Raw genomic sequence first — 57,671 nt, forward strand, 5'->3', positions numbered from 1 at the left:
AAATGAAACAATTATTCAACTCGTTCGCGTATTATTAGGTTAGGGACTAATAGACAGAGAAAAAGAACGTATTCTATATTTTTCATCTCATATCTTTAATATAAATATATATCATGAGAGAAAATATACAATGCTACATAAGTCGTATGAAAAAACAAGACACAGCAATATACTGTGTCTTGTTTTTTCATACTGTTAAATATTGATTCAATTGTAAATTCTGCATATCTTTTGTATGTATAACAACATCAAAAGCACTCCCTAACCCTCCGTTCAAAATCATAGAACGAACTGCTCGATTTTGTTTTTGAATTTCAGAAAAAGGATTCGTATCTTGATGACTCGTAAGCTGTTCTAATATTCCTGCAGCTAACAAAAACTCAGATTGCTTCTTATGCCATACTATACTCATTCCTTGCAGGCTAAACATCTCCTTCAGCTCATCCCAATGAATATGAGTAGTAAGGTCCATTTCACCTGGATACGCTAGAGGATTACGTATTAGCTTATGCTGATAATACCCTCGCAAACTCCCTTCGTAATGAGCAGGATGCATCCATTCTTCTTTTGTGTAGCCATAATCAACTGTAATACATATACCTTTTTGAAACCATTTCGCAATTTCTTTTATATATCCTTCCATCGCAATCGGCACTTCAAAACGTTGCCCTTCCGCCATATGAATATTATATTTCAATAAGTATCGACCAATCGTTTGTTCTAACGGTCTACATACTTCTGCAAGTTTCCCTTCCTCTGTATACGTAATACGCACTTCATACAGCATGCCATTTCTCTTCTCAATTACTTCAACAGGAAATGCATCAAATAACTCATTCGAAAAAAGGATCCCTTCAAATGATTCTCCCATTTCAGTATAAGATGTATAGTACGACACATTATCAAATGAGCGAAGATTCTCCTGCTGTAATTTTCTATGAAAAGGGCTCACTTCAATCATTGAATAGTTTAAATCAATAAAGGTTTCCGGAGATAATTGCTTCCATTCTTGTAAAATGTCATAAGCAAACTTTCCTGTTCCTCCGCCAATCTCACAAATATTCGAAGCAACTTCTCCATTTTCAACAAGACGAATAAAAAACTTAGCAAAAGTTTTTGCAAAAACAGAGGATACGTTGCTACTTGTAAAAAAATCCCCTTGCCTTCCAATCTTTGCATGTTCCTTCATATAATATCCATGTCCTTCTGTATACAATACGAGGTTCATATACGTACTATATGAAATTGAATAATCCTTTTCTTTTCCCATCCATTCTCTTAAAATGAGCTCCATCCCCATAATGACTCCTTATTGTAAAAATGGATTATTTTCTTTTTCAAAACCGATGCTTGTTTCAGGACCATGTCCACATAGTACCGCTGTTTCATCTGGTAATACAAATAATTTCTCTTCAATACTTCCAATTAATTCAGCAAAACTTCCACCAGGTAAATCCGTTCTTCCGATGCTCATTTGGAATAATACATCTCCAGAGAACACCGCATTCGCCTCTTTACAATAATAAGAAATACTTCCTGGAGAATGTCCTGGCGTCTCAAAAATTTCAAAACTAAATGAACCAATTGTTAACGTACCTTCTGCTTCGATAATATGATCTGCTGGTTTCGCTGTAATACTGCGGTTCATCATAAAAATTTGAGAGCCATTTACAGTTGCATCTCCTAGCCAGTCTGCTTCTTCTTTATGTACGTATACAGGAATATGGAAAGCGTCTCGTACCGCATCGACAGCACCAATATGATCAAAGTGAGCATGTGTTAATAAGACCGCGAGTGGTTTTAATTGTTCTTCTTGTAAATATGTAACGAGCTTTTCTCCTTCATGACCAGGATCAAAGATAATACACTCATTTTGATCGTTCGTTAAAATATAAGCATTTGTTTGTAATGGGCCTAACGGCATTTGTGTCCATTTCATATGAAAATCTCCTCCAGTTATTAAACTTACTTTTAATGATACAACATTTCTTTCTCTGAGGAAAAGAAAGGATGCTATCTCGACAATCATTTTTAAAACATGTACAATATAAAAGAGTAAATATTCTAAAAACTCATATTAAGGAATGGGTAGACAGAGGAGGATATTGTATGGGCCTTGTTATTATTTTTACGCTTGTCACTCTGTTAGCTGTATTTGCTACGCTTAGAACACTTCGCGAGAAGAACTTTTTCGCGGGCGGCTTTGCAATTGCAACTGTACTCGTTTTCGGATGGTTTACGATTATGACCGTTCTATATAACGGGTACCCTCCAGCAGCTTAATTCATTTACATGCTATTCTTCATCAAGATTTTGCACAAAAAAGGAAGGGTCTCCCCTTCCTTTTTTCATATTTCACAACTTATATCATCTTCGCTTCGTGTTTGTGCTTTTTTACAAGCCAAGCTCCTCCGATAACACCTGCGTCATTACCAAGTGTCGCAATTGCTAACTTTGTGCTCTTTACAGCGCGTGAGAAAGCATATTGCTCGAAATAACGTTGAATTGGTTCTAATAGTGCATCTCCAGCTTTAGACACGCCTCCACCAATAACGATTTTCTCTGGGTTCAACGTGCTAGAAAGGTTCGCTACAGCTAATCCTAAATAAGAAGCTACTTTTTCTATTACTTCGCCTGCTAGCTCATCACCTTGTCCATGCGCTTCAAATACATCTTTTGATGTAATACGCCCTTCTTCTGCTAACATAGAACGTAAAAGACTCTCTTTATTAGTTTCTTGTATTTTTTGCATAGCAACGCGCACAATACCCGTTGCAGATGTTACTGTTTCTAAGCAACCAGACTTTCCGCAATTACAAGGGAAAGGGTTCTCTGTAACTACTGTAATATGTCCAATCTCACCAGCAGCACCACTTATACCGTGTACAATCTCACCATTAGTGATTACACCGCCACCAACACCCGTGCCAAGTGTCATACAAATTAAATCTTTTGCTCCTTCACCAGCACCTTTCCACATTTCACCAAGCGCTGCTAAGTTTGCATCATTATCAATCACAACAGGTAATCCTGTTTCTACTTCTAGTAAATCTTTTAACGGATAATTTTTCCATCCCAAATTAACCGCTTCATAAATCATTCCTGATGCCACATGTACAGGACCAGGAGCTCCCATACCAATACCTATTAACTTACTTTTTAATTCACCTAACTCTTCTAACTTTTTATCAATAGCTTTCGCCACATCAAGTGTAATATGTTTGCCTTGCTCATTTTTATTTGTAGGGATTTCCCACTTATGTAAAATTTCACCGTACACATTAATAAATGCTAATTTAATCGTTGTACCACCAAGGTCAACACCAACTAACCATTTCTCTTCCATGTTGCTTACCTACCTTTATCTAATTCTTATTTAGCTCTTTTTGAATTTCTTGCTTCAATAAAAATAAAGCTGTTTGATAGTCTTGTGGATCGATTAGCTGTGATTGATTTAATTCACGCAATTCATCTTGCATTAATTGTAAATCTGCAATTCGATCACCCGTATAAATAATCGTGCCAAATTTCTTTAGCAATTGCTGAATATCATAAATAGATGCCATTTCATCACCCTCTATGCTCACTTACTATAAAAAATTATAATAAGAAAACGTTCACATATTTTATTATAATCAAGAAGAAAAAGCCTCGTCAATTTTTATTTGTCTATACAAGCCCATTTATAACAATTGTTCCTTTTTCTGTAATAATTTTTTCTACATTTTTATCAAATGGCTCTACTGGAATATATTTTACCATTTGAAAATCATAAGCTAATGATAGCGTTTTCCCTTTATAATGCAAAAGATAACGATCATAATAGCCCCCACCATATCCAATCCGTTCTCCTCGCTCTGTATAAGCTACGCCTGGCACGATTTGAAGATCAATTTCATCCGCATCCACTTCTTCCGTAAACGCCGGAATCGGTTCACGTAAATTCATATACACGGTTTCTAATTCATCAAAATTACTAATTTGACGGAAGGACATTGTTCTTGTCCCTTTATTACATTTCGGAACAACAACTTTCTTTCCTTCTTCCCAAGCTTTTTCGATAATAGGATATGTATTCACTTCATGTTCCATCGAAAGAGTGATTCCAATTGTTTTAGCTTCAACCCACTCTTTTTGCGCATACAACGAAACTGCAATTTGCTCTGATAAAGTTGTATACTGTTCTTCTGATAAAGAATTCATGTGCTCTATTATTTGTTTACGCAAACGTATTTTCTCTTCTTTCACACATTTTCCCCCTTACAGTGACACTTCACTCTACGATGATAGTGTATCACTTTTCACATAGGAATCGAATAAAAAAAAGAAACAGTAGGAAAATATTCCTACTGCTTACTTTGTTTCACGGTGTAACGTAGACTTCTTGTCACGCTTGCAATACTTTTTAAGCTCGATACGCTCAGCGTTGTTACGTTTATTTTTCTTTGAGATATAGTTACGATCTCCGCATTCTGTACATGCTAGAGTAATATTCACACGCATTCTTATTTCCCTCCAGTACTAATAACTTAAATCAGACTATACCATAATACCACTTTTAAAATAAAAATTCTACACCTTTTGATATTGTCTAATTTTTTCTATAAGATTTTTCATGTTTTCCCTTGCTATCACTGGATTTCTAGCATGTGAATACACTAAAAATTTTGGTTGTTTTGTGTCAGAAACGATATAAGACCACTCTTTTTCTGCATGTTTGAATTGTACTCCTTCAAATATCGCTTCTTCCTTTCTTTCCATATCAGCCAATAATTTCCTCATCACTTTCCCTTTTTCGTTCCATGAACAGACAACTTCATCATACAGTAAATAAAGTGGCGGTGATTGCTCTACTATGCTACGAAACGTTTTCCCTTGCAGTGCTATTAACTCGAATAATTTTCCAATTCGATATAAAATATCTCGCTTCCATCTTACTTGAAAAGACTTCTTTTCATCATGCGTATAAAATAGAAGGTAACATTCTCCTAATTTCAAAGACATAGGGTAAATATTTCCTGCTGATTCAAGTAATAAATCTGGAATATCTACTTCTTCAAAATCTGTCCCTTGGTAAATATTACTATGATTGTCATATAACTCAAAATAATTTCCTTGCTCAGAAAACATAAGCGCCATATTTGCTTTACTTGATTTCATCAAAGCTTTCACATGATCTTTTTGTTCCCCTGCATAAATCCATGTAACTGTGCACCCAAGCCTTTGCAGAAAGAGCATAAGTAAATGTTGTAACATATCATTTCTCTTATTAATTAAAAGATGAAACTTCTGTTTTTGTATTTTCTCAATATCAATGTGCTCTAATACAGCTTCTATATAATCATTTAAAGAAACGTGGACCAGCTTATTTCGTCCCATTTCTTTCTCACATACGTAATAAAACGACTCAGACATATAAACTTGTTCTATCGCCTTTTGCTGCTTATACGTTAACAGCCTCCCATCCTTACCGTACAACTTTATAACAACCTCTTGTTCATTTTCCACTTGAACGAAAACCCCACCTGCACATTGCAAATTCTGAATGCTATATTGAAAAAGTGACTCGTTCATTTCCTTGCATTCCATCGTATGAATCCCGATACCATGGATAGCATGAAGGAATAAATTTTTATAAGAAGTTGTCTCAATATTTTCTTGGCTTCCAATTAATATACTTTCCCCTTTTGCAAAAAGAGATCCATACGCCATCGCAACTTTCACAATAAATTGAGGAGTAATCTCAACATTGCCTCTTCCTACAATGCGACTTTTTTGTAACCATCCTGCACTCTTTTCACTTTCTTGAACACCAGCCGATCCTACAACCGAATGACTATCAATAGCCTTATAAGGCCATAGTTTTCCTTTTTGCTTAATTACCGTACTTTTCCCTATATGACAATGGTCCGCTACAATGCTTTTTTGAAACAGTGTGACATCATCTTCAACCATTGTGCGCTCTCCTATTGTTGTTTCTAATAGCTCGCAATACTTCCCAATGTGCGTATTTGCAAAAACAATGCTTTTTTGAAGATGAGAATAACTTGAAATAATACTATTTTTTCCGATAATAGAATAAGGCTCAATTACAGCTCCCGCACCAATCGTTGCTCCTTCTCCAATAAAAGAAGGACCATGAATTTTCGTTCCCTTCCCAATCGTTACACCTTCTCCCATCCATACCATTGGTAATACTTCCGTATAGGGAATAGGTACTTGTAATTTTTTCGTTAACAAGTCAAATTGCGCTTGTCGATATTGATCAAATGTACCGATATCTAACCAATAGCTTTCTGACAAATATGCAAATAGCGCGTTCTTATTTGCCAATAATGGAAACACATCTTGACTGAAATCAAAAAATTCTTGGGGCGGTATGTAAGAAAAGATTTCTGGCTCCATAATATAAATTCCTGTGTTCACAATGTTTGAGACTACCTCATTCCAGCTCGGTTTTTCTATATATCGTATAACCTCTTGTTCTTTGTTCATTACAACCAAACCGAATGAGAGTGGGTTTTCTACTTCCTTCACAAACATGGTTACCATTCTTTTCTTTTGTTTATGAAACGTAATTCCTTCTGATAATTGAAAATCAGTTAATGCATCCCCGCTTATCACAACAAATGCTTCATCTAAAAATTTTTCCGCTTGTTTAATACTCCCTGCGGTTCCAAGGGGAGGAGAGTCTTCAAAATAGTACAAATTTACTCCCCATTTGCTTCCATCACCAAAATATTGCTTAATGGCCGTACTCATATATTGAACTGTAATTGCAATTTCACGAATACCATGCCGGCGTAATAATTCAATATTATATTCTAATACCGGTTTTTCTAATAATGGCAACATCGGCTTTGGAGTATTACATGTTAATGGTCTAAGGCGTCTTCCTTTTCCTCCAGCTAAAATAACCCCCTTCATATACTTCAGCCTCCACTTATATAATGTTCAGTAACTCCATATACGATATGTATATTATCTACCCCGCATTAACTAGCAGTATAAGTTTGATTGTTTAACGAAACATCACTACGGAAAAACTCTGATTAAGATTATCTATACAAATGTATCTTTTAAACCGCAAAAAGAAAGCGCTTACGATTAACTTGGTAAAATAAAACTTACTACGTAGCCAACATATACGTACTCATTTTTCGATTACATTATGATACATCTTATCATCATAAACTAAAGGAAACAACGAGCTTTTTTTGTCATGTTTTGACTAAAAAAAGCAGGTGATGTCTCACCTGCTTTTTTATTTATTCATTTAATAAGTAATGCTTACCTTTTACTAAATAAAATACATTCTCAGCAATATTTGTAACATGATCTGCTACACGCTCAATATATCTCGCCACAAAGGATAATTGTGTAATTTGTGTAATTGCTTCTGGTTGCCCCGGAATTGAAGATATAAATTCACGGATCGCCTTTCCATATATTTCATCAACTGAATCATCCATTTCAGCAATTTGTTTAGCAATAGTTAAATTTTCTTGTTCGTATGCTTCCAATGCTAAATTTAGCATCTTATGAGCAATCGCAAACATTTCATCAAGATTTTGCAAACTAACTGTCACTTCTTTTTCCCCAAGACGAATTGTAGATTTTGCAATATTAACAGCATGATCTGCAATACGCTCTAAATCTGTCGCTGTTTTAATTGAAATAAAAATTCTTCGTAAATCACTTGCCACAGGCTGTTGCTTCGTAATAAGCATAAGCGCAAGATCATTTATTTCCTCTTCTAAATTATCCATACGATAATCACCATCTATAACCTCTAACGCTTTCTCTACATCCCTTTTACGAAGGCCTTCCATGGCAATCAATAAAGCTTCCCTCGCTAACTCACCAAGCTCAATCACCTTTTGCTGCAACGTTTTTAAATCACATTGAAACTGCTCTCTTACCATTGTTACTTCCCCCTCAATATTATGTGCCATTATATATAAATCCCCTACCTAGCTTCTTATGCCTGTAGTAAAGCCTTAAGATAGGAGAAGTATACTTCCCTATTAAAATAAGAAATGCCCTCTGTTAAGAGGGCATTTACTCTTATCCTTGCAACGATATCAACCAAATCGACCTGTAATATAATCTTCTGTTCGCTTATCTGAAGGTGTCGTAAATAATTTGTTTGTATCTGTATATTCCACAACTTCTCCACTTAAGAAGAAAGCAGTTTTGTCTGAAATACGTGCCGCTTGTTGCATGTTATGCGTTACGATAACAATACTAAAGTCTTTCTTTAACTCTTGAATTAGTTCTTCTACTTTTAATGTTGAGATTGGATCTAGCGCCGATGTTGGTTCATCCATTAAAATAACGTCTGGCTCAATTGCTAAGCAACGTGCAATACATAAACGTTGTTGCTGTCCACCAGATAAACCATATGCATTATCATGCAAGCGATCTTTTAACTCATCCCAAATTGCCGCCCCACGTAAACTTTTTTCAACAATTTCATCCAATGTTTTTTTGTCACGAATACCATGGATTTTCGGGCCGTACGCTACATTTTCATAAATAGACTTTGGAAATGGATTTGGCTTTTGGAATACCATTCCTACATGCGTTCGTAATTCTTCAACTGGATATGATTTATCAAATATATTGCGTTCTCTATATTCAATTACACCTGTAGTTCGAACGATAGGTACTAACTCTACCATACGATTGAGTGTTTTTAAGTACGTTGATTTACCACAACCACTTGGGCCGATAATTGCTGTAACTTCATTCTCATGAATACTTAAGTTAATATCCTTTAAAGCATGGTCTTCTCCATACCATAAATTTAAGTTTTTCGTATCAAATACTACTTTCTTTGGCGCAGTCTCGATTTTCTCTTCATTTTTCACCTGTACATTTACTACTGTTGCTACCATTTGAATTCCCCTTTCATCCACTTCCAACTTATTTTCGATTTCGTAACCATAAGACAAATATATTGATAAAGAGCAACAACCCTAGCAAAACAATCATCCCAGCTGCTGCTACATACTGAAATTCTTCTTGTGGTCTGCTCATCCAATTAAAAATTTGAATTGGTAAAACTGTAAACCGATCAAACATACTAAATGGAACATAATTTGCAAATGCAAGCGCTCCGATAACTAACAGTGGTGCCGCTTCTCCAATTGCTCTTGATATGGCTAACGTACACCCCGTTATAATTCCTGGGAAAGCTGCCGGCAATACAACCTGATACATTGTTTGCCACTTCGTAGCACCTAATCCGTAAGAAGCCTCTAATAATGAACTTGGTACAGATCGGATTGCTTCTTGACTAGCTACAACAACTGTCGGTAAAACGAGTAAACTCATCGTCAGTGCCGCCGCAATAATACTCTCGCCTAAATGAAGAGCATATACAAAAATAGTTAAGCCGAGTAATCCAAATACAACGGAAGGTACTCCTGCTAACGTTTGATTATTAATTTCTATTACCTTTTTAAATATAGACTCCTTCGCATATTGCTCTAAATAAAGCGCAGTTCCGACTCCAAATATAAACGAGACGGGTATAACAATACTCATAAATAATATTGTTCCTGACAAAGCTGCAACTATCCCAGCTTCTCTCGGATTACGTGAAGCAAAGTTTGTAAAAAAATCTATGGAAAGATAACTTATACCTTTTTCAAAAATTTGAAAAAGCAAAATAAACAGTATTACTATTGAAAACAAAATTGCTATATAAAATAACAATTTGTAAATTCGGTCTTTTAAAAAACGGGATGCCATATTTTCTTGTATTTTTTTATGATTCAACATTCGCATATTATGTCATCCTCCTAAAACGGCGCATAATAGACTGCGAAATGATGTTCATTATAAAAGTAAATAGGAATAACGTTGCACCCACAGCATACATGCTGTAATAAGTAAGCGTTCCATGCGGAGCATCACCTAAACTCACTTGCACAATATAAGCTGTTAACGTTTGAATCGAGTGTGTCGGATTGAGCGATACATTTGGTGTGGATCCCGCTGCAATTACAACGATCATCGTTTCACCAATTGCCCTGGAAGCCGCTAATATAATCGCTGCCATAATGCCCGTAAAAGCCGAAGGAAATACTACTTGTTTTACCATCTCAAAGCGAGTTGCTCCGAGCGCTAACGAAGCTTCTTTCGTTCCTTTCGCTACAGCTCTCATCGCGTCTTCAGACAGAGACGCAATTGTTGGTATCATCATAAATCCAATCACAATCCCTGGACTAATCGCATTAAAAAACTGTAAATCTGGTATCATTCGTTGTAAAAGTGGCGTGACAACTGTTAATGCAAAAAATCCATATACAATTGTCGGAATGCCTGCTAATAGTTCTAACATCGGCTTTAATATTTTCCGTGCACCGTTTGAAGCATATTCGCTTAAAAATACGGCACAAGCTAAACCAATCGGAATTGCTACAAACATTGCAATTGCCGTTACAAGGACTGTCCCACATATAAGTGGTAATATACCGAATTTAGGATTTTCAAAAAAAGGTAACCATTCTTTCTCCGTCAAAAAGGAGTATAATGATATTTTTTGAAAAAACATGATTGTTTCATTTGCGAGTGTGAAAATAATTCCAAGTGTTGTCACAATAGACACACTAGCAATCACTTTTAGTAATAACGGAACGATTCGATTGATTCGTTGCGTTTTTTTCCTTTGTTTTGTATTTCTTTCAATCAAATGTTGTACAGAAAATGTAATTTGACTTTTGTCATTATGAGCCAAAGATGAAAACCCCTTTCCACCCTGACATTACCTTTTTATTTCTGTTAACATTCGTAGCTGTTCGTTATATTTTTCTTTTGGTAACTTTACATATCCGACCTCTTCAGCGAGGTTTCCAACATGCTTAATCATAAACTCAACATAATTTGCTACATTCTTTTTTTTTCGGATAGATGCATCATTCACATAAGCAAATAGCGGTCTAGATAAAGGCTTATACTTACCTGATTGAATGGTCTCTTTCGTCGGAAATACACCATTTACTTTTATCGCTTTCACCTTATCTCGATTGGCCATATAATAAGCATATCCTACAAAAGCAATGGCATTTTTATCATTCATTACTCCTTGCATAATAACTTGATCATCTTCAGACAAAGAGACTTTTTTTACAATGCGACTTTTTTGTAAGATGACATTTTGAAAATAATCATAAGTACCAGAATCTACACCTGGCGCATAAAACTTCACCTGTTCACGTGGCCATGATGAATGAATTTGTGACCATCGCTTCTCTCTTCCATCTTCACTCCATAATAGACGTAACTCGTCTACTGACATATCGTCTACCCAATGATTTTGACGATTTACAACGATCGTAAGACCGTCGTAAGCGACTTCAAACGGTGTAAACTGAACGGAGTTTTTCTTCATTTCATTTTCTTCCACTTGTTTCATTACTCTTGAAGCATTATTTATATCTACTTCTCCTTTACTGAAACGATTAAATCCTCCTCCTGTTCCAGATACACTGATCGAAATTTTCACGTTTGGATGCGCCTTTGTATATTCCTCCGCTACTGCTTCTATAATAGGAAAAACTGTTGAGGATCCATCAACTCTCACTTCTCCCATTTCATTCACAGCGAATGCAGTAGTCATGCCAAAACAAAGGAACATTGTCGATAGTATGAAAACTTTAATCGATGTACTCATCCATTTCACGTGTTCTTCCTCCTAGAAGTAACCGGAAATAACAGGATTACAGATATAAGAATACTGCTAAACTATTAATTCGGTTTTAATTGTTTGTAAAAGTTTTGTAAAGTTCCACAAAAATCAACAGACAGTAAAACTTTAATCAGTGGCGGGCTGTTCATCCCCACTAAGGATTAGCACATAAAACAGTTATCCCCCTATCACACAATATAAAAGTATCATTTGTGAAGCCGCATGCTTTTTTCAATATTGTATACTTGTCCACATTCATTACACGATATGCATAAACTATAAAAAAAAGCACACTATCTTTTCAGATAGTGTGCTTTTTTTACAACTTTTTTATTCATCATCTTGATTTTTATTTTTATTATCTTTTGCATCTTTTGGAGCTTCACCATTTTCTTCCTTTTTCAAATCAAAGTAAGCGTCCATAATATCACGACTGATATAACCGTTAATACCTGATTTATCATCTACCCAAGGTACAACAACAGAAAATGCTACTTCAGGATCTTCAAGTGGTGCATAACCTACCATTGTTAAGTTATATGTCTCTTTGCGCTCACCTTTTGCATTTCTACCAATCTCTTTATCTCCGCCATACACAGTTTGAGCTGTACCTGTTTTACCAGCAGCTTTATATGGTGCGCCTGCAAAGTATTTCGTAGCTGTACCACCTGAATCGTTAAACACTTGTCTAAATCCTTCTTGAACACGTTTAATTTGTGATTCAGGCATATCAACACGATTTAATACTTTCGGTTCCATAGCTTGAACAACTTTTCCAACTTCTTCTGGTTTCGCAGCTGGCTCGCGAATTTCCTTTACAACTTGCGGCTGCATACGGTAACCACCATTTGCAATTGTTGAAATATACTGCGTTAATTGGAGTGGTGTATACGTATCATACTGTCCGATTGATAAATCTAATAAGAAACCTGGCTGAGTGCCTTTACCCATTTGGCCCGCAGATTCATTCGGTAAATCAATACCTGTTTTTACACCAAGTCCAAACTGCCCAAAATAATAACGCATCGTATCAAATGCTTTTTGTGGTATATCTAACGTACCACCTCTCACATATTGAACACCTGCAATATTCATTGCTGTTTTAAACATATAAACGTTAGAAGACATTTTTAACGCTGTCAGATCATTAATATATCCCATTGTCTTCCAAGAGGATTTTTTTGGCGTTCCTTTTAATACGATCGGTTCATCAAGCTGAACTGTACCTGGTTGAATCGCACCTGTTTGATATCCTGTAAGTACTGTTGCACCTTTTACAGTCGATCCCATTGGATAAGAACTTGTCATCGTTCCTAATGCGTAATCTTGTACTTTCGTTTCACCGTTTTCATTCACTAATTGCTTCCCAGCCATAGATAAAACTTCACCATTTTTCGGATTCATCATTACAACGAATGCACGATCTAAAAGAGGTTGTCCCCCTTTATATTTCAATAAATTTTTGGTGATAATTTCTTCCACGCGCTTTTGCAATTCCATATCAATTGTTAAACTCAGATCATTACCTCGTTGTCCTTGCGATACATTAATCGTTTCTAAAATATTACCATCTTTATCTGTAACATTTTTCACTTCTGCTTTCGTACCATGCAGGCTATCTTCATACTGCTGCTCAAGATAACTTTTCCCTACGCGGTCATTTCGATTATAATCACGAACAAGATAGTAATCTAGTTTTTCTCTCGGTAAACCTTCATCAGATGTCGACACCCCGCCAAGAACACTTCGGAATAAATCATCATACGTATATTTTCGTTCCCAATCAACATTCGTATCTACACCTGGTAATGTCGCTAGATTTTCACTAACAATCGCATATTCTTCTTCTGTGGCATCTTTTTTAATAATTTGAGGTGTCATTGCATATCCGCCGTCCATCTTACTTCTAATCGCTAGTATTTCTAAATCTTTTGCGGATAATTGATTCATCTCTTCTTCCGTCACACGACTTCGTTGACGCTCGTCTAATTCTTTATCGTCAATTTTGTTATTTTTCAATTCTTGACGATCTTTATTCGTAATTTTTTCTTTAGCTTCCTCTTTATGCATAGCAAGCCAATAGTCCTTTTTATCACGATCTGTTAATTTATCTATCGGTACCTCAATCAAATCTGCTAACTTTGTCGCTGTTTTTTGGCGATCTTCCGCAGTTGACCCTTTCATTTTCGTAAATGTAATCGTACGAACAGCTGCATTATCCACTACTGGTCGCCCATAACGGTCAAATATTTTCCCACGCGGTACAGGATTGCTTATCGTTGAATTTTCTTTCTTCTCGACTTCATTCTTATATTCCTCACCGCGAACAATTTGTACATATCCGAGCCTTACAATAACCGCGGAGAACATTATAAATACGCAAAAAAACAACACGTTTAATCGAAAAGGAACGTGGGTCTTTTTCTTTGCTTGCTTCTGCTTCTTGCTCATACAAACCCCCTCTACCAACAGCTATGTAATGTGAAAGGGACACCTTCATACAGGTGTCCTCACTGCTGTCTTACATCTTTTTCTATTCTAGCATAAAACAAACGAGAAGTTAACCTTCTGGTTCCGTTTGATTTTGCGCGTTTCCTTGCGCTACAACACTTGTTTTACCCACATTTCCCTCATCATATTTGACATTTTTAACCGCAAAATAAATAAGGAAATGTCCAGCTCCTAAAATACATAGTAAAAAAGGTAAACTTTTTTCAGGTGGAAAAAATAGTACAGCACACAAAAAGCTTAAAATGGAGCAAATTCTGCCGGCATTTAACCATAATTCCCTGACAACTACATACTCTACACGCCACTCTCTCGCATTTTTCGCTCTACCAATTACGTCATATGTCATTGATCCGTATGGAACGAGTAGAATAGGGTAAGCAACCGCAATGCATGCTGCATAAATAAGTAATTTTGTATATGTAACATTGAATATAACTAAAAATACGACCGCATATAAAATAATGCCTCCAAGCAAAATTGCTTTTTTTCGCCACTCTTTCTTTAACATACGAGCGACTAAGTAGTAACATACAAATGATACAGCCGAATTTACTAAGCTATATTTCCCTAATGCGAGCTCACTATCAGTTGCTAAATACACATATACCGAAATAACAAAAATAAATGTTCCTTCTCTCAACCCCTGAAAAAAATGAGCACGTGTAATTCTTCCCCAATTTTTATCAATCCGTCGTTCTTTCAATACTTGCACGATTTCATAACGCCCTTCACATTCTCTCTTAGATAAAAAAAAGCTTAAAACAACAGCAATCGCAAATAGCACTAATGAAAGAAAGAATATGACTGTATAACCACTCCATTTTTCCATACGTGAAATTGTGTATCCTGCTGCTATTGGTCCAATCATTCCAGAGAAGGATGTAAGAAGCCCAAGAAACCCGTTAAAGAAGTCTCTTGTTTCTGGTTCTGTAATCTCAAATGTCAATAAGTTGAATGCCAACCAATAAAAACCATACCCGATTCCTAAGAGAGCCCCCATTAATAAAATATAGTGAGAAGCGCTTTTTCCCGCCACTAAAACAACGATAAAAAAAATAGCTAACGTGCCTACGCCTATTCGTAACAAGATTGAGCGATCAATACGTTTCGCTAATTTCCCACCTATAAGAAATGTGAGAGGCTGTAATACAACGCTGGCCAAATTATACAAGCCAAGATTCACATAATTTTGTGTTTGTTTCCATAAATAAATGTTAACAAACGTATTCGATAAAGAAATTGCGAGCGTGTATAAACCTCCAATGAGGAGCAATAACACTAAATCCCGATTCACTTCAACGTCACCAATTATATGTTTCCACTTCATACACAACTCTCCTTTACTTCATGTTCTAGTCTTCCAAAGACAAGCCCAATTATGTAAAAGGAGAGCATAGAAAAAAGCTAGGAGCATTCTCCTAGCTTTTTTCTTTAATTAATACAATTATTTTGCTTCTTGGTAAAGTTTTTCAGCAACGTTCCAATCTACAACGTTCCAGAATGCACCGATGTAGTCAGGACGACGGTTTTGGTAGTTTAAGTAGTAAGCATGCTCCCAAACATCTAAACCGATAACTGGAGTTTTACCTTCAGTTAGAGGAGAATCTTGGTTTGGAGTGCTTGTTACTTCTAACTCACCATTGTTTACTACTAACCAAGCCCAACCAGAACCGAAGCGAGTTGCGCCAGCTTTTGCAAATTCTTCTTTGAATGCATCGAAGCTACCGAATTTCGCTTCAATTGCAGTTGCAAGTTCACCTACTGGTTGTCCACCACCGTTTGGAGATAGGATTGTCCAGAAGAATGTATGGTTTGCATGTCCTCCACCATTGTTACGTACTGCTGTACGGATTGCTTCTGGTACTTCATTTAAGTTTGTAACTAATTCTTCAACGCTTTTGTCAGCTAATTCTGCATGACCTTCTAAAGCAGCGTTTAAGTTTGTAATATACGTGTTGTGATGTTTTGTATGATGGATGTTCATTGTTTCTTTGTCAAAGTGAGGTTCTAATGCATCATACGCATAAGGTAAATTTGGTAATTCGTGTTTTGCCATTGTTATATTCCTCCCAGTTTATGTATTGCCACTCATATGTGACATACAACTTCATTCTACCCTAATTGCCATAGGGTGCAAACAAATAGATCACATTGTCTTGCTACCATTAAAGTAGCAAAATTCCCACTTCTTTTCAATTAAAATGCTCATATATTCCGTAAAAAAAAGCTCCCTTCTACAAGGAAGCTTCCTGCTAACGTAATAAACTTATGAAATGGATATGGACCCTGTAGGACTCGAACCTACGACCGGACGGTTATGAGCCGTCTGCTCTAACCAGCTGAGCTAAGGGTCCACAATTATGTATGTAATAACATATCAAATAACTGAATTCCTATCGGATATATCCTTTAAGAAATGTAAGATAAATTTACCATATACAAAAGAAAAGTGTCAATTGTATTTTTCTCTTTTAAAAGTAGAAAATTAATAAAAGAGAAATCCAGTTCTCTCCACTATATATAAATATAATATAACTTGAGATTCCCTAGATTCGTACGTTACAATGATTTTATACATACATAAAGGAAGTGAATCTATGTCCATATTTACCCAATTTGCAAAAAGTATATACTCGCCTAAAGATATGGCGCTATTCCGTTTTCAAAAAATTGGTAAAACCATTTTGTATATTATGCTACTTTGCTTAATTACTACTATTCCAAGAACATTCTTGTACGGTAGTTTGATCCAGGATGGTGTGAGCATGGTAAATCAAGTCATCGATAAAGATTTACCTGATTTTAAAATTGAAAATGGCGAACTACAAGCAGATATTGATCAACCTATTGAAAAAGAAGAGGGCAATGCACTTTTCGTATTTGATCCAAATTCAACAGACTTAGAAAAATATCAAAATAAAACAGGTTTATTTGTTTTAAAAGATAAAGTAGTCTCTATGGGAAATGGTCAAACGCAAACGTATTCCTATAACGATTTGTTAGGTGCATCCCTTGAGAAAAAAGATCTACAAGAATTCATTTCTTTATTCGATAATATTTATCCAATTTTATTATTTGTTATCGGATTTTTAGTGTACCTATTCCAATTATTCATCACTTTTTTAGGCGTGACTTTACTTGCATTCATCGGTTCTGCCATGGGCGGTCAACGCAAACTATCTTATAAACAAGTTTGGACACTAACCGCATACAGCTACACAATCCCAACAATCTTCTTTATGATTATGGATTTATTCAAGATCGTCGTACCTGGGGCAACGTTCATTTATATCGCAGTTGTTTTAATCGTTCTATACTTAACGATTAAAGAAGTTCCAAAACCAAAAGAAAAATAAAAACGATAAAAAAATGCCTAAGTAGGCATTTTTTTTTTGGACAAGCATATATTCCTAGCAAAGGAGTGAAGAATATGAAAAGATTAGGTATATTCTTATTCGTGCTTGTTCTCTGTTATATATTTTATTACGATATAAAAATCGGCACTTTACCGATGTTAAGTTCATATAAAAAAACAACCGCTGCCCAAACGATTAAAAAAGAAGACACAGGTACAAAACAAATTAAAGAGAATGCAGCAGAAAAAGAAACGGATGTAGCCTATAAAACAATCGAAGTAAAAACTGGTGAAACCGTCCTTTCAATTACAGAACAAATTAATAAGAAAAAAATTCCTTCTATTGAAAAAGTAATTGATGACTTTAAACAATTAAATAAAAGTACATCTGCTACAAAAATACAAATTGGAAAGTCTTATAAATTCCCGTTATATCAATAAGCAATCACTTAATCCTTGTCAATTACATAAAGGCGCTGATACAATAGTAAAAGTGAAACCGAGCACTTCGGTTTCTATAGCCCTGTATCACGTATACTATCATTGATATGAGGGACTAAATAAGAAACTTCTTTTATAAGGAGAGCGATCTATTCGTGAATGAAATGACTCATCGTACAAAAACACGTCCAGTTAAAGTCGGTAATTTAACAATTGGCGGTAATAATGAATTAATTATACAAAGTATGACAACAACAAAAACACATGATGTTGAAGCAACAGTTGCTGAAATTAAACGTTTAGAAGAAGCTGGCTGTCAAGTTGTTCGTGTTGCCGTTCCAGATGAACGCGCAGCAGATGCTATTGCTGATATTAAAAAACAAATCAACATTCCACTTGTTGCTGATATTCATTTTGATTATCGCCTTGCTTTAAAAGCAATTGAAGGTGGCATTGATAAAGTACGTATCAATCCAGGTAACATCGGTCGTCGCCATAAAGTAGAAGCTGTTGTAAATGCAGCAAAAGAACGCGGTATTCCAATCCGTATCGGTGTAAACGCTGGTTCATTAGAGCGTCACATTTTAGAAAAGTACGGATATCCAACTGCAGATGGTATGGTCGAGAGCGCACTACATCACATTAAAATTTTAGAGGATTTAGACTTCCACGATATTATCGTATCTATGAAAGCCTCTGATGTTAACTTAGCAATCGAAGCATACGAGAAAGCTGCTCGCGCTTTTGATTATCCATTACACTTAGGTATTACAGAATCCGGAACATTATTTGCCGGAACTGTAAAAAGTGCCGCTGGTCTTGGAGCAATCTTAAGCAAAGGTATTGGAAATACATTACGTATTTCATTAAGTGCTGATCCAGTTGAAGAAGTAAAAGTTGCGCGCGAACTATTAAAGTCATTTGGTCTTGCCTCTAATGCTGCAACACTTATCTCTTGTCCAACTTGCGGTCGTATTGAAATTGATTTAATTAGCATCGCTAACGAAGTAGAAGAATATATTTCTACACTTCAAGTACCAATTAAAGTTGCAGTACTTGGTTGCGCTGTAAACGGTCCTGGTGAAGCTCGTGAAGCTGATATCGGTATTGCCGGTGCACGCGGAGAAGGACTATTATTCCGTAAAGGGCAAGTCGTTCGTAAAGTACCAGAAGAAACAATGGTAGAAGAACTGAAAAAAGAAATCGATGTAATTGCTGCTGAAATGGCTGCTGAACGAGAAAAAGAAAAAGAAAAAGAAAAAGAAAAAGAAACACAAGAACAATAAAAAGAAGGTTGCCCACAATATTTGTGAGCAACCTTCTCTTCTATGCAAAAAAGCTCGTCAGTTATATAACCGACGAGCTTTTATTTTGCACATTTTGGACAACGGCCGTATATTTCAAATTTATGACCGGTTACTTCATAACCGTTAAAATCTTTATTCATAAAATCCATTGGGCAGGAAGTAATTTCTTTCGTACCACCACAATCCAAGCAAATAAAATGATGATGATGTTCCATAATAGAACATGTAAAACGAAAATGTTTTTCACCATTTAATTCCGTTTGTTCTAAAACACCGATTTCAGCAAAAACTGTTAAGTTACGATAAATCGTATCAAAACTAAGCCCTGGATAATCATCCTTCATATGCTCCAAAACGTCTTTCGCAGTTAAATAACGATTGTGAGCCGCAAATAATCTGAGCATTTCTTCCCTTTTTCCAGTATGTTTGTATCCTTTGTCTTTCATTAGGCGTAAAGCTTCTGTTAGATTCATACCTATCCCTACTTTATGCAGTTTTTTTCTTCTTCCATAAAATTGCACCGATCAAAATAAGAACTGCTATCACAACAATTGTACCACCTGGTGCTAGATCAAGTTGATACGAAGCAAACATTCCACCAATTACTGCAATTTCACCAAATATAATGGAAAAGAAAATTGTTTGTTTAAATCCTTTAGCAATACGAATACTTGCTGCAACTGGTAACGTCATTAAAGATGATACGAGAAGAACCCCTACAACACGCATGGATACTGCAATAACAAGCGCAACTAAAATAATAAAAATAAAGTGAATCCACTTTGCACTCAAACCGGTTGATACAGCGTATTCCTCATCAAATGATAGTAAAAACAACTCTTTGTATAATAAACTAATCGTTGCAAGTACAACAATTGCTACAATACCAATAATAATTAAATCCCCACTTGTAACAGCACTTACACTACCGAATAAATAACTAAATAAATCTGTGTTAAATCCATTTGCAAGTGAAATGAAAATAACACCGATGCCCATTCCCGCTGAAAGAATAATTGGAATTGCTAATTCTTGATAATGCTTATATACAGTTCGCAATTTTTCAATTAGTAGCGCTCCACCTATCGAGAAAATCATCCCCATATATAGAGGATTTAAAAATCCACCTGTGAAAATTGTTTTTTCAAGTAATAAACTTGCAGCAATACCTGATAACGTCACATGACTTAATGCATCTGCAATAAGCGACATGCGGCGAATTACAACAAACACACCGATAAGCGGCGCAACAAGTCCTATTAAAATCCCCGCATATAAAGAGTTACGTAAAAAGTCATATTGTAAAAAATCTTGTATCATTATATCCTCCCGTGATGCTCATGCTCGTGTTCTAAACGGTGAACATGATGCCCATATAAGACGGACATTTCCGCATCTTCTAACTCTCGGAATTTCTCTACATTACCATGGAAATGTAGATGTTGGTTTAAGCATGCAACATGTGTTACCTTCTCAGTAACTGCTCCCATATCGTGTGTAACAAGAATTAACGTGATGCCCAACCTTTTGTTTAAATCCTCTAATATCTCGTAAAAGCTTTCTACATTTTTCACATCAATCCCAACAGTAGGCTCGTCCAAAATAAGCAATTGTGGATCACTTACAAGTGCTCGAGCAATAAATACACGTTGTTGTTGCCCACCGGAAAGTTCTCCAATATTGCGTCCTTGAAACTCACTCATCCCTACATCAGCAATTGCTTTTTCTACTTTCGCCTTATCATCTTTCGTAAAAAAGCGAAAAAGACCTTTTTTCGAAACAAGTCCCATTGACACGACCTCAAAAACTGTTGCTGGGAAACCTGAGTTAAAACTACTTGCCTTTTGGGATACATAACCAACTTTATTCCATTCTTTAAACTTCTTACTATCAATACCAAACAATCGAATGCTTCCTTGCCTTGGCTTTAAAACACCTAATAAACATTTAAGCAAAGTCGATTTCCCTGAACCATTTGGTCCAACTAAACCTAAAAAAGCTCCCTTCGGAACTTGCAAATTAATATCTTCTAACACGTTGCGATCTTCGTATCGAAACGTTAATCCTTCTATTTCCAATATATTATTCATAGCATCTCACCTATTTTAATTCAGAATGATTCCGATTTATATCTATTTGAATTATAGTACAGCTTATTATAGTTGTAAACCAATCTGCCTAAAATATATCTTTTATTTCAGGAAACCTTACTATTATAACAAAAAGCAGAGAAAAATTCTCTGCTTTCGAAAAATATTACAAATAACTTTTTAGTGAATAGCTGATTTAAACTTACCACCGTTTGTCTCTTGTGTACTCATAATAGTAACAAAAGCATTTTCATCAATTTCATGCACAATTGATTTTAACTTCGTCACTTCCAGACGGGTTACAACTGCATAAATAACTTCTTTTTCTTTATCTGTGTAACCACCTTTTGCTACAAGCTTTGTAGTTCCACGACCAAGACGATGTAAAATCGCATTTGATACTTCCTCATATTGATCTGATACAATTAAAACTGCTTTTGTTTCATCTAACCCTTGAATTACTGTATCAATTGTTTTGAATGCGATATAGTACGTCATAACAGAATACATTGCTTGTTCAACACCAAATACAAATGCCGCCCATGCAAAAATAAATAAGTTCACAAACATTACGAATTCACCAACAGAAAACGGTAATTTCTTCGTTAATAAAATCCCCATAATTTCTGTTCCGTCCATTGATCCACCATGACGAATAACAAGCCCTACACCAAGGCCTAAAATAAGACCACCAAACACCGTTGCTAAAATTGGCTCTGTTGTAAATGGCGGAACAGCATGTAGCGTTGATTCAATAAATGCTAAAGCTACAATACCGAATGCCGAAGATAACATAAATGTTTTTCCAATTTGCTTATAACCTGAGTACATAAACGGAATATTGAGAACAACAACCAAAGTAGAGAAACTTAACCACCAAATATTTGGAGTCAGATAATCCAAAATAAGAGAAATACCAATAATTCCACCATCAATAATTTTATTTGGCATTAAAAATAGTTCAATTGCTACCGCCGCGCATGCTGCCCCAAAAATAATCATAACTAAGCGATAAACGAGATGAATAACACTTTCTTTTCGATGTTGCTTTTGCTCCATAAGTCCTCCTTATACTCTTTCTCTGTAGTTTTGTCCCTTTATTATAACATACGCTTCTTTTCCTCATAAAAAGAAACTCTATAAGAATATATACAAGCTATACGCTCATATATTTCGATAGAAGAACGTGTGAAGGAGGATAACACGATGAATCTCATTAAACAAATTGTTAATAAAAAATTAAATCATATTTCTACAAAAGAGTTATTGAAATATAGTAAAGAATATGAAGTTCCCATTACAGCTGCACAAGCTGATCAAATTGTTTTACTTATGAAAGGAAAGAATATTAATATTTATGATAATAACGAGCGACTAGAGCTCTTAAAACAAATTGCAAAACTCACCTCTCCTGCTACCGCCCAACAAGTAAATACTTTATTTCAACAACTACTAAAATAAGGAGGGGAAAAAATCCCCCTCCTTATTATTGCGCTTTAATTTTTTCAAGAATTCCCTCATCAAAAATACCATTTTTCAGCATTTCGATTTCAAACTTATATGGTGGCTTCTTGTCTTTTTTATCTTCACCTACATACGGTGTTTCAAGAATTTTTGGCACGTTCATTAACTGCGGATGATGTACAATATGATGCAATGCTTTATAACCGATATGACCGAAACCGATGTTTTCATGACGGTCTTTTCCTGCTCCGCACACATTTTTACTATCATTAATATGAAGTACTTGTAGACGATCAATTCCAACGATCTTATCAAACTGATTTAATACACCGTCAAAATCATTTACAATATCATATCCTGCATCGTGCGTATGACACGTATCAAAACATACAGATAGCTTTTCATTATATTTTACGCCATCAATAATTTTCGCAATTTCTTCAAAGCTACGACCGCATTCTGTTCCTTTTCCTGCCATCGTTTCTAGCGCAATATTAACCGTTTGTTCTGGCGTTATTACTTCATTAAGCCCTTTAATAATTTGTTGAATACCAGCATCTGCTCCTGCACCAACGTGAGCTCCTGGGTGAAGAACAATTTGCCTTGCTACCCCTAATGCTGCCGTTCTTTCAATTTCCATACGAAGGAAGTCGACACCTAATTGGAACGTCTCTGGTTTCGTCGTATTCCCAACATTAATAATATACGGAGCATGGACGATAATTTCCTCAATACCGTTCAGTTCCATATGTTTTCTTCCTGCTTCTATATTCAATTCTTCAATTGGTTTTCTTCGTGTATTTTGCGGTGCACCTGTATAAATCATAAACGTTGTTGCACCGTATGAAACAGCCTCTTCACTTGCTGCTAATAACATCTTCTTACCACTCATTGAAACATGAGATCCAATCTTTAACATACAATCACCTCTTCAATATACAATAGATATAATGATAGCATAATTTGTAGAAATATGTAGTGAATTGTTTGTTCACAAAAAAGGCACTACACACATTTATATGACTATTTAAACAGGCTATACTCTATATTTAAATTAACTCGATTAAGTGAAACTTTAATTCATATTTTTCTATCCTAACTAATTATGTACTCTCACAAATAACCGGACAAAAAAAGATAAGGGAAGTCCCTTATCTTTTTTTATTGCTATATTTTCGCTTTACTTTGTCACGTTCTGTTGCAAGTTTTCGTTTATAGTTTGGTTTTACTTTTTTCGGCTTTTTAACAACTTTTGTTGCCATAACATCTAGTCCATCATTTGGTTTTTTACGACTCTTACGACGACGACGGTCACCTAAATCCGCCCACTCATCTCCGCGTAAATCTACATGCTTAAACTCGATATGACGTTGTTTTTCCAAACTATCTAACGCTTCTTCATTTGCTGGATCATAAATTGTCACTGCAATACCTGAATGACCCGCACGTGCAGTTCTTCCAACACGGTGAACGAAGAAATCTAAATCTGATGGAAGTTCATAGTTGATAACATGGCTAATTCCTTCAATATCAATACCGCGTGCCGCTAAATCTGTTGCGACAATGTATTGGAACTCTAAATCACGAACTTGTTTCATCATTTTTTTACGATCACGTGGTGATAAATCGCCGTGTATACGCCCTACTTTTAACCCGCGTTCTGCTAATCCATCGGCTACTTCATCAGCCTTCTTCTTTGTGTTTGTAAAGACGATTGCTAAGTACGGTTTGAATTGAAGTAGCATATTTTTCACTAATTCAATTTTATTACGGTGTCTTGAAGGCACAAGGTAATGCTCAATATTTCCTGCTGCAACTTGCTTCGGATTAATATGAATATGTTCTGGATTCTCCATATATTTCTTCAGAAATGGTTTTAATTTTTGAGGAATTGTTGCAGAGAAAACTAGCATTTGCAAGTTTTTAGGCATACGTGCTGCAATTTTATCTACATCTTGAATGAATCCCATATCAAGCATTAAATCCGCTTCATCGACAATAATAGTATCCGCTTTATAAACAAATAGCGCCTTTTCTTCTACTAAGTCCTTAATACGTCCTGGTGTTCCAACTACAATATGAGGTTGTTTTTTCAACTTTTCAATTGATCGTTGTTTATCAGTTCCACCAATTAAACAGCGTGCTGTAATCATTTGATCTTCTGCACAGAACTTTGTTAACTTCACGATTTCTTCGTAAATTTGTTGTGCTAACTCACGAGTAGGCGCTGTAATAACAAGTTGTACTTCTTCACGACTTGGATTAATTCTGTTCAGTGTAGGAAGTAAATATGCGTGTGTTTTCCCAGAACCTGTTTGGGATTGTCCAATTACACTCACACCTTTTTTCACAACCGGGAAAATTTTCTGTTGAATTCCTGTCGGCTCTGAAAAGCGTAGTTCACGAACTGCATCTATTAAAAATGGTTTAAAATCATACTGTGTAAAAGTTTGTAGTGTCATAAGTTACACCTTCTTTCTAAAATTTCTACTGCGCGCACAAATCAGTCAAGTCTACATTATATCGAAATCTACAAATAAAAGCCATCTTTAGTTTAGGTTTTTATCCTAAAAACTAACCTTCTTTCCTTCCATTGCATATTGTATGTGTATATACCTAACTGAAGAAAGGAGGATTTCTCACATGTTTCCGAAATCCCCTATAAGGCAAATGTATCCAAATCAAGGACAGCAACCTTACACACCGTATCCAATTCCACAACTACCACCGATGGCACAAAAAAAGAAAGGTTTCCTTGCTAAACTCTTTAAAAAACACGATCCCACCGAATCTTTCATGCAAATGGTCCCGCCTTATCGACAAATGGAAGGACCACCGATGATGCATCAGCAACCACCGCCACAATATCAACAGCAATATCAGCAGCAATATCAGCAACAATACCCCCAGCAACATCAACAGTATCCACCATACATGCAGCAGCATCCCCAACAAATGATACCGCCTCAAATGTATGAATCAAATGAAACGCGCGGTGCCGCATCAACTACAGCTGCAGCAACATCAAGCAGCGGCATCGGAAGTTTTTTTTCGAACCTAATTTCGAATCCAACTAATATGATAAGCAATATCGAAAAAGTATCCCAAGTCGTTCAATCTGTAGGTCCTGTCGTCGAACAGTACAGTCCCATTATGCGTAACCTACCAAGCATTGTTAAAATCCTCACCTCTGGAAAAAGTACGGAAGAAAGTCAAACTGAAGACCTAATAGAAAAGGTTGAGGTAGCAACTCCACCTCCTCCACCCCAAAAAAGAAAACGGAAAAGAAAAAAAATAGTAATTGAGCCAGTCATAGAAAAAGAATTACCAGAGGAGCCTATTCAACAAATAGCAACAAAACCAAAACTATATGTGTAACAATCCTTTGTTTTCTATCGACTCCTCCTTTATAATGTAATGGACTATGCACAAAAGTATCCCTTGTTTAGAAGGAGAGGATTACTCACATGAAGATTGTTAAAATTTCCCCTCGTGGTTATTGCTACGGTGTTGTTGACGCGATGGTTATTGCACGTAACGCCGCATTAGATACATCATTACCGAGACCTATTTATATTTTAGGCATGATTGTTCACAACAAACATGTAACAGATGCGTTCGAAGAAGATGGCATTATTACATTAGATGGTCCAAGTCGATTAGAGATTTTAGATAAAATCGATTCTGGTACTGTTATTTTCACTGCACATGGTGTTTCTCCAGAAGTTAAACAACGTGCAAAAGAAAAAGGTTTAACAACAATCGATGCAACTTGTCCAGATGTTACAAAAACACATGACCTTATTGAAGCAAAGAAAGCTGAAGGTTACCATGTCATTTATATCGGCAAAAAAAATCATCCAGAACCAGAAGGCGCAGTTGGTATTGCCCCTGATATCGTTCATCTTATCGAAAAAGCCGATGATTTAAAAACATTAGAAATCCCAACGGATAAAATTTTAGTTACGAATCAAACAACGATGAGCCAATGGGACGTTCAACATTTAATGGAAGACATTCAGAAAAAATTCCCAACAGCAGAATTTCATAAAGAAATTTGTTTAGCGACTCAAGTTCGCCAAGAAGCTGTCGCTAAACAAGCTGACGTTGCAGATTTAACAATTGTTGTTGGCGATCCAAAAAGTAACAATTCAAATCGCTTAGCACAAGTATCACAAGAAATCGCTGGTACAAAAGCATATCGTGTTGCAGATGTAAGCGAGATTCAATTAGAGTGGCTACAGGGTGTAGAAAACGTAGCTGTTACAGCAGGCGCTTCTACTCCAACACCAATTACAAAAGAAGTTATCGCTTTCTTAGATCAATATGATCCAATGAACCCAGCTACATGGGAGAGAATTCGAAAAGTACCACTTCAAAAGATATTACCTCGTGTAAAAGTAAAAAAAGAACAATAATAAAAACCGTTGCCTATATGAGCAACGGTTTTTATTTTTCTTATACAAATGTAAATGGGTCTGTATGTAACTGAGAAGCATGAATGTGTACATTAAGTTTTTTCGCATCTACTTGTTCTTGCAATTGCTTTTGCACACCTTGCTTCATTACTTTTTCAACGTTATGTCCTGGGTCAACTATATTTAAACCGAGCATCATCGCGTCATGAGCAACATGATAATACATGTCACCTGTTACATATACATCTGCCCCTTTAAATTTCGCTTGATTGATATATTTGTTGCCATCTCCACCAAGTACAGCGACTTTGCGCACTTTATCATCTAACTTGCCAACAACTCTTGCACCCTTCACGTCTAATGATTGTTTCACATGTTCTGCAAATTGACCAAGTGTCATTTCTTCTTGTAAATATCCTATTTTACCAAGACCTAAAGTCTCACCTTTATTATCAAGCGGATATACATCATAAGCCACTTCTTCGTATGGGTGAGCTGCTAACATCGCTTTCATAACTTTTCTTTGTAGTGAAGCTGGAATAATCGTTTCGATACGCACCTCTTCCACACGTTCTAACTGTCCAGTTTCCCCGATATAAGGCTTTGTTCCCTCTTGAGGTACAAATGTGCCTGTCCCCTCACTACTGAACGTACAGTGGCTATAATTGCCGATATGGCCAGCACCTGCATCTCCTAGTGCTTTACGTACTTCTTTTGCGTGAGTCACTGGTACAAACACAACAATTTTTTTCATTTCTTCTGCATATGTAGGAACTAATACTTCTGTATTTTGTAACCCTAACGCATCGGCAAGTAAATCATTTACCCCGCCCTTAGCAATATCTACATTTGTATGTGCCGCATAAATTGCAATATCATTTTTAATACACGTTTCAATAATTCTTCCGTACGCCTTATCTGTATGAATCGCTTTTAATGGATTAAAGATTAAAGGATGGTGCGCAATAATGATATTCGCTCCTAGTTGGATTGCCTCGTCTACAACTTCCTCAGTTACATCTAATGCGATTAATACGTGCTGAACAGGTTTATTAAGCGCTCCAATCTGTAAGCCAATCTTATCCCCTTCCATCGCTAAATGCTTCGGATACATACCTTCAAATAAAGAAATAACTTCATAACCATTCGGAATTTTACTCATGATAAAACATCCCCTATCATTTTCATTTTCGCTTCTATTTCTGCACGCTTCGCCTGTGTTTCTCCAGATTCTGCCGCACGTTCTAACTGTTTTAAAATATTTTGGAAGTTTTTCAATTCTCCTTCCCATTTCTCAACAAAAGCCTCACGTTTTTCTTTTATTAAAAATGGCCCCATAAATAGTTCAGCTTGCTTATTATCAGAATAAGGTGCCCCAATATCTCCTCGTTCTCCAACTAAAATTTCGTAAATTTTCCCGTCTTCTTTTACGATTTTTTCATGGATAAGCTCCCATCCATTCTCAATAAACCATTCGCGAATATGATGCGCTGCAATATTCGGTTGTAAAATTAGACGCGTTACACCTTCTAATTTTTCTTTACCCACTTCTAAAATGTCACGAATTAGCGCTCCACCCATTCCTGCAACCGTAATTACATCAACTTCTCCTGGTGTGATAACAGCTAATCCATTCCCTTTACGAACGTCTACTTTATCTTGTAAGCCACTTTCAGCTACAGTTGCTTGCGCAGATCGAAATGGTCCATCTACAACTTCTCCTGCAACTGCTTTTGTAGCAATATTATTTATAATTGTATAACATGGTAAATACGCGTGATCAGATCCAATATCAGCTACTGTAGATCCTACTGGAATCTCCCGCACAACTTCTTCTAATCGTTTTGAAAGCTTTACTTCATTCATGTATTTCCATTACTCCTTCTCTTGTCAGTCTGTCTCCATGATAATGAATTTATAGTAGTTGTTGCAAGTCCATAACAACACTTTCATTCTCTATTACTCATCGTATTTTAGAAAACATAGAAAAACAAGCCCTTTGCAAACGCAAAAGACTTGTGATACAGAACTTTATTTTTTCTTCGATAACCAATCAGCTACTTTAGCTGCTTGATCAGCTGGAACTATATTTGGTGGCATATTTCCTTTTCCTTTCGAAAGAATTTCTTTAATTTCATCCTTTGAAAGTTTTCCACCAACTTTTTGTAAATTAGGTCCGACTGCCCCTTGTAACTGATCACCATGACAGCTCGTACAGCTTTGCTTCACAATATCCTCTGGCTTTGATGCTGTTTGTGCTGGCTTCCCGCCATTTTTTGCATCAGCTAACTCTTTAGATTTATTTAGCCCCTGAAATGAAAATACAAACATAACGATAATACCCAATGCTGCAATAAGAGCGAACGGAATCAGCGGATTACGTTTCATATCTCTTCTCCCCCCTCTATACCCCTAAATAGTTAGATGATTCAGTCATTTCCATTGTACTTGAAAACGCTCTATCAGAAAAGAGTAAACTATTACTTGTTGAAAATATTCCATAAATTCAGTTTATTGTTTTTTATTGTTATATCACTTATTATTTCGATAATTACTAACGTTTCTCGTCATATTTTTCGTTTTTCTACATATGTTTTTGTATAGAATAAACAAAATTAATCGAAAAATCGAAAAATGAGCATTTGCAAATCAAAAGACAATTCTGTAAAATAAATTACAAGAAATTGTAATCGTTGCTGATAGCTAAATTTTAACAAAAATTAACAAAATAAAAAAGTTTACTTCACAAAAGTGAAGTAAACTTAAAGGTAGCCTATTCTAAGAAATCCTTAAGACGCTTACTACGGCTTGGATGTCTTAATTTGCGAAGTGCTTTTGCTTCAATTTGACGGATACGTTCTCTTGTTACGCCGAATACTTTCCCAACTTCTTCAAGCGTACGAGTTCGTCCATCATCTAAACCGAAACGAAGACGTAGAACATTTTCTTCACGATCTGTTAGTGTATCTAACACATCTTCTAATTGTTCTTTTAGCAACTCATACGCTGCATGGTCCGCAGGCGATGTCGCTTCTTGGTCTTCAATAAAGTCACCTAAATGGGAGTCGTCTTCTTCACCAATTGGTGTTTCAAGAGAAACTGGCTCCTGTGCAATTTTTAAGATTTCACGTACTTTTTCTGGTGCAAGATCCATTTCTTCACCAATCTCTTCAGGAGATGGTTCGCGTCCTAAATCTTGTAATAATTGACGTTGTACACGAATTAACTTATTAATCGTTTCAACCATATGAACTGGAATACGAATTGTTCGCGCTTGGTCTGCAATAGCACGTGTAATCGCTTGGCGAATCCACCAAGTTGCATACGTACTAAATTTGAAACCTTTACGATAATCGAACTTTTCAACCGCTTTAATTAGACCCATATTCCCTTCTTGAATTAAGTCTAAGAAAAGCATACCACGGCCCACATAGCGCTTTGCAATACTTACTACAAGACGCAAGTTTGCTTCTGCAAGACGACGTTTCGCTTCTTCATCGCCTTCTTCAATACGCGTTGCAAGTCGAATTTCTTCTTCAGCAGATAGTAAATCTACACGACCAATTTCTTTTAAGTACATACGAACAGGATCGTTGATTTTCACTCCAGGTGGTACACTTAAGTCATTTAGGTCGAACTCTTCTTCTGTTTTTGTAATTTGGCGATTATTAGGACCTTCGTCGTTGTCATTGTCACCAACTAAGTCAATCCCTTGTTCACCTAAATATTCATAGTATTCATCCATTTGATCGGATTCAATTTCAAATCCATTCATGCGTTCTGCAATCTCTTCATATGTAAGAACGCCACGTTTTTTTCCGAGCTCAGTGAGTTGTTCTTTCACTTGCTCAAGGGTCATTTCAGTTTCAATTTGTTTAGAACGAGCTGGTTTGTCAGCCATCTGTTCCCCTCCTTACGCGAGATACAAACATTCATTATACTAAAATTTTATCAAAAAAGCTATTTTCTCGCTTTTTGATTTTGTAAATATGCTACATAATATTTAGCAGCCTCTACAGGATCTGTTTTTTCCATTTGTTTTACTTTAAAGATGATTTCCATCTTTTCAAGTTTTTCCTGATGACGTCTGAGCGTCTCCAAATGGCCTTGTAACACTTCTTCTGCGTATTCTGGATTAATAAATTCATCCGTCGAAATATCGGTAATAATATTTTTCAACTTTTCATCAGAGAGCCAACTTAAAAATGTTCCGACTGAAGGTTCATTTCCCTTTTCATAATATGCGTATAGTTCATATAAAATCCCTTTATGTTCTTCTGTATGAAAATCTTCTATATGGGGTTCCATACGAACGGCCACTTCTGCACTTTGCAACATATGGTAAATAATTTCTCTTTCTGCCCTTTCAAAACCTGTTAACTTCGGTTTTGTTTGAACAATTTGAGATGGCTTAGCAACCTGCTTTACTTGTTTTTGCTGTACCTTTTGTTCTTTGCGATATTGGTGCAATTGATTCAAAAGTGTTTCCATTGAATACGAAAATTCTTGCGATAATGACTTCAAATATGATTCTGCCTGCATCGCGTCCTGTAGCAACGATAACTCTTTTAAAACACTTTTCACATATTCTTCTTTGCCAGACTCATCTTGCAAATTTTTCCCTAAACGCAAATAATTTATTTTAAAACCAACAAAACTTATACTTGATTTCACAAGATTTTCAAAAGCGGTAGTCCCATATTGTTGCACATATTCATCAGGATCAAGCTTATCTGGCAAGGATGTAACTTTCACTTGGCAACCAACTTTTAGCAATAATTGCCCTGCTTTCATCGTCGCTTCTCGCCCTGCTTTATCACCATCATAGCAAAGAACAACAGTTTCAACGTTACGTCGCAGAAGTTTTGCTTGTTCTTCAGTTAAAGCTGTCCCCATTGTCGCAACAGCTTCTTCCACACCACTTTTTACCGCAGCTAGTACATCCGCATACCCTTCAAAAAGGACCACTTGCCCACGTTTTCTAATAAACGGCCTTGCTTGGTGGAAGTTATACAACAATTTACTTTTGTGAAAAATCGGTGTTTCAGGGCTATTTAAATATTTCGGGGTGTCATCTCCTAATGCCCTTCCACTAAACGCTATCACCTTACCTTGTAAAGTATAGATTGGAAACATAACTCTTCCACGGAAGCGATCATAATGACTACCATCCTTCTCACTTCTTATTAGAAGACCTGCTTGTTCCATGCTAGACAGCGATAAACCTCTTTTTTGTAAAATTTTTGTTGCTGCATCCCAAGCTGGTGATGCATAACCAATTTCAAACTTCTCAACCATCTCTTTTGTAATACCACGTTTTAATAAATACGAAAGTGCTTCATTTCCCTCTTCCGTATTTACTAATAAATGATGATAATATTTTTTCAAAAGTTCATGAGCTTGTTGCATGATGACAGTGTCATCAGATATGTCTTCTTGTTGTCCTTGCCCTGATGTATATTCTGCAACCGCAATTCCATTTCTTTCACCAAGCTTTTGAACAGCTTCGGTAAAAGCCAGTCCTTCCATTTTCATTAGAAATGAAAATACATTTCCGCCTTCTCCACATCCGAAGCAATGAAAAATTTGCTTATCAGATGAAACGGAGAATGAAGGAGAATTCTCACCATGAAATGGACAAAGGCCGAAATAGTTACGCCCCTGCTTTCTAAGTTGAACGTATTCACCAATCACTTCAACAATATCGGATGATGTCCGAATCTGTTCAACAACTTCTTCGGGAATTCTGTTCCCCATAACTCCATCTCCGTGTCGTATTTTGTATTCGATATAAATTAAAAAATTCCTTTATAATTCGACAATATTTTTTCTAAAATTGTTAGAAAGTGTTGTCGATCACGTGTCGCAAACGATTTTGGACCTTTCGTATGGGTCCCTTCTCTGCGTAACTTCGCAGATACATGCTTACTATATAAAATTGTATTCATTGGCTCATCTGTTACAAAAAGACTGGCAAGTCCCATTTCCTGCGTGATCACGAGATCTGTTACTTTTACATGTTGATTAATATAAAAATCAACTTTATCTTGTTCAGAATCTACATAGATCCAATTACCTTGCTGTTTTCTTGAACGATGAGTATACGATGTGACAAACAAAATCTTGACATAAGTTTCCGTTTCAACTTGCACAATTTTAGTTTTCACGGGACATGCATCTACATCAAATAATATCTTAATTGATGTTTTGCATATTTCTGTATTCTACATCCCTTCTGTGAATCCTTCCATAATGTGCGTTTTCTTGTATAGATTTTGTCGATTTAACGTAATTACATGTCTTTTTCGTAAATCCTATCCCTAGTTTATTCTGAAAAATTAAAGTCTAAACGTAAAATATAGGTTTTTATCACAATTTTTTATTATAATATATTTTCTTCAACTACGCTACATATCCCTTTATTTTTTCATCTGACCTTTTAGAATAACTAACTTCTACCTTTAACATAATAAAAAACAGAAGAATATAAGTATAACCAATCCGCTATATTCTATTACGAGGTTAACACGTATTGCGTTTCCCACGAGCGAAAAAAGCACATTCACCTTTGGTAAATGTGCTAAAACATTTTTTGGTTTTGCACTGCATTCACAATAATATTTGCTGTTTCTTCAATCGCCTTATTTGATACATCAATTACCTGACAATTTATTTTACTAACTACATTTTCAAAGTGATCAATTTCTTCTTTAATACGATTAATGTTTGCATAAGTAGCTCCATCACTTAATCCAAGTGATTTTAATCGTTCTTTTCGAATATGATTTAACTTATCTGGTGTGATTTTCAAACCAAAACATTTCTCTTTTGCTACTTGATATAATTCCTCAGGCGGATCCACCTCTGGTACAAGTGGTACATTGGCAACTTTCAAACGTTTGTTATGCGCTAAATATTGAGAAAGTGGTGTTTTTGATGTACGTGAAATTCCGATTAACACGATATCTGCTTTTAAAATACCACGCGCATCTCTGCCGTCATCATACTTAACTGCAAACTCAATTGCTTCAATTTTTTTAAAGTATTCTTCATCTAATCTCCGAACAACACCTGGCTCATACCTTGGTAATTGCCCTGTAATTCCTTCAATTTGATCAATAAGAGGTCCGATAATATCGTATGCCTCTACTCCTTCTTTTGCCGCTTCTGTCAATAAATATTGACGCATATCAGGTTTTACTAACGTAAAGCAAATAAGCGCTTGATTGCTCTTCGCAATCGAAATCACTTCTTTTAATGTCCCTGTATCTTCTACATATGGTACACGTCTAATATCAGGAGCGAACGGGAACTGTCCCATCGCTGCTCGAACAACCAAATCAGCCGTTTCTCCTACAGAATCAGATACGACATATACGATTTTATTATCCATTACATTACCTCACTTTAAACAAATTACACTTATTCGTTATTTACTAAGTTTACAAACGCACGTGTAATATTTGTTTTTGTAATTCGTCCAATCACTTCTAAACCTTGCTTTGTATCTTTTACAACCGGCATCGCATCAATCTGTCTTTCTATTAATTCCATCGCAATATCATATAAAGAATCCTCCCTACGACACATCGCAATGTTTGGCATCCTTGTCATGATAATATTAACCGGGAGAGAGGTTAAATCCTGCTTTCCTAAGCTAGCTCGTAATAAATCTTTACGCGATACAACGCCAACTAATAAAGTAGATTGATCGACAACAAATAATGTACCAACGTCCTCCAAGAACATAGTACAAATCGCGTCGTATACTGACACATTTTTATCAATTACAGCCGGTCTAGATTGATAATCTTGCACTTTAATTTTTTTAACAGCTTCAGATAATAGCTGCCCCCCAGTTTTACCCGTATAAAAATAACCTACGCGTGGACGCGCTTCTAAATAACCAGCCATTGTTAAAATTGCTAAGTCTGGTCTCAGCGTTGCACGTGTTAAACCCAATTGCGCAGCAATTGACTCCCCTGTAATAGGACCGTGATCTTTTACAATCTGAATGATATGTTCTTGCCGTTTATTCAGCTCTATGATAATCACCACCTTTAATGCACAACGAAAAAAGTTATACTATCTCTTAAATATTATATACTAAATATGCTATTCGAAAAAGAAAGTATGTAAAAAGGACCGTATACGGCCCAAATTTATATTTGAAACTTATCAAGTTGCTCCAGGAAACGTCTTGATTTCAAATAAATCCCACAATATTCATCATAATATGTATTCAGCACTGTGCGCATTTGCTTCTTTGTACTATCCTTTACTGATACATTACCGAGCCGGTGTAAATCGAAGTGATAAAAGAGACGTAATAATTTATGAACAGCCTCTCCTACCGGTATACGGTACTGATCTTGCTCCGCATGACGTGAGCACAGAAAACCGCCTTCCCTGACAGAGAAGGCGACAAAATCTGTTTCTTGATGACAAATAGCACATGTATCAAAATACGGGCGCATCCCTAATACCGGAAGCATTTTCGTTTGATAAATTAATGCTAATACTTCTGGATCAACACCCTCACACATATAATGCAACGTTTGATATAACATTTCAAATAAATACGGATTATGTTTCTTATCTTCTGTTGCTTTATCAGTTAATTCAATAATAAATGATGCATAAGCAGTTAAAAATATATCCTCACGAATTTCCTTCATAGATGAAATAATCTCGCCTTGTTGCAAAGTTCCAAGTCCAGATCCCATTTGAATAAGAAAGTGTCCATGTGTCATAAGTTGCGAAATAGCAGCTAACCGACTCTTCGGTTTTTTCGCCCCTCGTGCCATTGCACTTATCTTACCAAATTCCCGTGAGAATATTGTAACAATCTTATTCGTTTCTCCGTAATCTGTCGTACGGATAACAATGCCCTCAACTTTTTGAAACATGTTCGTCACCATCCAAGGTTTGAACAAAACGGGTCAAGAAATTGGAGAGTCTAGATGCGCTAGCTCCTCTTCATGTTGATCCATCTCATCGTTTACGTCTTTTTCCATTTCTTTCAAAAGCAAATACGTTTCAATGCTTCCTGTTTTGGAGAAAAACTTCCAGGTAAAATCTAGCATAAGAATCCACCTTTCTCAATAAGCGTAGCCTGTAAACCAATTTCTTTTGTTGTTATTAAATTGACCCATTTTGTCCATTTTCATGTGAGAAAAATTTTTCCTAATTTATCAAGATAAAAACCAATAATCAGCGGATGAACAAAACACCCACTGATTACAGCTTTTCTCCATATTAATACTCGTCTTCACGGAACCCAAGGTCACGAAGCTGTGACATCTTATTACGCCAATCTTTTTGCACTTTCACCCATACTTCTAAAAATACTTTAGAACCCAGAAGTGCTTCAATGTCAAAGCGAGCTCGCTTACCGACTTCTTTTAACATCTTCCCTTGCTTACCTATAATAATTCCTTTTTGTGATGCGCGTTCAACAACAATCGTTGCATTTATATAAACTGCCCCGCCCTCGCGCTTTTGAATTGCATCAATAACAACAGCTACAGAATGTGGCACTTCTTCACGTGTTAAATGTAATACTTTTTCACGAATAAGCTCTGCAATAATAAATCGCTCTGGATGATCCGTTACTTGATTATCTGGGTAGTATTGCGGTCCTTCTGGTAAATATTTTTTAATTGTATTAATTAAAGCTTCAACGTTATTACCGTCTAATGCAGAAATTGGTACAATCTCTGCGAACTCATGTAGTTTACGGTATTGATCAATTAACTCTAATAATTGCTCTGGATGAAGTTGGTCAATTTTATTAATTACTAAAAATACTGGTTGTTTCGTTTCTTTTAATTTCTCAATGATGAATTCCTCACCACGACCAAATCCTTCAACCGCATTAACCATAAACAGAACAATATCAACTTCTTTTAATGTCGTTTGAGCCATCTTCACCATGAAGTCGCCTAGTTTATGTTTAGGTTTATGTATTCCTGGTGTATCAATGAAAATTACTTGTGAATCATTTTCTGTATATACGCCTTGAATTTTATTACGAGTCGTTTGTGGCTTGTCACTCATAATGGCAATTTTTTGACCGATAATACGGTTTAAAAATGTAGATTTCCCAACATTCGGTCTGCCAATAATAGAGACAAAACCTGATTTATAACCTTTTCTATTCATGTAAATCCTCCGCTAAAAATGCTCCTGGTAACAATTCTCCGACTGTCGTCTCTTGAACGTCACCATGTAAATTTGATAGGTATACTTTTGTATCCTGTTTACATAATTCTACCATAACTTGTCGACATGCTCCACAAGGAGGTACTGGACGCTTTGTATCTGCTACAATCGCAATAGCTACAAACTCTTTATCCCCTTCAGAAACTGCCTTAAATAATGCTGTTCTTTCTGCACAATTACATAAGCCATATGACGCATTCTCAACATTACATCCACGATATACTTTTCCATCCCGTGTTAATAATGCTGCACCTACTTGAAATTTAGAATATGGTACGTACGCTTGTTTACGCGCTTCGATTGCTTCTTGAATTAATTGTCGACTATTCATATTCCCGCATCCTTCCTGTTCACAGTTGTGAATAGATACACACTCTCATTAAAGGCCTGCACGGCACTTCCAAGGCTTAATAAAAGCTTTGGAATGCAACTATACCACATACGGTAAAAAGATAATAGCACCAATTATAACGGCTATTATTGCAAACAATAAAACCGCTCCCGCTGCGACATCTTTTGCAATTTTCGCAAATGGATGTATATCGGTAGTCGCTAAGTCTACTGTTTTTTCCACGGCCGTATTTACCATCTCTAAACTCATTACAATTCCTATTACAAGCAGTAATAACACCCACTCTATTTTCGTAATATGGAAATAAAAGCCGCAGCATATTACAATGACTGCGGCTAAATAATGAATTTTCATATTTCGTTCATGTCGAAGACAAAAAAATACACCTGCTATAGCATATCCAAAACTATTTATAAGTTTTCCTTTTTTCATCGTCCTAATCCAAACGTTTCTAAAATTTCTTTTTGTCTTCCAAACATTTCTTTTTCATCCTCTTCTGTCATGTGGTCATAACCAAGTAAATGTAAAAAGCCATGTAACGCTAAAAAGCCAAGTTCACGATCAAAAGAATGTCCATACTCTTCAGCTTGTTCTTTCGCTCTCGGAATAGAAATAATAAGATCACCTAACATACGCGGCATCTCTACACCTACAATTTCCATTTCCCCTTCTCCCATTTCTTCCATGGCAAAGGAAATTACATCAGTAGGCTGATCCTTACCTCGGTAATCACGATTAATCTCACGAATGCGCTCGTTATCTACAAATGTTACTGATAACTCCGTACCATCCTCTATGTTTTCCATTTGAGCTGCTTTTTCTAATATCTCACGAATTAAATTTACATATTCTTCTTTTACTTCTTCTGTTTCATCAATAAAATCAATTAATAAACTCATTCTTTCTCCTTCTCTTCCGGTGGTTCCGGATACGTAATACGTGAATGGAAAATACCATTTAACGTTTCACATAAAGTTTTCCCAACGATTTGTAGTTCCTTAAATGTCAAATCACATTCACTAAATTGTCCATCTTGCAGGCGATCTTTAATAATACTTTGCACCAAATTATTAATTTGATCTGGCGTTGGATGATTCATAGAACGTACCGCAGCCTCTACACTATCAGCAATACCAACAATTGCGGACTCTTTAGAAGTTGCTTTTGATCCTGGATAACGGAACATCTCTTCTGTATATTTTTCTTTATCTTCTTTAATCGCCTTATAGTAAAAATATTTAAGCAACGTTGTACCATGATGTTGTCCAGCAATATCAATAATTTCTTGCGGAATATGATATTCTTCGAGCATCCTTACCCCATCCGTTACATGAGCAATGATAATATCTTTACTCGTTACAGGGTCTAACTTATCATGTGGATTTTCAATTCCCATCTGATTTTCAATAAAGAATTGTGGTTGTACTGTTTTTCCTACATCATGATAATACGCCCCTACACGCGCTAACACGCCATTTGCTCCGACTGCTTCGCAAGCAGCCTCTGAAAGATTCGCTACCATTACACTATGGTGATATGTCCCTGGCGCTTCTAACAAAATTTTACGTAAAAGCGGATGATTCGGACTTGATAGTTCCATAAGCTTCATGCTTGATACAATTCCAAGTCCACTCTCTAAATATGGTAAAATCCCCATAGCTAACACGGAAGAGATAATCCCTGAAAGTGAAGCCATTAATAATTGCGTACCAATTTCAAGAGGTGAAAAATTCCCATTACGTAATAATAATAACGCCGCCAATACGACTACATTTAATACAGAAACGAGTACACCAGCTTGTAAAATCATCGTACGACGATTTTTTTCTCTCAAGAAAATACTCACTGATAATGAACTTAATAACACATAAATACCTACACTATAATTTAGTGTGCTCGTTACCCCTTCATTAAACATAATACTTCCGCACACAGAAAAAATCATACTTGTTAAAAATACAAACCGATCACCGATCATCAGTTTTACAAGTATTGTCCCCATCGCGACTGGGACAACATATGCGATCCCTGCATATTCAAGCTTTTGAAACAAACTAATAATTTTCATTAGAACAATTGTAATAGACAAAATTGTAATATACGCTAAAATGTACGGTCTATCTTCTCTTCTCCGCTGTAAAAACAATTCAAATTGCTTATGCATAAAGTATAGTAGTACACCAATGAGTATCACTAAACCGACATAAGGTTGGAAGCTATTACCTTTCTCTAACAAGCCGACTAATTTCAACTGATTATACATATCACTTGAAATCGTTTCACCTTCTCTAACAAGAACCTGTCCTTGAAGAATATAGACGGGCGGAACTAAATCTTCCTCCGCTTTTCTCTTCTCTTTTGTTAAAGCCGGATCATAAAAATAATTCGCCGAAATCGCATATTTCCCTAACGCCTTAATAGATTCTTTCAAACCATTATCCACATTAACACTATTCATCTCACTGACGTATCGATCCTTCGCATCCTTCAATTCGTCCATTTTAATATGCCCGCTCATAATACTATTAATAGCTGTAACTGCTGCATCTTTCGCTAATACTAACTGACTCGGTTCTGCATTAATCAAGTTCAGTAAGTTTGAATCAGATAACTCTTTCGTTAATTCGACAGGTAATTTCTTTTTCAACTTGTCCACTTTTTCAGCATCAGTTATCTTTTTTTGTTCATCCGGTCCAATAGCTTTTATCTCTTGCACCACTTCATCTACTTTAGCAAAGACGTCATTCACAATATCCACTTTATTTTGTTTATACTCACTTTTATATGTATATTGATCTTCAACTTTTGTAGCGGCTTCTTTTTTCTTTTTTTCCGTTGTAACTTTATCTTCAATTTTTACAGGAGAATGGATTGTCTTTTTCGCAATAGAATATATTTCAACATCTAATTGCTCCGGTTTTACATTATTCATAAGTGCAAAAAACAGCACCGCTCCTAATACAACGTAAGAAATCCAATTTAGTTTTTTCGAATGTTGTAAATTACGAAACCACTTATAAATTTCTTGAGATTTTGACATGATTTCAATACTTCTCCTCTCCAGAAATAAAGTGAAACTATTTATAGCTGTCATTTCTTCTAGCCAACGATACTTTTGGGCAACATTTTTATACACCAGTACCTATAGTTTATTTCCCTTATCTTTAATGATAGTAAAAAATATGCCGTTCGCCAACCTTATCATACAAAAAGAAATGATCCTGACAAATAGGATCATTCCATTTTATCATATGCCTCAATAATACGTTGCACCAGTGGATGTCTCACAACGTCCGTTTGTTCTAATGTAATGAACGAAAGACCCGATACACCAGATAAAATGTTAGAAGCAAGAGAAAGTCCTGATTTTACCCCTTTTGGTAAGTCTATTTGTGAAGGATCTCCTGTAATAACCATTTTAGAACTAAAACCTAGTCTTGTTAAAAACATTTTTATTTGGGCACCCGTTGTATTTTGCGCTTCATCTAAAATAACAAATGAATCATCAAGCGTACGTCCTCTCATATAAGCAAGAGGTGCGATTTCAATCACTCCACGTTCCATCATACGCTGCGTGTATTCTTGTCCAAGAATATCGTGCAGTGCATCATACAGCGGACGTAAATACGGATCTACCTTCTCTTTTAAATCCCCTGGTAAAAAACCTAAGCTCTCTCCGGCTTCTACAGCAGGTCTTGTTAAAATAATTTTCTTTACATACCCTTGCTTTAAAGCTCTCACAGCCATTACTACAGCTAAGTATGTTTTCCCAGTCCCAGCAGGTCCCATCCCAAATACAATATCATTCTTCTTCATTGCATGAATATATCTTCTTTGCCCCATCGTTTTTACACGAATTGATTTACCTTTTGCAGTTTTAAAGATTTCTTCTTCATATAACTCTTCAAATTGAGCAATTTTCCCTTGTTGCGCGAGCTGAATCGCATACGCGATATCTCTTTCTGTAATTGATACACCTTTACGAATAACAACGAGTAATTGCTGTAAGATTTTTTCTACGAGTATTACAGTTTCATCTGTCCCAGATGCATGAACAGTTTCTCCTCTAGTTACAATCGATACATTAAGTTCTCTTTCAATTACTTTTAAATGAGCATCATTTACTCCAAAAAGTGCGATTGCTTCGTTAGAATTTTCCAGTTGTTGGTTCATTTCTACTAATTGTTCTGCCATTACTCAGTCTCCTTGAATATCGGATTCAGATATTGGTTGTGGCTCTGCAATATTTTCGATTACCGTATAATGCAATGTAACTTTTAGTTGATCCGCCTCAACCTCTTTACTCAAAATCTTATCACTTACAATCATAGCATGTTCATCCAATTTTTTCTTCAGTTCTTTTTCTGCCATCTCTTTCGCTACTTTCATTGCTTGTTTTTCGGTATATTCTCGATTCGCTTCTTCCTCTTCTCGCACTATATCTTTTTCGTATGCAATCGGTAACGTAAAACCAAATAATTTCACATCATGTTTTACACTTTCAGTACGAGAGCGTTTATACTTATCATGTTGAAATCCCCATATTTTTATTTTCACACTTCCAAATCTAAGAAAATGCTCATTGTATGCATTACCAGTATATACTTGAAATTGTGTCTTTAGCGGGACATTTACCTCCGATGTATACCACGTTTCTCCATACACAATACCTTTCGCTGAAACAATCGTCGGACTCTCCTCATTACCATATATTCCGGATACGAGAAGTTGCCCCTTTTCTACATGATCATTTTTCAGGACGACTGGTTTCCCAACTTCAACAAACGTTTTTGTAACAATCGCTTCTTTTTTTGCCACTAAATTTTGTGGTTGTTGTTCCTTTTCTTTTTTCGGCTCGTTTTTTTCAACAATTTTAAAATGGTATGTCGTTCCTCTTATTTCGAGCCCCGCCCAAGTAATCGCATTAATATTATCTGTCAAATGACGTTGCACATCTTCTACACTAGGCATTTGGAACTGTAATTTCCCCTTTTTAATACCCATTTTGTCCAATTCTTTCATCAATATATATTCTGTTTCAGGTTTGGCCCCTGTAATTTCAATTTTCCAAACCATATTTGATAATGCAATCATGCCAAAAAAGAAAATTAGAAACCCAATTAAAAATCCACTATTTTTAATTAAACGCTTATTCCAAAAAGGAAAGCCGTAACGTCCAATAAAATATAATTTACATTCATTCTTTCTATAAATTGGTTTTATTTTTTTCACATCTCGTAATAACATACAAAAAACTAACGTTTCATCAGCAATCTTCTTAACATCCCAAACCAATAATTTTCTACGTACACATTCGTTAACGAACCGTTCCGCTCCTCTACCTTCAATTCGTACTTTTACATATCCAAGCCATTTTATAAACCATTTATTTTTCATCTACTACCTTCACTACCTTTCCAAAAGTAGACACACTACTTTTCACTTTAATTAGCAAAATAGCTCGTACGAAAATGAAATAAAGAGTTTACTACCCCAATAACAAAATAAACTAAATAGTAAAGTCGCATCACGAGAATAAAGAAGAAAAACTTCACATACGGAAGTTTCCCTCACTCTTCTTTCTTTTCGTTTTCTAAAAACGTCACTTGTTCAATTATCCCTTCTAGTAAAAGTTCTTCGGGAAGGATTGTTTTAATAACAAAGGATTGCCCTTTAATTAATAACTGGCCATGCTTTAACAACAACCTTACTTCTTTATCTGAAAACACTAATAAACCTCGATGATTTTCTATATAGATATGCACTTGCCCAACAAGCGTGATCCGAGGTAGATCCATTAGTACATCCACTGGCAGGTCTATTTGCTTCGTTAACCAATTCTTCATTTGTTCTAATTTTTTCATCTCAAAAGACCCCCTCTCATCCCATATGTATGAAAAAAGAGCTTGTAATATCACGTCCAAACTGAAAAAAAGCATAAAAAAACGTCTCATACGAAATGAGACGTTTTTTTATGCTAAAAGCTGTATAACCAGCTTATTCACTAGTGATCCGTCTGTTTTACCTTTTACTTTCGGCATAACAGCAGTCATCACTTTACCCATATCTGCTTTAGAAGTAGCACCAACTTCAGAAATAACTTGCTTAATTACATTCGCTAATTCTTCTTCTGTTAATTGCTCCGGCAAATATGCGCTTAAAATCTGAATTTCACTTTGCAGTTTATCAACAAGGTCTTCACGACCAGCTTTTTTAAATTCAAGGAGGGAGTCCTTATACTGTTTTACTTCACGAGCTAAAACTGTTAATTCCTCTTCTTCAGTAAGAGTATGTTGCAGTTTAATACCTTCATTTTGTAAAGCAGCCTTAACCATACGAATAACGGTTAATTTTTCTTTTTGTTTATTCTTCATCGCTTGTTTCATATCATCGTTTAAACGACCGAGAAGACTCATAACTTACACCCTCTCTTAGAATTTACGCTTTCTTGCCGCTTCAGATTTCTTCTTACGTTTTACACTTGGTTTTTCATAAAACTCGCGCTTTCTTGCTTCAGCAAGTGTACCAGTTTTTGAAACCGATCTTTTAAAACGGCGAAGTGCATCCTCCAAAGACTCGTTTTTACGAACGACTGTTTTTGACATTCTCTTTCCCTCCCTCCGAAACATCACACTTACATACTAACTTCAGCATGCAAAAAGAAACACTTCTTCAGCATGTCTTTTACGATTATAATACATTTTATCACTTCAGGTCAACTATTTGACAGAATAAAAGAAGAATAGATGCTCTTCTTTTTTCAATACTTAACTTCTCCACGAACGAAAAAAGCATGCAAACCCTTGTCGTTTGCATGCTTTTTATTATGCGCTTGCTGATTCTTTTTTTACATCATCTTCAAGAACACGAACAAATTGCGCTTCGTTATATGGATAACCAGCTTTCGTAATTTTCACTTTCACTAGCTTACCAATTAATTCTTCTGATCCTTCAAATACAATTTTCAAGTAGTTATCTGTATAACCTACATATAACCCTTCACGGTCACCATCTTTAAATTGCTCTTCTGGAATAATTTCAAGCACTTCACCTTCAAACTGTGAAGCATACTCTTTCGCTAATTGATTAGATAGTTCAATTAAACGGTGAACACGATCGTTCTTCACATCTTCAGGAACTTGATCTTCCATACGTGCTGCTGGAGTACCTGTACGTTTTGAATAAGGGAATACGTGTAATTCAGAGAAGCGATTCTCTTTAATGAAATTGTACGTTTCCATAAACTCTTCTTCTGTTTCACCTGGGAAACCAACAATTACGTCAGATGTAATTGCCAGACCTGGTAACGCTTCTTTCAAACGATCTAAACGCTCTTGGAAAAATTCCATCGTATATTTACGACGCATACGTTTTAATACTGTATTAGATCCTGATTGCAACGGAATATGCAAATGACGTACAACTACTTCAGATTTATCTAACACTTCAATTACTTCATCTGAAATTTGACTCGCTTCAATAGAAGAAATACGAAGTCGTTTTAATCCGCCTACTTCTGCTTCCATATCACGAAGTAATCCAGCTAAGTTATAATCTTTAATATCTTCACCGTATCCACCGGTATGAATACCTGTTAATACAATTTCTTTATAGCCTGCATCTACTAATTGCTGCGCTTGTTTAATAACTTCTTTCCCATCACGAGAACGCATTAAACCACGTGCCCAAGGAATAATACAGAATGTACAGAAGTTATTGCAACCCTCTTGTATTTTTAAAGATGCACGTGTACGATCCGTGAAATAAGGTACATCAAGTTCTTCGTATACACGCGTTTTCATAATGTTGCGGACAGCATTAATTGGTTGACGCTCTTTACGGAATTCTTCGATGTATCCTAACATCTTTTCACGATCCTGTGTACCAACAACAATATCTACACCCGGAATCGCCATAATTTCCGCTGGAGATGTTTGTGCATAACATCCTGTTACACAAATAACTGCATCCGGATTTTGACGCACAGCACGTCTAATGACTTGACGGCTTTTTTTATCTCCCGTATTCGTTACTGTACATGTGTTAATAACATATACATCAGATTTCTTTTCATATTCAGTTCTTTCATAACCACCTTGTTTAAACAATTGCCAAATCGCTTCTGTTTCATAGTGGTTTACTTTACAACCTAACGTGTGGAACGCAACAGTTGCCATTGATTATCACCCCATCAATTCAAAATGATAAGAAGCGGCACTTAACGCATAAAGCGGAGCCGTTTCTGTTCTTAAAATTCTTGGTCCTAAACTACATCGTACAAATTTATGTTCACGAAGTGCAGCAATCTCTTCCTCTGCTAAACCGCCTTCTGGGCCAAATACAATTAATAGCTTTTGACCCGGTTTCATTGTCGTTAAAGCTTTTGCAAAATTAGATTTCTCACCTTGTTTTGCTTCCTCTTCGTACGCAACAAGACATACATCATACTCATTACTCATTGAAAGCAATTGCTTAAACGATGCCGGAGCATATACTTCTGGAACTTCGCTTCTATGCGATTGTTCCGCAGCTTCTTTCACAATTTTTTTCAAACGCTCAACTTTTTTATCAGCTTTTTTTGCATCCCATTTTACAATCGAGCGGGATGCTTGAAATGGTAAAAACGCGGCTGCCCCAAGCTCAGTTCCTTTTTGAAAAATTAACTCTAGCTTGTCTCCTTTTGGCAGTCCACTTGCAATCGTCACGAAAACAGGAAGTTCACTTGACGCCTCTACCCATTCTACAATAGCTGTATTAACAAATTCACTGGTAATTTCATCAATTGAACATACTGCTGTTTTTCCGTTTACACAGCAATAAATGTGGTCACCAGCTGACATACGCATTACTCTCGCAATATGATGTACATCGTCACCTACAATGCGAATATTTGTCTCATTTACATATTTTTCTTCTACAAAATAACGTTGCATATAATCACCTTAGTAGAGTTTCGTTCCTTTCGTAAGTCAACACTTACGAAAAGAACGAAACGTTATCATTTTTCATATAACAAACGGCAAGTCCCTCACCTTATAGTGAGAGACTCCCCTTTTCATTATAGACTAAAATCTATATTACGCATTTCGTGCAATAATTGCTACCCAATCTTCCATTCTTAACACTTCTTCAATTGTAAATCCAGCTTTTTCTAACGCCTCAGAAATTATTTTTTCTTTCGCAGCAATAATGCCCGATGTAATAAATAATCCGCCTGACTTCACAACTCTTGCTGCATCTTCAGGGAATAAAAGAATAATTTCTGCTAATAAATTAGCTACGATTAAATCAACAGGACCCTCGATACCTTCTAAAAGGCTATTTTGCCCAACATTGACGATGTTATCAGTTTTATTTAAACGTACATTCATTTCTGCACTTTCAACTGCAACTGGATCTAAATCATACGCTTGAACAGAAGACGCACCTAATTTTGCCGCTGCAATACTAAGTACACCAGAACCTGTTCCTACATCAATGATAGTGTCACCTGGCTGAACCGTTTTTTCTAAAGCACGAATACACATCGTTGTTGTTGGATGCGTTCCTGTTCCAAACGCCATACCTGGATCTAATTCAATGATTTTTTCATCCGGAGAAGATGGTGTATATTCTTCCCACGTTGGCACAATCGTGAATGTATCAGAAATTTGTACTGGATGGTAATATTTTTTCCAAGCAGTAGCCCAATCTTCTTCATTGACTTCGTTAACGGTAATATTTCCAGTACCGATTTCGATGTCGTAAGATGGAAGCACATCAATAGATGATTTTACACCCGCAATCGTTTCCTGTAAAGAATCCGTTTGCGGGAAATATGCTTTAATTAATACACCTTCTGCCGGGTATTCATCTGGGTTCAATGCATAAATTTCACCATATTGTTGCTCGCGCTCTTTCGTTAACTCCGCTGGGTCCTCAATCGCAACTCCGCTCGCACCAGCTTCATGTAAAATATGAGAGACAGCTTCTACTGCTTCTTCTGTTGTATGAATACTAACTTCTGACCATTTCACAATTTACCAACTCCATTTTTTATTTCCATTATTCCCCTTTGAAAGCACGTTTAAGCTTTCCGAATAAGCTATCATCTTGATTTTCCTGACCAGCGAACTCACGCAATAATTCTTTTTGATGCGAAGTTAATTTCGTCGGTACAACAACGCGAACGACTACGTATTGATCTCCTTGACCATATCCACGTACGTTCGGAGCACCTTTTCCTTTTAGACGGAATTCCGTTCCTGTTTGTGTTCCTGCCGGAATTTTTAACTTCACTTTTCCGTGAACTGTAGGCACTTCTACTTCAGCACCAAGCGCTACTTGTGCGAATGTCAATGGCATTTCACAAATAATATGATCACCATCACGTTCGAAGAATTCATGATTTCTCACATGAACAACTACATATAAATCACCTGCTGGTCCACCATTTACGCCCGCTTCACCTTTTCCAGATACACGAATTTGTTGGCCATTATCGATACCCGCTGGAATTTTAACATTAATTTTTTTACGTTTACGTACTTTACCTGAACCGTGACATGTCGTACATTTTTCTTTAATCATTTGACCAGTTCCTGAACAATGACCACAAGCTTGACGGTTTACAATACGACCAAACGGTGTATTTTGTTCTACACTTACTTGACCTGATCCTGAACAATGTTTACATGTTTCTTTTGAAGTTCCTGGTTTTGCTCCGCTACCTTTACAAGTATCACATGGATCTTCTACTGGAATCTCAATATTTAACTCTTTACCAAAAATAGCTTCTTCAAACTCTAAAGTAACTTGGTATTGTAAGTCAGCACCTTGGCGCGGAGCATTTGGATCACGACGTCTGCCGCCACCGCCGCCAAAGAATGAACTAAAGATATCTTCAAAGCCGAAGCCACCACCGAAGTCTCCTCCGCCGCCAAACCCTTGATTTGCACCAGCATGACCAAATTGATCGTACTGCGCACGCTTTTGATCATCACTTAATACTTCATACGCTTCTTGTACTTCTTTAAACTTTTCAATTGCATTTTCTTCTTTACTTACGTCTGGATGGTATTTTTTAGCCAAACGACGATACGCTTTTTTTATTTCATCTTTAGAAGCACCTTTGCTAAGGCCAAGGACCTCATAATAATCTCGTTTACTCATAAATTTGCAACCCCCGAATCTTTCACATAAACGTAATTTTAACACCGAAAGAAAGTGCTTTGCAACAAAGTTTCCTCACTTACAGTATGCAAAGTAAAAAACTTAAGATCCTCACACATTTCTTTTCATTCATGAAAAAAGCCAAAGCCAAGGCACGCTTGACTTTGACTTTTTGTCATCTTACTTATTTATATTACTTGTCTTCTTTTACTTCTTCAAACTCAGCGTCAACTACATTGTCTTTCTTCGCGCCAGCGTCTTGTGCTCCTTGCGCACCTTCTGCTTGCCCTGCAGCCGCTTGAGCTTGCTCGTATAATTTAACAGTTAATTGTTGTACGATTTCTTGTAGAGCATCCTTTTTCGCACGGATTTCTTCAAGTTCGTTTTTCTCGATTGCCGCTTGTAATGCTTCTTTCGCTTCTGTTGCTTTCGCTACTTCAGCTGCATCCACTTTACCTTCTAAATCTTTTACAACTTTATCCGTTTGGAATACAAGTTGGTCAGCTTCGTTACGAAGTTCAACTTCTTCCTTACGTTTTTGGTCAGCGTCAGCATTTGCTTCTGCTTCTTGTACCATACGATCTACTTCTTCATCAGAAAGACCTGAAGAAGATTGGATTGTAATAGCTTGCTCTTTGCTTGTTCCTAAGTCTTTTGCACGTACGTTAACAATACCGTTCGCATCAATATCGAATGTTACTTCGATTTGTGGAATACCACGTGGTGCTGGCGGAAGGTCTGTTAATTGGAAACGACCTAGCGTTTTGTTGTCAGCTGACATTGGACGCTCACCTTGTAATACGTGAATGTCTACAGCTGGTTGGTTATCAGCAGCTGTTGAGAATACTTGTGATTTACTTGTTGGAATTGTAGTGTTACGCTCGATTAATTTCGTGAACACACCACCCATAGTTTCGATACCTAAAGAAAGTGGAGTTACGTCTAATAATAGTACGCCTTCTACATCACCAGTAAGTACGCCACCTTGAACTGCAGCACCTAATGCTACAACTTCATCAGGGTTTACACCTTTATATGGCTCTTTACCAGTTTCACGTTTAATTGCTTCTTGTACAGCTGGGATACGAGTAGATCCACCAACAAGGATAACTTTATCTAATTCGCTTGGAGCAAAACCAGCATCTTTTAATGCACGGCGAGTTGGCTCTAATGTTCTTTCAACAAGACCAGCTGAAAGCTCTTCGAATTTCGCTCTTGTTAACGTTAATTCTAAGTGTAATGGACCAGCAGCTCCAGCACTAATGAATGGTAATGAAATTTGTGTTTGTGTTACACCTGAAAGATCTTTTTTCGCTTTTTCAGCTGCATCTTTCAAACGTTGAAGTGCCATTTTATCTTGGCTTAAGTCAATGTTGTTTTCTTTTTTGAACTCAGCTACTAAGTGATCGATAATAACTTGGTCAAAGTCATCTCCACCAAGACGGTTATCACCAGCAGTTGAAATAACTTCGAATGTTCCGTCTGCTAACTCAAGGATAGATACGTCAAATGTACCGCCACCTAAGTCGTATACTAAGATTTTTTGTTCTTCATCTTGTTTTTCTAAACCGTAAGCAAGTGCTGCTGCTGTTGGCTCGTTAATGATACGCTCAACTTCTAAACCAGCGATACGACCAGCATCTTTTGTTGCTTGACGTTCTGCATCGTTGAAGTATGCAGGTACTGTAATAACAGCTTTCGTTACTGTTTCACCTAAGTATGCTTCAGCAGAAGCTTTTAAGTTTTGTAAAATGATTGCAGAAATTTCTTGAGGTGTATAATCTTTACCTTCAACTTCTACTTTATAGTCTGTACCCATATGACGTTTAACAGACATGATTGTATTAGGGTTTGTAATTGCTTGACGTTTCGCAACTTCCCCAACTTGACGCTCTTCATTTTTGAAAGCTACAACAGAAGGTGTTGTACGGTTTCCTTCTGGATTTGGGATAACCTTTGGTTCTCCACCTTCCATAACAGCTACACAAGAGTTTGTTGTACCTAAGTCAATACCGATAATTTTACTCATGGCGATTCCTCCTACTTTTATGTAAATTATTGATTTACTTTTACCATTGATGGGCGAATAACACGGTCTTTTAGTTTATAACCTTTTTGGAATTCCTCCACAACCGCGTTTGATTCAAATTCACTGTCTTCCACTTGCATAATAGCTTGGTGCTCATTAGGATCAAACTGTTTGCCAACAGATTCAATCACTTCAACACCTTCCTTAGTCAACGCTTCTAGCAATTGACGATGCACCATTTCCATACCTTGTAACAAGGATTTCGTTTGCTCATCAGTTGCTTCCACTTGCATCGCTCTTTCAAAATTATCAAGAGCTGGCAAAATATCTGAAACTAAACTTTGCGCTCTATATTTTTCAGCAGCCTGTTTATCCATTTGGACACGGCGCTTATGATTTTCAAAATCAGCTTGTAGACGTAATGTGCGACCTTCCGTTTCCGTTAGTTTCGCTTGTAACTCATCTACTTTTTCTTGTAAAAGAGCAGCCTCACTTTTTTCTTCTACAGTCTTTTCACTGTTTTCTGGCGTGACAGCTTCTTCAACTTGCGCTTCTTTTACTTCTTCTACCACTTGTTCGTTACGCTCTTCCACAATTTTCACCTCCTTAAAAGGTATTAGGTATCATGTATAGCATGATTACCTAAGCATTATATATTACACACAGCAATGAAAACTTCATCACTTGAGCGAATGTATTACTCTCGTTTACTTTTTAAGTCCATCAGTAAATTGTCTCGTAAATAACTGTAACAAACTAATGACACGAGAATATTGCATTCTCGTTGGACCTAAAATTGCAATCGTTCCGAGTTGCTCTTCTCCAATCGAATACGTTGCAGAAATCAAACTACAATCTTCCATAGCAATCGAAGAATTTTCCCTGCCAATTTTCACTTGAATACCTACTTGTTTATGACGCAAAATATCATAAAATTCAGCTTCGTTATCAATCATTGTCAGCAAGGATCTTACTTTTTGAATGTCATGGAACTCTGGTTGCGAAAGCATATTTGCTTTTCCTCCAAAGTATATCTTTTCCGATAACGGAACTTGAAATGTACCATCTAACATTTTTATTGCACTATCGTAATTATGAACATACCCACGTAAAACTGTAACAATCTCTTTAAAGATTTTATTATGAAGTTCCGACATAGGTACACCCGATAGCTTTTCATTTAAAATATTAACCATTTTTTCTAAATCTGATAAATCAACAGATTCCGGAACGGTAATCGTTTTACTTTGTACATGCCCTGTATCCGTTACAATAATAGCGACTGCAGTTTGACGATCAAGCGGTACAATTTGTACGTTTTTAAGTTTATTTGTACTTAACTTCGGTCCAAGAACAATGGCCGTATAGTTCGTAAGTTCTGATAAAATTTGAGCAGATTGCTGTGCAATTTTTTCCGCTTCAAAAATTCTTTCAGCAAATAAATCTTTAATTTGTACAACCTCATCGTTCGGTAAGTTTTGCGGGGCTAAAAGGTGGTCTACATAAAATCGGTATCCTTTCTCAGAAGGAACACGTCCAGAAGAACTATGCGTTTTTTCAATAAAACCTAATTCTTCTAAATCAGCCATTTCATTTCGAATAGTAGCTGAACTAAATGTAATTTCCTCTTTTTTAGCCAACGTTCTAGACCCAACGGGCTGCGCTGATCCAATAAAGTCATCAATAATTGTTTGCAAAATTAAGAGCTGACGTTCCGTAAGCATCTCATCATCACCTCTGTTAGCACTCTTTGTCTTCGAGTGCTAAATCTATTAATAACTTACCAAAATTGACATTCAATTGTCAACGGAAACGTCACGAAATAATGAAACTTTTTCACGTTTATGGAACATTTAATTAGTCAATCAAAAATGACTGGAATACTTCATTCCCTAATAATTTTCCTTTTCGCGTTAAACGAACATATCCATCTCTCTCTTCAAGCAATCCTTGTTCTTGATTGGTTTGTAACTGCTTCGCGAAAACTTGATCCATATCCATATTAAATTTCTTTTGAAATGCTATTTTAGACACACCTTTTGTTTTTCGAAGCCCTAAGAACAACTCTTCTTCCATTCTTTCTTTCTCCGTTACTGTGTGAACGTCTAAATATGGAAATCCAGTTTCATCAATTTTATTGAAATATTGCTTGAGCGGTCCTACATTTTGGATACGTTCTCCATTTACATAACTATGCGCTCCAGCTCCAAATCCATAATACTCTTCATTATTCCAGTATGTGAGGTTATGTCTACTTTCATTATCACCTTTTGAGAAATTACTAATTTCATACTGGTTATAACCGTGTTTCTCCATTTCATCCATTACCATTTCGTACATTTTCGCTTCGTGATCTTCACCTGGAAGACGTAATTTCCCTTTATTCATTAAGTTATAAAATACTGTTTTCGGTTCCACAATTAATGAATATGCCGAGAAATGTTGTACACCAAGCGTAAAAGCAATGTCTAATGTTTCTTTTACATCTTCTATCGTCTGTCCTGGCAAAGCATAAATAATATCTACATTAATATTTTTAAAGCCTACTTCCTGCGCTTCTCGAATTGCTACAAACGCATCTTCTCTCGTATGCTTGCGTCCAATTTTCTCAAGCAGTTCATCACGAAACGTTTGTACACCAAAACTAATTCTGTTCACGCCGCCTTCTAACAATACATTTAACTTCTCTTTCGGTAAATCACCTGGATTCGCTTCAAATGTTAGTTCACAATTCGGAGCAAATGGACGTAAATGACGGTTAATGATATCGAGTAGTTTTTTTGTCTGTTCCATATTTAATGCTGTCGGAGTTCCCCCGCCAACAAAAATCGTTTTCATACTATCAAACGGTACTTTTTGAACCGTGTTTATTATTTCTTTCTCCAAATACTCTAAATATTGATCTACCGGTTGGCGTTCAATAAACACTTTATTAAAATCACAATAGTGACAAATATGCTGACAAAATGGAATATGAATATATGCAGCTTGTACCAAATATAACCCCTACCTTTCTAAAAAGAAAACCTCCGCACTCCGGAGGATTCTCTACTTCTCTAACGTATTACGGATTTGTTCCATTCGCATTTTTCCCCAATCATACATCATTTCAACGATTGGTAAAAGCGACATGCCTAGTTCCGTCATATAATACTCAACGCGAGGAGGAATTTCAGGATACACTGTTCGATTAACAATCCCATCCTCCATTAACTCTTTTAATTGATTCGACAAAACTTTATGAGAAATGCTTGGGAATAATCGTTGTAATTCACTAAAACGATGAGGCCCTTCCACACCAAGATGCCACAGTATCACAACTTTCCACTTTCCGCTAATAATAGAAAGCGTCAATTCCTTTTCACAATTAAAATTACCATTTTGTATTTTCTCGTGAATATCTTTTCGAATATTTTCGGACATTAACAATCTCCTAACTCTGTATGAACTAAAAAGCTCTCTCACCATTGTAAATGAGAGATGCTAAGATGTCTAAAAAGTAATTATACAGAAAAAAGAAGCCGCATAAACGACTTCTTTTTTTATTTCAAATATTAGTTGTCATCCATTTTCAGTACAGCCATGAATGCCTCTTGCGGTACTTCTACAGAACCAACAGACTTCATACGTTTTTTACCTTCTTTTTGCTTATCAAGAAGTTTACGCTTACGAGAAATGTCACCGCCGTAACATTTCGCAAGTACGTTTTTACGCATTGCCTTAATTGTAGAACGTGCTACAACTTTGTTTCCGATCGTCGCCTGAATTGGCACTTCGAACTGTTGTCTTGGAATTAATTCTTTTAATTTCTCTACAATTACTTTACCACGGTCATACGCTGAATCACGGTGCACAATAAATGATAAAGCATCCACTTGTTCATTATTTAAAAGAATATCCATTTTCACAAGTTTAGATGGTTTATAACCGATTAACTCGTAGTCAAATGATGCATATCCTTTCGTATTTGATTTCAATTGATCGAAGAAATCATATACGATTTCTGATAACGGGATATCATATGTCAATGTAACACGTGTTTCATCTAAATATTGCATATCAATAAACGTTCCACGTTTACCTTGGCAAATTTCCATTACAGCTCCAACATAGTCATTCGGAACCATAATTGCAGCCTTCACAAACGGCTCTTCTACGCGATCGATAGACTGTGGATCTGGCATATTAGATGGATTATCAACAATAACATCTTCACCGTTTGTTAAATAAACTTTATAAATAACGCTTGGCGCTGTTGTAATTAAGTCAATCTTAAATTCACGTTCAATACGTTCTTGAATGATTTCCATGTGAAGAAGTCCTAAGAAACCACAACGGAAACCAAATCCTAGCGCTTGAGATGTTTCAGGCTCAAACTCAAGAGCAGAATCGTTTAACTCTAATTTTTCTAACGCATCACGTAAATCGTTATAACGAGCAGAATCAATCGGGTACAGACCACAGAATACCATCGGGTTTAATTTACGGTAACCTGCTAACGCCTCTGCAGCCGGACGTTTCGCATGTGTAATCGTATCACCAACGCGTGTGTCACCAACATTTTTAATCGATGCCGCTAAGAAACCTACATCACCTACTGTTAGCTCGTCACGTTGCGTTGTTTTCGGTGTAAATACACCTACTTCTGTTACTTCAAATTCTTTTCCAGTTGCCATCATACGTACTTTATCGCCAACTTTTACAGTTCCATTTACAACACGAATATATGCAATTACACCGCGGTACGGATCATATAAAGAATCGAAAATCATACATTGTAACGGCTCTTCTGAATCACCCGTTGGAGCTGGTACCTTTTCAACGATCTGTTCTAAAATTTCTTCAATACCAATGCCAGCTTTCGCTGAAGCAAGTACAGCTTCCGATGCATCTAAACCAATTACATCTTCTACTTCTTGACGTACGCGTTCTGGATCCGCACTTGGTAAGTCGATTTTATTAATAACTGGTAAGATTTCTAAATTATTATCAAGAGCTAAATATACGTTCGCTAACGTTTGCGCCTCAATCCCTTGCGCTGCATCAACAACAAGAATTGCACCTTCACAAGCAGCTAAACTACGAGATACTTCGTACGTAAAGTCGACGTGTCCTGGTGTATCGATCAAGTGAAGAATATACTCTTCACCGTCTTTCGCTTTATACGTTAATTGTACTGCATTTAATTTAATTGTAATACCGCGCTCACGCTCTAACTCCATAGAGTCAAGCAATTGAGCCTTCATTTCGCGCTGTGTTAACGCGTTTGTTTTCTCCAAAATACGGTCTGCCAGCGTTGATTTCCCGTGGTCAATGTGAGCAATGATGGAGAAGTTACGAATTTTCGACTGTCTTTTTGCTCTTTCTTCTTTGTTCATCTATGTTCTCAACTCCTAATAGTCTCGCCAATATACACTAGCACTGATTATATCAATAGCGCAGCAAAGATTCAACGAAAACTCTTGCTGCTTACAAGACAAATCATTCTATCTATATCTTATGCGAACAAACCATAAGAGACAAACCTTTTTCAAATAAAAAAAAACGGCTGTCGTACAAAACGATAAGACAACCGTTCTCCCTGCTACTCTTAGCTAAAAATCTCTTTCACTTTCCCAACAACTATATCCGTTCCAAACTTCGCCATTTCGTAAGCAACACTCGCTAGCGCTATACCAATTCCTTCTACGACATTAAAACTTCTTAAACTTTCTAGTTGTTTTTGTTTTTCAATAGTTGAAAACGAATTCCCCAAAATTTCTGATTCAGCACCCGCACCCTCTGTTCCTGTCATATGAGCTATTTGCTCATATGACAACTGCTGATAACCTTTCATACTTTTTAAACCGTGATTAGCAAGCGCCACTCCCGCTATCATCATAAGCAGGCATAATGCTGCACTACATATACACAAAAGCGCAAAGCGGCTTAAACCATTGTCGCCTCTTTCCATCAGTGTGTATATGCTCCTGTATTATCTTGATCAATTTGATGATGCAGCGCTGCATTTAAACCACCCGCTATTACATTGGCCATATCCTCAATAAATGCATCTACTTCTTTTGGAGTCACCATTAAATTATGACCGAGAGGAGATAGTACTTCATAAATCAATTTTCTTTTTTCTTCTTCTTCCAACGTACCAATAGCTCCTAAAAACATATTCCTACTCTTTTCATCTGGCATATCTTCTTCTGTTAGTTTTTTCTTTTCTCCAAATGTAAAGCCAGCTGGCAATAGAGATCGTGAAGGTTTGTTTCCTTCTTTCATCTCCCGTCCAAAATGTTTCAAAATAAAATCAATCGTATCGCTTGTAATCGAAACAGCATCAACCACAGTCGGAACACCAATTGCAATAACAGGAATACCTAATGTTTCTTTACTTAATTCCTTACGTTTATTACCAACACCAGACCCTGGATGAATTCCTGTATCAGAAATTTGTATCGTGCTATTTACGCGTTCAATAGAGCGGGCAGCTAATGCATCAATCGCAATTACAAAGTCTGGTTTCGTTTTTTCGATAATCCCATAAATAACATCACTCGTTTCAATTCCTGTAATTCCCATTACCCCCGGCCTGATTGCACTAACAGGCCTAAATCCTTCTTCTACGCTTTCAGGCTGCAAT

General features: G+C 36.4%; 61 protein-coding genes and 1 tRNA gene (2 of these 62 cut by a window edge). 8 read left to right on the forward strand and 54 right to left on the reverse strand.

Annotated features, from left to right (window positions below):
- On the forward strand, nucleotides 1-43 hold the end of the coding sequence (locus tag MR065_RS01650) for an ArsR/SmtB family transcription factor (protein ID WP_000894375.1). The gene continues 248 nt to the left of window position 1, outside the view; only the last 43 of its 291 coding nucleotides appear in the window; the start codon falls outside the window, past its left edge; the stop codon is at nucleotides 41-43.
- A gap of 144 nt (nucleotides 44-187) precedes the next feature.
- Here the strand turns inward: MR065_RS01650 and MR065_RS01655 are convergent, their stop codons facing one another.
- Both MR065_RS01655 and MR065_RS01660 read right to left on the reverse strand, forming a co-directional pair.
- The gene (locus tag MR065_RS01655; RefSeq protein WP_242212265.1) at nucleotides 188-1,300 is read right to left on the reverse strand and encodes a class I SAM-dependent methyltransferase; all 1,113 of its coding nucleotides are present in this window, start codon (nucleotides 1,298-1,300) and stop codon (nucleotides 188-190) included.
- A 9-nt stretch (nucleotides 1,301-1,309) separates the two neighbouring features.
- Nucleotides 1,310-1,939, reverse strand: a complete 630-nt coding sequence (locus tag MR065_RS01660) for an MBL fold metallo-hydrolase (protein WP_097906149.1) — start codon at nucleotides 1,937-1,939, stop codon at nucleotides 1,310-1,312.
- 170 nt (nucleotides 1,940-2,109) lie between these two features.
- On the opposite strand from MR065_RS01660, the gene MR065_RS01665 reads away from it, so the two are divergent.
- Complete coding sequence (locus tag MR065_RS01665; RefSeq protein WP_000524850.1) at nucleotides 2,110-2,283, forward strand: DUF2759 domain-containing protein; 174 nt, start codon at nucleotides 2,110-2,112, stop codon at nucleotides 2,281-2,283.
- A gap of 79 nt (nucleotides 2,284-2,362) precedes the next feature.
- Here MR065_RS01665 and glcK read toward each other — a convergent pair whose 3' ends face one another.
- The 14 genes from glcK to MR065_RS01735 form a co-directional block, all read right to left on the reverse strand.
- The gene (gene glcK / locus MR065_RS01670) at nucleotides 2,363-3,346 is read right to left on the reverse strand and encodes a glucokinase (RefSeq protein WP_242212266.1); all 984 of its coding nucleotides are present in this window, start codon (nucleotides 3,344-3,346) and stop codon (nucleotides 2,363-2,365) included.
- Between the two features lie 19 nt (nucleotides 3,347-3,365).
- Nucleotides 3,366-3,566 carry a YqgQ family protein gene (locus MR065_RS01675; protein WP_098268113.1) on the reverse strand — a complete coding sequence of 67 codons (201 nt, stop codon included), beginning with the start codon at nucleotides 3,564-3,566 and terminating at the stop codon, nucleotides 3,366-3,368.
- Nucleotides 3,567-3,669: 103 nt separating this feature from the next.
- Nucleotides 3,670-4,248 (reverse strand): 5-formyltetrahydrofolate cyclo-ligase, encoded by a 579-nt coding sequence (locus MR065_RS01680; RefSeq protein ID WP_242212267.1) that lies wholly within the window; start codon nucleotides 4,246-4,248, stop codon nucleotides 3,670-3,672.
- A 105-nt stretch (nucleotides 4,249-4,353) separates the two neighbouring features.
- The gene (gene rpmG, locus MR065_RS01685) at nucleotides 4,354-4,503 is read right to left on the reverse strand and encodes a 50S ribosomal protein L33 (protein ID WP_001265616.1); all 150 of its coding nucleotides are present in this window, start codon (nucleotides 4,501-4,503) and stop codon (nucleotides 4,354-4,356) included.
- 69 nt (nucleotides 4,504-4,572) lie between these two features.
- Complete coding sequence (locus tag MR065_RS01690; protein ID WP_242212268.1) at nucleotides 4,573-6,927, reverse strand: sugar phosphate nucleotidyltransferase; 2,355 nt, start codon at nucleotides 6,925-6,927, stop codon at nucleotides 4,573-4,575.
- Nucleotides 6,928-7,268: 341 nt separating this feature from the next.
- Nucleotides 7,269-7,925 carry a phosphate signaling complex protein PhoU gene (gene phoU, locus MR065_RS01695; protein ID WP_098268215.1) on the reverse strand — a complete coding sequence of 219 codons (657 nt, stop codon included), beginning with the start codon at nucleotides 7,923-7,925 and terminating at the stop codon, nucleotides 7,269-7,271.
- A gap of 159 nt (nucleotides 7,926-8,084) precedes the next feature.
- A complete protein-coding gene (pstB, locus tag MR065_RS01700; RefSeq protein WP_000226681.1) occupies nucleotides 8,085-8,900 on the reverse strand; it encodes a phosphate ABC transporter ATP-binding protein in 816 nt (271 codons plus the stop codon).
- A gap of 28 nt (nucleotides 8,901-8,928) precedes the next feature.
- Nucleotides 8,929-9,795: a phosphate ABC transporter permease PstA gene (gene pstA / locus MR065_RS01705; RefSeq protein WP_097906153.1), complete on the reverse strand. Its 867-nt coding sequence runs from the start codon at nucleotides 9,793-9,795 to the stop codon at nucleotides 8,929-8,931.
- Nucleotide 9,796: 1 nt separating this feature from the next.
- A complete protein-coding gene (gene pstC / locus MR065_RS01710) occupies nucleotides 9,797-10,747 on the reverse strand; it encodes a phosphate ABC transporter permease subunit PstC (RefSeq protein WP_242212269.1) in 951 nt (316 codons plus the stop codon).
- A gap of 27 nt (nucleotides 10,748-10,774) precedes the next feature.
- Complete coding sequence (locus MR065_RS01715) at nucleotides 10,775-11,692, reverse strand: PstS family phosphate ABC transporter substrate-binding protein (RefSeq protein ID WP_098769068.1); 918 nt, start codon at nucleotides 11,690-11,692, stop codon at nucleotides 10,775-10,777.
- 336 nt (nucleotides 11,693-12,028) lie between these two features.
- Nucleotides 12,029-14,149: a peptidoglycan D,D-transpeptidase FtsI family protein gene (locus MR065_RS01720; protein WP_242212270.1), complete on the reverse strand. Its 2,121-nt coding sequence runs from the start codon at nucleotides 14,147-14,149 to the stop codon at nucleotides 12,029-12,031.
- Nucleotides 14,150-14,258: 109 nt separating this feature from the next.
- On the reverse strand, nucleotides 14,259-15,536 hold the full coding sequence (locus tag MR065_RS01725; RefSeq protein WP_242212271.1) for an MFS transporter: 1,278 nt from the start codon (nucleotides 15,534-15,536) through the stop codon (nucleotides 14,259-14,261).
- A 117-nt stretch (nucleotides 15,537-15,653) separates the two neighbouring features.
- On the reverse strand, nucleotides 15,654-16,265 hold the full coding sequence (sodA, locus tag MR065_RS01730; RefSeq protein ID WP_097906158.1) for a superoxide dismutase [Mn]: 612 nt from the start codon (nucleotides 16,263-16,265) through the stop codon (nucleotides 15,654-15,656).
- 224 nt (nucleotides 16,266-16,489) lie between these two features.
- Nucleotides 16,490-16,563, reverse strand: a tRNA-Ile gene (locus tag MR065_RS01735).
- 243 nt (nucleotides 16,564-16,806) lie between these two features.
- On the opposite strand from MR065_RS01735, the gene yqgB reads away from it, so the two are divergent.
- The 3 genes from yqgB (at nucleotide 16,807) to ispG (ending at nucleotide 19,291) form a co-directional block, all read left to right on the forward strand.
- Complete coding sequence (gene yqgB / locus MR065_RS01740; protein WP_097906159.1) at nucleotides 16,807-17,565, forward strand: protein YqgB; 759 nt, start codon at nucleotides 16,807-16,809, stop codon at nucleotides 17,563-17,565.
- 74 nt (nucleotides 17,566-17,639) lie between these two features.
- Entirely contained in the window at nucleotides 17,640-18,005 is a 366-nt protein-coding gene (locus tag MR065_RS01745; protein ID WP_097906160.1) for a hypothetical protein, read from the forward strand.
- Nucleotides 18,006-18,169: 164 nt separating this feature from the next.
- Nucleotides 18,170-19,291: a flavodoxin-dependent (E)-4-hydroxy-3-methylbut-2-enyl-diphosphate synthase gene (gene ispG, locus MR065_RS01750; protein ID WP_242212312.1), complete on the forward strand. Its 1,122-nt coding sequence runs from the start codon at nucleotides 18,170-18,172 to the stop codon at nucleotides 19,289-19,291.
- An 80-nt stretch (nucleotides 19,292-19,371) separates the two neighbouring features.
- On the opposite strand, the gene MR065_RS01755 is transcribed toward ispG, so the two are convergent.
- The 4 genes from MR065_RS01755 to MR065_RS01770 form a co-directional block, all read right to left on the reverse strand.
- A complete protein-coding gene (locus MR065_RS01755; protein WP_001054512.1) occupies nucleotides 19,372-19,785 on the reverse strand; it encodes a Fur family transcriptional regulator in 414 nt (137 codons plus the stop codon).
- A 13-nt stretch (nucleotides 19,786-19,798) separates the two neighbouring features.
- Nucleotides 19,799-20,632 carry a metal ABC transporter permease gene (locus tag MR065_RS01760; protein WP_088230900.1) on the reverse strand — a complete coding sequence of 278 codons (834 nt, stop codon included), beginning with the start codon at nucleotides 20,630-20,632 and terminating at the stop codon, nucleotides 19,799-19,801.
- Entirely contained in the window at nucleotides 20,632-21,402 is a 771-nt protein-coding gene (locus MR065_RS01765) for a metal ABC transporter ATP-binding protein (protein WP_242212272.1), read from the reverse strand. Before MR065_RS01765 ends, MR065_RS01760 begins: the two co-directional genes overlap by 1 nt.
- 180 nt (nucleotides 21,403-21,582) lie before the next feature.
- Nucleotides 21,583-22,461 carry a YitT family protein gene (locus MR065_RS01770; protein ID WP_097906164.1) on the reverse strand — a complete coding sequence of 293 codons (879 nt, stop codon included), beginning with the start codon at nucleotides 22,459-22,461 and terminating at the stop codon, nucleotides 21,583-21,585.
- 147 nt (nucleotides 22,462-22,608) lie between these two features.
- On the opposite strand from MR065_RS01770, the gene MR065_RS01775 reads away from it, so the two are divergent.
- Entirely contained in the window at nucleotides 22,609-22,863 is a 255-nt protein-coding gene (locus MR065_RS01775) for a DUF2624 domain-containing protein (RefSeq protein WP_097906165.1), read from the forward strand.
- 25 nt (nucleotides 22,864-22,888) lie between these two features.
- Here the strand turns inward: MR065_RS01775 and MR065_RS01780 are convergent, their stop codons facing one another.
- Both MR065_RS01780 and MR065_RS01785 read right to left on the reverse strand, forming a co-directional pair.
- Entirely contained in the window at nucleotides 22,889-23,785 is an 897-nt protein-coding gene (locus tag MR065_RS01780) for a deoxyribonuclease IV (RefSeq protein ID WP_097906166.1), read from the reverse strand.
- Between the two features lie 232 nt (nucleotides 23,786-24,017).
- On the reverse strand, nucleotides 24,018-25,328 hold the full coding sequence (locus MR065_RS01785; RefSeq protein WP_097906167.1) for a DEAD/DEAH box helicase: 1,311 nt from the start codon (nucleotides 25,326-25,328) through the stop codon (nucleotides 24,018-24,020).
- 181 nt (nucleotides 25,329-25,509) lie between these two features.
- On the opposite strand from MR065_RS01785, the gene MR065_RS01790 reads away from it, so the two are divergent.
- Nucleotides 25,510-26,244: a VrrA/YqfQ family protein gene (locus tag MR065_RS01790; RefSeq protein ID WP_242212273.1), complete on the forward strand. Its 735-nt coding sequence runs from the start codon at nucleotides 25,510-25,512 to the stop codon at nucleotides 26,242-26,244.
- Nucleotides 26,245-26,333: 89 nt separating this feature from the next.
- Complete coding sequence (locus MR065_RS01795) at nucleotides 26,334-27,284, forward strand: 4-hydroxy-3-methylbut-2-enyl diphosphate reductase (protein WP_242212274.1); 951 nt, start codon at nucleotides 26,334-26,336, stop codon at nucleotides 27,282-27,284.
- Nucleotides 27,285-27,324: 40 nt separating this feature from the next.
- Here the strand turns inward: MR065_RS01795 and MR065_RS01800 are convergent, their stop codons facing one another.
- The 32 genes from MR065_RS01800 to gpr form a co-directional block, all read right to left on the reverse strand.
- Entirely contained in the window at nucleotides 27,325-28,446 is a 1,122-nt protein-coding gene (locus MR065_RS01800) for a Nif3-like dinuclear metal center hexameric protein (RefSeq protein WP_242212275.1), read from the reverse strand.
- Nucleotides 28,443-29,150 carry a tRNA (adenine(22)-N(1))-methyltransferase gene (locus tag MR065_RS01805; protein WP_097906171.1) on the reverse strand — a complete coding sequence of 236 codons (708 nt, stop codon included), beginning with the start codon at nucleotides 29,148-29,150 and terminating at the stop codon, nucleotides 28,443-28,445. The genes MR065_RS01800 and MR065_RS01805 overlap by 4 nt, the downstream gene beginning before the upstream one ends.
- 165 nt (nucleotides 29,151-29,315) lie before the next feature.
- Nucleotides 29,316-29,672, reverse strand: a complete 357-nt coding sequence (gene cccA / locus MR065_RS01810; RefSeq protein WP_242212276.1) for a cytochrome c550 — start codon at nucleotides 29,670-29,672, stop codon at nucleotides 29,316-29,318.
- A 385-nt stretch (nucleotides 29,673-30,057) separates the two neighbouring features.
- Complete coding sequence (rpoD, locus tag MR065_RS01815; RefSeq protein WP_000764062.1) at nucleotides 30,058-31,185, reverse strand: RNA polymerase sigma factor RpoD; 1,128 nt, start codon at nucleotides 31,183-31,185, stop codon at nucleotides 30,058-30,060.
- 59 nt (nucleotides 31,186-31,244) lie between these two features.
- Complete coding sequence (gene dnaG, locus MR065_RS01820) at nucleotides 31,245-33,041, reverse strand: DNA primase (protein ID WP_242212277.1); 1,797 nt, start codon at nucleotides 33,039-33,041, stop codon at nucleotides 31,245-31,247.
- A 38-nt stretch (nucleotides 33,042-33,079) separates the two neighbouring features.
- Nucleotides 33,080-33,451 (reverse strand): DUF188 domain-containing protein, encoded by a 372-nt coding sequence (locus MR065_RS01825; protein WP_242212278.1) that lies wholly within the window; start codon nucleotides 33,449-33,451, stop codon nucleotides 33,080-33,082.
- Nucleotides 33,452-33,864: 413 nt separating this feature from the next.
- Nucleotides 33,865-34,677 (reverse strand): pyruvate, water dikinase regulatory protein, encoded by an 813-nt coding sequence (locus tag MR065_RS01830; RefSeq protein WP_097906174.1) that lies wholly within the window; start codon nucleotides 34,675-34,677, stop codon nucleotides 33,865-33,867.
- 29 nt (nucleotides 34,678-34,706) lie between these two features.
- A complete protein-coding gene (locus MR065_RS01835) occupies nucleotides 34,707-35,339 on the reverse strand; it encodes a transcriptional regulator CcpN (protein WP_000583755.1) in 633 nt (210 codons plus the stop codon).
- A gap of 107 nt (nucleotides 35,340-35,446) precedes the next feature.
- On the reverse strand, nucleotides 35,447-36,193 hold the full coding sequence (recO, locus tag MR065_RS01840) for a DNA repair protein RecO (RefSeq protein ID WP_097906175.1): 747 nt from the start codon (nucleotides 36,191-36,193) through the stop codon (nucleotides 35,447-35,449).
- A gap of 33 nt (nucleotides 36,194-36,226) precedes the next feature.
- Nucleotides 36,227-36,370, reverse strand: a complete 144-nt coding sequence (locus tag MR065_RS01845) for a YqzL family protein (RefSeq protein WP_000883924.1) — start codon at nucleotides 36,368-36,370, stop codon at nucleotides 36,227-36,229.
- A 172-nt stretch (nucleotides 36,371-36,542) separates the two neighbouring features.
- Nucleotides 36,543-37,448 (reverse strand): GTPase Era, encoded by a 906-nt coding sequence (gene era, locus MR065_RS01850; RefSeq protein ID WP_097906176.1) that lies wholly within the window; start codon nucleotides 37,446-37,448, stop codon nucleotides 36,543-36,545.
- Nucleotides 37,441-37,839: a cytidine deaminase gene (locus MR065_RS01855; RefSeq protein WP_098268131.1), complete on the reverse strand. Its 399-nt coding sequence runs from the start codon at nucleotides 37,837-37,839 to the stop codon at nucleotides 37,441-37,443. The genes era and MR065_RS01855 overlap by 8 nt, the downstream gene beginning before the upstream one ends.
- A gap of 99 nt (nucleotides 37,840-37,938) precedes the next feature.
- The gene (locus MR065_RS01860; RefSeq protein WP_097906178.1) at nucleotides 37,939-38,292 is read right to left on the reverse strand and encodes a diacylglycerol kinase family protein; all 354 of its coding nucleotides are present in this window, start codon (nucleotides 38,290-38,292) and stop codon (nucleotides 37,939-37,941) included.
- The gene (ybeY, locus tag MR065_RS01865) at nucleotides 38,289-38,759 is read right to left on the reverse strand and encodes an rRNA maturation RNase YbeY (RefSeq protein WP_097906179.1); all 471 of its coding nucleotides are present in this window, start codon (nucleotides 38,757-38,759) and stop codon (nucleotides 38,289-38,291) included. The genes MR065_RS01860 and ybeY overlap by 4 nt, the downstream gene beginning before the upstream one ends.
- Nucleotides 38,756-40,900 carry an HD family phosphohydrolase gene (locus tag MR065_RS01870; RefSeq protein WP_097906180.1) on the reverse strand — a complete coding sequence of 715 codons (2,145 nt, stop codon included), beginning with the start codon at nucleotides 40,898-40,900 and terminating at the stop codon, nucleotides 38,756-38,758. Before MR065_RS01870 ends, ybeY begins: the two co-directional genes overlap by 4 nt.
- Before the next feature lie 194 nt (nucleotides 40,901-41,094).
- Nucleotides 41,095-42,054, reverse strand: coding sequence for a PhoH family protein (locus MR065_RS01875; RefSeq protein ID WP_242212279.1), 960 nt, complete (start codon nucleotides 42,052-42,054; stop codon nucleotides 41,095-41,097).
- Nucleotides 42,055-42,057: 3 nt separating this feature from the next.
- Complete coding sequence (gene yqfD / locus MR065_RS01880; RefSeq protein ID WP_242212280.1) at nucleotides 42,058-43,257, reverse strand: sporulation protein YqfD; 1,200 nt, start codon at nucleotides 43,255-43,257, stop codon at nucleotides 42,058-42,060.
- Between the two features lie 173 nt (nucleotides 43,258-43,430).
- Nucleotides 43,431-43,724, reverse strand: coding sequence for a sporulation protein YqfC (gene yqfC / locus MR065_RS01885; protein ID WP_002088680.1), 294 nt, complete (start codon nucleotides 43,722-43,724; stop codon nucleotides 43,431-43,433).
- A 108-nt stretch (nucleotides 43,725-43,832) separates the two neighbouring features.
- Nucleotides 43,833-44,276 carry a GatB/YqeY domain-containing protein gene (locus MR065_RS01890; protein ID WP_060632306.1) on the reverse strand — a complete coding sequence of 148 codons (444 nt, stop codon included), beginning with the start codon at nucleotides 44,274-44,276 and terminating at the stop codon, nucleotides 43,833-43,835.
- A gap of 15 nt (nucleotides 44,277-44,291) precedes the next feature.
- Nucleotides 44,292-44,465, reverse strand: a complete 174-nt coding sequence (gene rpsU, locus MR065_RS01895; RefSeq protein ID WP_000048061.1) for a 30S ribosomal protein S21 — start codon at nucleotides 44,463-44,465, stop codon at nucleotides 44,292-44,294.
- 219 nt (nucleotides 44,466-44,684) lie between these two features.
- A complete protein-coding gene (gene mtaB / locus MR065_RS01900; RefSeq protein ID WP_071718595.1) occupies nucleotides 44,685-46,037 on the reverse strand; it encodes a tRNA (N(6)-L-threonylcarbamoyladenosine(37)-C(2))-methylthiotransferase MtaB in 1,353 nt (450 codons plus the stop codon).
- Between the two features lie 6 nt (nucleotides 46,038-46,043).
- A complete protein-coding gene (locus MR065_RS01905) occupies nucleotides 46,044-46,793 on the reverse strand; it encodes a 16S rRNA (uracil(1498)-N(3))-methyltransferase (RefSeq protein ID WP_242212281.1) in 750 nt (249 codons plus the stop codon).
- 144 nt (nucleotides 46,794-46,937) lie between these two features.
- Entirely contained in the window at nucleotides 46,938-47,876 is a 939-nt protein-coding gene (gene prmA / locus MR065_RS01910) for a 50S ribosomal protein L11 methyltransferase (RefSeq protein WP_242212282.1), read from the reverse strand.
- Nucleotides 47,877-47,904: 28 nt separating this feature from the next.
- Nucleotides 47,905-49,011, reverse strand: coding sequence for a chaperone protein DnaJ (dnaJ, locus tag MR065_RS01915; protein ID WP_097906185.1), 1,107 nt, complete (start codon nucleotides 49,009-49,011; stop codon nucleotides 47,905-47,907).
- A 193-nt stretch (nucleotides 49,012-49,204) separates the two neighbouring features.
- On the reverse strand, nucleotides 49,205-51,040 hold the full coding sequence (gene dnaK, locus MR065_RS01920; RefSeq protein ID WP_016086236.1) for a chaperone protein DnaK: 1,836 nt from the start codon (nucleotides 51,038-51,040) through the stop codon (nucleotides 49,205-49,207).
- A 26-nt stretch (nucleotides 51,041-51,066) separates the two neighbouring features.
- Nucleotides 51,067-51,633: a nucleotide exchange factor GrpE gene (grpE, locus tag MR065_RS01925; protein ID WP_002122597.1), complete on the reverse strand. Its 567-nt coding sequence runs from the start codon at nucleotides 51,631-51,633 to the stop codon at nucleotides 51,067-51,069.
- Nucleotides 51,634-51,747: 114 nt separating this feature from the next.
- On the reverse strand, nucleotides 51,748-52,764 hold the full coding sequence (hrcA, locus tag MR065_RS01930; RefSeq protein WP_242212283.1) for a heat-inducible transcriptional repressor HrcA: 1,017 nt from the start codon (nucleotides 52,762-52,764) through the stop codon (nucleotides 51,748-51,750).
- Between the two features lie 133 nt (nucleotides 52,765-52,897).
- Nucleotides 52,898-54,037: a radical SAM family heme chaperone HemW gene (gene hemW, locus MR065_RS01935; RefSeq protein ID WP_242212284.1), complete on the reverse strand. Its 1,140-nt coding sequence runs from the start codon at nucleotides 54,035-54,037 to the stop codon at nucleotides 52,898-52,900.
- A gap of 51 nt (nucleotides 54,038-54,088) precedes the next feature.
- A complete protein-coding gene (locus tag MR065_RS01940; protein WP_097906188.1) occupies nucleotides 54,089-54,463 on the reverse strand; it encodes a winged helix-turn-helix transcriptional regulator in 375 nt (124 codons plus the stop codon).
- Between the two features lie 131 nt (nucleotides 54,464-54,594).
- The gene (gene lepA / locus MR065_RS01945) at nucleotides 54,595-56,418 is read right to left on the reverse strand and encodes an elongation factor 4 (protein ID WP_097906189.1); all 1,824 of its coding nucleotides are present in this window, start codon (nucleotides 56,416-56,418) and stop codon (nucleotides 54,595-54,597) included.
- 212 nt (nucleotides 56,419-56,630) lie between these two features.
- The gene (locus MR065_RS01950; RefSeq protein WP_242212313.1) at nucleotides 56,631-56,996 is read right to left on the reverse strand and encodes a YqxA family protein; all 366 of its coding nucleotides are present in this window, start codon (nucleotides 56,994-56,996) and stop codon (nucleotides 56,631-56,633) included.
- A protein-coding gene (gene gpr / locus MR065_RS01955) for a GPR endopeptidase (protein WP_242212285.1) crosses the window boundary here: on the reverse strand, nucleotides 56,993-57,671 show its 3' portion. Its footprint extends 425 nt past the window's final position; 679 of the gene's 1,104 nt are visible here — the last part of the coding sequence; its start codon lies beyond the right edge, outside the window — the gene reads right to left on this strand; it ends in the stop codon at nucleotides 56,993-56,995. Before gpr ends, MR065_RS01950 begins: the two co-directional genes overlap by 4 nt.

The organism is Bacillus cereus group sp. BfR-BA-01383, assembly GCF_022663495.1.
Taxonomy (GTDB): domain Bacteria; phylum Bacillota; class Bacilli; order Bacillales; family Bacillaceae_G; genus Bacillus_A; species Bacillus_A cereus_AU.

Excerpts from the sequence above, each read along its gene's own strand:
- MR065_RS01905 (WP_242212281.1), bottom strand. The coding sequence starts at position 46,793 with ATGCAACGTTATTTTGTAGAAGAAAAATATGTAAATGAGACAAATATT.
- MR065_RS01870 (WP_097906180.1), bottom strand. The coding sequence starts at position 40,900 with ATGTCAAAATCTCAAGAAATTTATAAGTGGTTTCGTAATTTACAACAT.
- MR065_RS01860 (WP_097906178.1), bottom strand. The coding sequence starts at position 38,292 with ATGAAAAAAGGAAAACTTATAAATAGTTTTGGATATGCTATAGCAGGT.
- era (WP_097906176.1), bottom strand. The coding sequence starts at position 37,448 with ATGAATAGAAAAGGTTATAAATCAGGTTTTGTCTCTATTATTGGCAGA.
- dnaK (WP_016086236.1), bottom strand. The coding sequence starts at position 51,040 with ATGAGTAAAATTATCGGTATTGACTTAGGTACAACAAACTCTTGTGTA.
- MR065_RS01890 (WP_060632306.1), bottom strand. The coding sequence starts at position 44,276 with ATGAGTCTTCTCGGTCGTTTAAACGATGATATGAAACAAGCGATGAAG.
- MR065_RS01775 (WP_097906165.1), top strand. The coding sequence starts at position 22,609 with ATGAATCTCATTAAACAAATTGTTAATAAAAAATTAAATCATATTTCT.
- rpoD (WP_000764062.1), bottom strand. The coding sequence starts at position 31,185 with ATGGCTGACAAACCAGCTCGTTCTAAACAAATTGAAACTGAAATGACC.
- MR065_RS01780 (WP_097906166.1), bottom strand. The coding sequence starts at position 23,785 with ATGTTAAAGATTGGATCTCATGTTTCAATGAGTGGTAAGAAGATGTTA.
- MR065_RS01765 (WP_242212272.1), bottom strand. The coding sequence starts at position 21,402 with ATGAATAATATATTGGAAATAGAAGGATTAACGTTTCGATACGAAGAT.
- MR065_RS01745 (WP_097906160.1), top strand. The coding sequence starts at position 17,640 with ATGAAAAGATTAGGTATATTCTTATTCGTGCTTGTTCTCTGTTATATA.
- cccA (WP_242212276.1), bottom strand. The coding sequence starts at position 29,672 with ATGAAACGTAATCCGCTGATTCCGTTCGCTCTTATTGCAGCATTGGGT.
- MR065_RS01830 (WP_097906174.1), bottom strand. The coding sequence starts at position 34,677 with ATGGATAATAAAATCGTATATGTCGTATCTGATTCTGTAGGAGAAACG.
- recO (WP_097906175.1), bottom strand. The coding sequence starts at position 36,193 with ATGTTTCAAAAAGTTGAGGGCATTGTTATCCGTACGACAGATTACGGA.
- mtaB (WP_071718595.1), bottom strand. The coding sequence starts at position 46,037 with ATGGCAACTGTTGCGTTCCACACGTTAGGTTGTAAAGTAAACCACTAT.
- MR065_RS01940 (WP_097906188.1), bottom strand. The coding sequence starts at position 54,463 with ATGTCCGAAAATATTCGAAAAGATATTCACGAGAAAATACAAAATGGT.
- MR065_RS01665 (WP_000524850.1), top strand. The coding sequence starts at position 2,110 with ATGGGCCTTGTTATTATTTTTACGCTTGTCACTCTGTTAGCTGTATTT.
- pstA (WP_097906153.1), bottom strand. The coding sequence starts at position 9,795 with ATGCGAATGTTGAATCATAAAAAAATACAAGAAAATATGGCATCCCGT.
- MR065_RS01675 (WP_098268113.1), bottom strand. The coding sequence starts at position 3,566 with ATGGCATCTATTTATGATATTCAGCAATTGCTAAAGAAATTTGGCACG.
- MR065_RS01875 (WP_242212279.1), bottom strand. The coding sequence starts at position 42,054 with ATGGCAGAACAATTAGTAGAAATGAACCAACAACTGGAAAATTCTAAC.
- MR065_RS01720 (WP_242212270.1), bottom strand. The coding sequence starts at position 14,149 with ATGAGCAAGAAGCAGAAGCAAGCAAAGAAAAAGACCCACGTTCCTTTT.
- MR065_RS01790 (WP_242212273.1), top strand. The coding sequence starts at position 25,510 with ATGTTTCCGAAATCCCCTATAAGGCAAATGTATCCAAATCAAGGACAG.
- ispG (WP_242212312.1), top strand. The coding sequence starts at position 18,170 with ATGACTCATCGTACAAAAACACGTCCAGTTAAAGTCGGTAATTTAACA.
- yqfC (WP_002088680.1), bottom strand. The coding sequence starts at position 43,724 with ATGAAAAAATTAGAACAAATGAAGAATTGGTTAACGAAGCAAATAGAC.
- phoU (WP_098268215.1), bottom strand. The coding sequence starts at position 7,925 with ATGGTAAGAGAGCAGTTTCAATGTGATTTAAAAACGTTGCAGCAAAAG.
- MR065_RS01800 (WP_242212275.1), bottom strand. The coding sequence starts at position 28,446 with ATGAGTAAAATTCCGAATGGTTATGAAGTTATTTCTTTATTTGAAGGT.
- MR065_RS01760 (WP_088230900.1), bottom strand. The coding sequence starts at position 20,632 with ATGATACAAGATTTTTTACAATATGACTTTTTACGTAACTCTTTATAT.
- glcK (WP_242212266.1), bottom strand. The coding sequence starts at position 3,346 with ATGGAAGAGAAATGGTTAGTTGGTGTTGACCTTGGTGGTACAACGATT.
- MR065_RS01805 (WP_097906171.1), bottom strand. The coding sequence starts at position 29,150 with ATGAATGAAGTAAAGCTTTCAAAACGATTAGAAGAAGTTGTGCGGGAG.
- MR065_RS01690 (WP_242212268.1), bottom strand. The coding sequence starts at position 6,927 with ATGAAGGGGGTTATTTTAGCTGGAGGAAAAGGAAGACGCCTTAGACCA.
- dnaJ (WP_097906185.1), bottom strand. The coding sequence starts at position 49,011 with ATGAGTAAACGAGATTATTATGAGGTCCTTGGCCTTAGCAAAGGTGCT.
- ybeY (WP_097906179.1), bottom strand. The coding sequence starts at position 38,759 with ATGAGTTTATTAATTGATTTTATTGATGAAACAGAAGAAGTAAAAGAA.
- MR065_RS01785 (WP_097906167.1), bottom strand. The coding sequence starts at position 25,328 with ATGACACTACAAACTTTTACACAGTATGATTTTAAACCATTTTTAATA.
- lepA (WP_097906189.1), bottom strand. The coding sequence starts at position 56,418 with ATGAACAAAGAAGAAAGAGCAAAAAGACAGTCGAAAATTCGTAACTTC.
- sodA (WP_097906158.1), bottom strand. The coding sequence starts at position 16,265 with ATGGCAAAACACGAATTACCAAATTTACCTTATGCGTATGATGCATTA.
- MR065_RS01795 (WP_242212274.1), top strand. The coding sequence starts at position 26,334 with ATGAAGATTGTTAAAATTTCCCCTCGTGGTTATTGCTACGGTGTTGTT.
- MR065_RS01770 (WP_097906164.1), bottom strand. The coding sequence starts at position 22,461 with ATGGAGCAAAAGCAACATCGAAAAGAAAGTGTTATTCATCTCGTTTAT.
- MR065_RS01655 (WP_242212265.1), bottom strand. The coding sequence starts at position 1,300 with ATGGGGATGGAGCTCATTTTAAGAGAATGGATGGGAAAAGAAAAGGAT.
- hrcA (WP_242212283.1), bottom strand. The coding sequence starts at position 52,764 with ATGCTTACGGAACGTCAGCTCTTAATTTTGCAAACAATTATTGATGAC.
- rpsU (WP_000048061.1), bottom strand. The coding sequence starts at position 44,465 with ATGTCAAAAACAGTCGTTCGTAAAAACGAGTCTTTGGAGGATGCACTT.
- pstB (WP_000226681.1), bottom strand. The coding sequence starts at position 8,900 with ATGGTAGCAACAGTAGTAAATGTACAGGTGAAAAATGAAGAGAAAATC.
- MR065_RS01725 (WP_242212271.1), bottom strand. The coding sequence starts at position 15,536 with ATGAAGTGGAAACATATAATTGGTGACGTTGAAGTGAATCGGGATTTA.
- yqfD (WP_242212280.1), bottom strand. The coding sequence starts at position 43,257 with ATGAAAAATAAATGGTTTATAAAATGGCTTGGATATGTAAAAGTACGA.
- MR065_RS01660 (WP_097906149.1), bottom strand. The coding sequence starts at position 1,939 with ATGAAATGGACACAAATGCCGTTAGGCCCATTACAAACAAATGCTTAT.
- MR065_RS01755 (WP_001054512.1), bottom strand. The coding sequence starts at position 19,785 with ATGAATCTAACAGAAGCTTTACGCCTAATGAAAGACAAAGGATACAAA.
- rpmG (WP_001265616.1), bottom strand. The coding sequence starts at position 4,503 with ATGCGTGTGAATATTACTCTAGCATGTACAGAATGCGGAGATCGTAAC.
- MR065_RS01845 (WP_000883924.1), bottom strand. The coding sequence starts at position 36,370 with ATGCTAGATTTTACCTGGAAGTTTTTCTCCAAAACAGGAAGCATTGAA.
- dnaG (WP_242212277.1), bottom strand. The coding sequence starts at position 33,041 with ATGGGGAACAGAATTCCCGAAGAAGTTGTTGAACAGATTCGGACATCA.
- MR065_RS01855 (WP_098268131.1), bottom strand. The coding sequence starts at position 37,839 with ATGAATAGTCGACAATTAATTCAAGAAGCAATCGAAGCGCGTAAACAA.
- yqgB (WP_097906159.1), top strand. The coding sequence starts at position 16,807 with ATGTCCATATTTACCCAATTTGCAAAAAGTATATACTCGCCTAAAGAT.